This is a genomic window from Bacillota bacterium, from assembly GCA_024653485.1.
Taxonomy (GTDB): Bacteria; Bacillota; SHA-98; order UBA4971; family UBA4971; genus UBA6256.
In genome coordinates this window covers 1-54205 of record JANLFY010000017.1, presented here as the reverse complement: position 1 = coordinate 54205, position 54205 = coordinate 1, and the positions used below count along the sequence as shown (strand labels likewise).

The following is a 54205-nucleotide window of genomic DNA, read 5'->3' as shown; positions in this document are numbered from 1 at the left end:
ATAGCGCCGGGTTCTGGCAATCTCGGAGCTCTGTAGATCACCAAGGTCCTCGGGAGTAACCCACGGGATGTCGCCATCCCAATACTCGGCGACTCCACTTTGGGGGGTCGAGCCATTCAGAACGAAGAAGATGCGCTTAAGCCGCTTTACCTCCCAATGCGCCGGAATCTCTGCCAGCCACTCGACGCGGGAATCCTTGTATGCCGGGTAGGGCTTCAAGACGCGACCCCCTCCCGCCGGGGCGACGGCATCCAGGGGCCGCCGGGCTGCCAGACGAAACGAAAATCCCCTGCTCGCGCGGCGGCACCGAGGACCGGTTCTACGTTTACAGCCCGGACCTCCGCGAAAGTCGCGGCCAGGGTCTCATCCGAAACATCGCCGAAGCCAAGGAGGTCTGCATCGCGCGTCGGGCGGATGGTCTCGCCCAGCCACATGAAAAGCAGGAGCGCTCCTTTGAGCACAAAGCGCTCGGCATGCCGAGATCGGGACAGCCGGTAGAGCAGGCGCTCAGTGGCGAAGCGGGTCAGCACCAGGTTTGGGTCCACTCCCAGCGACTGGGCATGTCGTATCAGGCGTGTATGGACAGATTGCGCCAGACCACTGGTTGTGCCGCTCAATACACCAGCACCTCCAGGTAAGGGGTCATCACTCGCTGGACGCGGCAAATGCCTGCGTAGCGGTCCAGCTCGTCCATGGTGAACTTGCGTTCACGCCATGCTTCGCGCAGGGCTTCGAGCGCTACGTCCAGGCCGACCTTGTTCCGGTACTTGAACAGATCGGCCAACGTCTTAGCGATGCTATAGACTCTAACTGACTGTCCTTCGACAGAATGCGTCTCGATCCCTGCCGTGAAGGCTTGGCCGCTGAAACGCACGACGCGCAGGGGAGGATAACGCAGGTTCGGCCGGCGGGCGCGGCGGTCGATGGCAACCCAAACCTCGGCGGGGAGTTGCGTGCCGATGCCGTGGAAAGCGAGCGCAGAGAGCAGGCAGACCACGCCAGATGGGGTGGCGCGGGCAACGATGGCGAGGCTGTGATGCTCGGTGAGCGGCTGGTTGGGCAGGCAGTATTGTCCGCGGGCGACGCGTTCCAGGGCACCTTCCCGCACGAGGTGTGTGAGGATCTGGCTGTGGATCCCCCTCTGGGCAGCCTCGTGGGCAGTAAGGCACCCATGCTTGTAAACGAGTTCCAGTACCTCTTCACGCTGTGAGCGTCTCATGTGTAATATTGTACCCACTTATATTTATATGTCAACGTTTTTACAATGATATCATGACGAGCCACCAGTCATTTCGGCCAACATCCGCACGATATCCTGCTCGATGGCGCGGATGTCGGCCTCGATCTCCTCGAGGGGCCGCGGTGGGGTGTAGCGGTAGAAGTAACGGTTGAAGTTGATCTCGTAGCCCACGATGCCGACCTTGCCGTCCTTCGGGTCACGCTTACTGGTATCGATCCAGGCGTCGGGCACATGGGGTTTGACCTCACGCTCGAAGAACGCGCGCACGCTTGCCGGCATGCCCTCGGCATCCACGGGGTCGTCGCCTCCAGGCAGGGGCACGTTTTCCGTGTCACGCAGCTCAGAGTCAGGCTCGGGGTGCCCACCCTCATCGCGGCAGATGGCGGCGGTCTCGTCGCGCTCAGAGAGAGCTGAGAGCATGGCTTTCTCCACGGGCGCGGGGAGCTTTAGGCCGGCCTTCTCCGCTTCGCTCTCGAGCATGCGCTGGAATTCCTCGCGGTCTTTATAAAGCGTTTGCGGAAGCCCTTGGAGAAACTGGCGGATGGCTTCCTGTTGCGCGTGACCCTGAGCGGCTTCCCGTTCCCCTGCAGCCCCCTTCTTCTTGGACTGGGCGAGGTTCTGGAACGCCCTTTCTTCTTCGATCCGTGCGATGCGCTCGGATCTCGCCTGGAAGTTCAGCCGGAGCGGACGCTCCACGGTGATCTTGCGGTAACCGAAGTGGGTTGTGGGGAAGATGCGGCTCACCACCACTTCTTCTTCCTTGCCGTCCTTCACGATGCGGCGGGTTTCACCATCCTGGAAGTTGCGCAGGATGCGGACGATGTCTGCCGCCTGGTCGGGAAGGATCTCGCGGCGTTTGTCGCCGAGGCTCTTGCGCATCGGCGCCCAGAAGGCGGACGCGTCAATGAGCTGCACCTTGTCACGGCGCTCGGGTGCCTTGCGGTTGGTGAGCACCCAGACGTAGGTGGCTATGCCGGTGTTATAGAAAAGCTGTTCGGGAAGGGCAATGAGCGCCTCGAGCCAGTCGTTCTCCAGGAGCCAGCGGCGGATCTCGCTCTCGCCGCTGCCGGCATCGCCGGTGAACAGCGGCGAGCCGTTCATGATGATGGCGATGCGCGAGCCACCTTCTTCGGGTTTCTTGGCGTGCGCGAGCATATGCAGCAGAAAAAGGAGCTGGCCGTCGCTGATGCGCGGCAGCCCCGGGCCGAAGCGGCCCGCCACGCCCCGTTCATGCTCGGCACGCACGGCTTCCTCATCGCGCTTCCAGTCCTTGCCGTACGGGGGGTTAGCGATCATGTAGTCGAATGTCCAGCCGTCGTGGGAATCCTTGGACAACACACTTCCGAAGGCGATCCTGTCAGCATCGTGACCGGTGGGATCCTTAATGAGCAGGTCAGACTTGCAGACGGCCCAGGTCTCGGGGTTTACCTCCTGGCCGAAGAGGTAGATGGTGGCATTAGGGTTGATAGGCTGCCGGATGATTTCGCCGTTGCGCCGCCAACCGATGGTGACATGCTCCTTAGTTATCGTCAACATGCCGCCGGAACCGCAGCATGGGTCATACACTGTACGCACAACCCCCTCGCGGCGTATGTCCTCCTCGTCACCTGCAAGCATAAGGTCTACCATGAGGTGCACCACGTCGCGAGGCGTGAAGTGCTCGCCTGGGTTTTCGTTCAGGGCCTCATTGAAGCGGCGTATCAGCTCCTCGAAGATCGTCCCCATCGTCGGGTTGTCGACCTTATCCGGATGCAGGTCCACGTTCTTGAAGCGCTCGAGTACTTTGAAGAGCAGTCCGGCCTCATCGAGTTTGCTGATGGTGTTATCGAAGTCGAACCGCTCGAGCACCTCCCGCATGTTGGGGCTGAACCCCGCGATGTAGTTCCGGAGGTTGGCGGCAAGATGCGGTGCATCAGCCAGGAGCCTCTCGAAATCGTAGCGCGAGGTGTTGTAGAAGGCGAGGCCCGATGCTTTGCGTAGTTGAGGCTCGAGGTTTTCGAGCTTGTCCCTGAAACGCGCCTGCGTCTCTAACACCTGCTCCTTGGTAGGTGCCAACACGCAGTCCAGGCGCCGCAGCACCGTGAGCGGCAGGATCACGTCCTGATACTTGCCGCGCTTAAAAGTGTCGCGAATGAGATCTGCAACACCCCAGATGAAACTGACGATTTCGCTGTGGTTCATCGGTCGCAACTCCCTGCTATAGGCTAGGTATCATTCTCATTCCTACACCCGGCACGTCGTACTTCCAGCGGTTGACCTCGCGCGGGCACTCGCCGTACCAGTTGCCTTTCTCGAAGTCCGGGTTCGGACACTTACCCGCCATACCCGCCGCAGGAGCATCGCGGCTGTATTTGCGCGCGCGGTAATACAATGACAGTACGCGTTTATTCTACACGCGACGCTCATACCAGGCCCCTTTCTTGGTTCCATGTCGTGCGAGCTTGCCTTCCTCGGTGAGCCGCGTGAGTAGCCGATAGGCTTGATCCGGCGACAACCGGCACAGCTCCGCCGCCTCCTTGCGAGTGATGCGGCCGTGCTTCGCCACATATTGCATCACCACCTGCTCCTGCTGCAGGGGTTGGAAGCCGCGCTGGCGCACGTAAGCGGCCTTTGCGCCGAGCCGCCGGTAGGTAGAGACGGAAAGGTGCCAGGCACGCCCTTTTCTCTCGCCCCGCGCCTCGACTAATCCAGCCTCCACGAGGCGGTTCAACACGCCCCTGGCATCGGCTTCGGGCTTCTGAATCAGCCGAGCGGCCTCCTCCGTCGTAAGGGCGCGCTCTTGCCACAATGCGTTCAACACGAGCAGTTCGTCCAAGCGCAGGTCTCGCCCGGCCTGCCCCTCCTCGACAAGCAAGCGCACGAAGTCGAGGTTGGCCTCGCCGCCGGGCAATACCAGCACAACACGCGTCGCGTCGCTGCGCGCGTAGGAAGGCGCGGGGCGGCCGTTGCGCAATTGCTCGTAGAAGATAGTGTCGATCCCGCGGGCGGTGCGCTCAACGACTCCCGCGCGCTTGAAAGCGTCGGCCAGTAAGGGGTTGCGTGGGCGCGGAGCCGTGGCCAGCAGGTTGTCGAGGCGCACGCCTTCCGGGAAACCGCCGGGATTGGATATCTCGATGCGGTCATCGTGCCACTGGACATACACCGCGCCTAGCCGGGTGTAATCGCGATGGATGAGGGCGTTGGCCAAGCCCTCGCGGAAGGCGGCGGGCGGGTAGTCGGGCACGCCTATGCGAAGCAATCCCGCGAGCTGTTCCCCTTCGCGGTTGCGGACGCGAAAGCGCGCCTCGATCTCCTCAATCACGCGCAACAGCGGCCAGCGGAAGAAGTCGTTGACTTCCACCGCTTGACCGGGCAACACTTGGAAGGCTACTTCATGGGCGGGTAGCAGGCGGCGGAGCGACTCCTCCTTGCCGAACAGCAGCAGCCCGAGCACCCGTACGGCGTTGACATTGCCGTTGGCCTCCACGGCACCGAGGGCTTTCGCCAGTTCAAGGTCTGGTAGATCGAGCAAGGTCTCGTCGCTGCGGCCCCGCCTTTCGCGGATGCTGCGCCGGAACCGCTCGAATTCCAGGGGGTCGAGGTCTTCCCAGCGGGCCGCAGGGACGACCAGTGTGGTATAGTCAAGAAGTCCGCGATCAGCCTGGAGGGCTTGCATCTCATGAAAGTGCAGAGGAACGCACGCGGGGCGGCTATCGCCGCCGATGGCGCGTCGCAGGTAGTGCCCTTCGGTTGTGCCGACGCGGGCGCGGCTCGGCGGCACCTCGATGGCCAGCACTTCCCTGCCGTCCATCGGGACAAGTTGCACGCGCACCGTTAGGGACGGCCGGGTGCGATTGGAGATCGTGGCTGTAAGCCGCGCAGTGCCGGTACGCCCGGTTTCGTGGCGCGGGCGCGCACCCGTGACGCGGCCGTCGTCTTCAACGCCAATCAACAACCAGGCGGACTCGGAGCTGGGGCGCTTGGCCAGGCACACCACTGCCTCGACCAAATCGCGGTCTGAGAGCAGAGCCCTCTCCTCACCCCTCAACTCTGCGTCAAGGGTCTCGCCACCCGCGATCGGATTGCGCAAGGCTTCACGCGTCATGGCTCCTCCTTCGAATACCCTAGCTGGGCGAGCTTACGGGCGATAGCTCAGCCGAGCGTTCGCCCATGCGCTATTCGTGCCTTGTTCGCGCAGGCGGGCCAGGAGTCACCGAACCCTGTCCTCGAGCAGCTCGCCGCCGGCTGCCCGCAACCCTCCCGCTGATGTACCGCCCCGGGGTGAGCACATGGCCGTGACCGCGAATCTCGTCCATGTTTGCCGACTTGTATTTGCCGACTTGCGGAAGCTGGGCACGTCCTGGAACTCACTTGAGCGTGAGTGCTCGGGGTCGGCGTCCTAAGCGCCCTGCGCCTCGAGCCGAACGTGCTTGTTCTCCATTGTTCTGCGGTCACAGGGTTATTCGGTAGGCCGCTTCTGATTCCTCCTGGGGCTAGGAGACACGAGAACGCGGAGGGCCGGCAGTGGCGTCGGATTCACCGCAGCAGGCGGGGCGCCAGGTGCGGGACCAAGGTAGGTGTTGGACCAAGCCACGCAAGCCATCCAACAGCTCAGGTTCGCCCGCTCTGCCTCCGTCGCCATAGCTGTCCCACAACAGATCTTCCCGGTCTTCCCTTAGATCCTAACGGTCATGAGGTTCCCGGATTCGTAGCGTCGTAGGCCCAGACTAAAGACGGCGCGCGCGGCCGTAGCCAGAACCAGGGTAGCGGCGACGAGGGCCGCGAAGAAGCCAGGATGGAAGCGGCGCAGGACGTTCACCGGAACCGAACTGATGAACCCGGCCGGGATCAGCGTGAAGAGGATCACCCTCGTAGCGCCCTGGAAGATCGTGGTCGGATAGGACGAAAAGTGAACCAGCGTCATCTGAAGCTGCTCCGAGAGCCCCTGAGAGCTGCCGATGAAGAACGCAAGCGAGTTCGCGAGCACGAAGAAGCTCACGAAAAAGACGGCGACGAGGCTCACCGACAGCACATAGAGGAGGAGACGTACCGGGGTCGCGTTCCCGAAAGCAAGGAAGACCAGGGTGCCAAAGGCGATATCGCCCCACGCTGAAGTGCTCATGCGGCTCACGAGGGCGTGCAAGAGCGCATCCCTGGGGAGCACGAGGTAGTAGTCGAGGTCGCCCCGAAGGATGAGCCCCGAAAGACCAAGCGCGTTTCCGAATACCCCCGTTGCCACGCCGAAGGACGTGGCCAGAACCGCCCACAGCACCACCACATCCTCGCGCTGCCATGACCCAAGCACCGGGAACCTCGTGAAGTACAGCCACCAGAATGCAAGCCATATGCCGTCGTTCAAGAACATGCCGAATACCTGCGAGATAAAGCTGGCTCTGTATTCCATGGCGGCCTGCAAGTTGAGTCGGGCATAGGCCGCTATTAGCCGCATGTCCGCCAAGAGCCCTGTCCTTGAAGATGCACGCGCAGCTCCCGATGTGCCTCTAGTAACGCGTCCCGTGCCGACGACGCGACGAGGGCGAGGGTCAAGATCTCCATCGCAATTGCCCCTTTTACCCGCTCTACCCTCCGTTGACATCCAGGCGCCTCCTTCCGAGGTGGAACACGCACGACAGCACGCAACCGGTCACGGCGACCCAGGCGACCTGTCGCGCCAGGATGGAGAACGGCTGCGAGCTCGAGAAATCGGCAAGCAGTCTGGCGGGAGCATAGACCACTTGATTCATGGGAAGCGCCGCGGCCACCCTTCGCAGCGTTGCCGGAAAGAGCTCGAGAGGCAGGAGGGTCCCGCCCAGAATCAGCGCGAGGCAGTTGTATATGAGACCGAACGGGGCGGTATCCTCCACCCAGAAGGCCAAGAGGCCGATGGCCGCTGCCGTCATGTAATCCACGGTGAGGCCGAGCAGCATCGACGCGGCCACGAACGGCGCTGCCCGCAGCGGCACGCTTATCGGGCCCACCATGACAATGGCCACCACGCTCCCAACGAGAAGGTTCGCTCCGACCTTGACTATTGACTCCCCAAGGAAAGTCGCGTAGTGAAAGGTAAGATAGTTCACCGGCTTGTTCAGGGAGTACGCGATCTGTCCGGATCGGACTTCCTCGTCCATGTTACGCCAGTAGCGAATCCTTCCGGTGATGATGCTTTCCGTGATGACTAGATACCAGATCATCTGTGCTACGGAGAACCCCGCTATGGCCGTACTGCCCGTTACCGTGTACGTCGTGTGCCAGAGGTGAACGAACACGAAGATCACAACCGCCATGAAGATGGTCCGGACAGCGGTGTCCGGGAAATACGCCGCGGCGGTCTCGACCGAGAGCCCCAACACAGCCAGGTACTTGCTTGCAGACGCGTGGTGGCGTCGATGCCTGCGACCACAGCCGCAATCGTCCGCTGGACCACGAGACGCGCCGTATTCCGGGCCACGAGATGTGCCGCGCCCCGAGCCACGAGACGCGCCGTGTCCCGAGCCATTAGACTTCTGATGTAAGCGCTGCGCCCCTGCGGATCCGCGCCGTCGGATGATTCGGATCATGCGGTGCCACCTCCGCGGCTCGAAGCGTCGGTGTCATCGGGTAAGGCGCGTTTGCCTGACAGGGCTTGCGGTGCCTCTCGGTCCCGCGCTTCACCGCTCCAACGGCTTTCGCTTTCGCCGTCGCATCGGCCGTCGCTCCCGGCTGTGGCAGAGGCCGCATTCGCAGTCCGAGTCTCAGCCGAGGCAGGCGCAGCGGCGGGGCTGGGGGCTGTCTCTTGGTATATAGCGGCGATGATGTCCTCGAGCGGCGGGTCCGATATGTTGATGTCCACAACGTTGAAGCGCTGAAGGATGAGGCTGACCACGTTTTCTATCCGCTGCTCTCTCGTATTCACTTCCAGTTTCAGGCCATACCCCTTCGCCTTCAGGATCTGCACCCCCGGAAGCTGCAGGTGCTCCTCGCCGACCGGTGAAGCGAGCCTCAGGTCGACCACCTTGCTCTTGAGATAGCTCCGCTTGAGTGAGGACGTGCTCTCATCGAGGATGAGCTCGCCATGGTTTATGACGATGACGCGCTTGCAGAGACCCTCGATGTCTCCGACATCGTGGGACGTGAGGAAAACCGTCGTCCCTTCCTCCTCGTTAGCCTGCCTTATGAGCGTCCGGATGCTCTGACGCGCCACGATATCCAGCCCGATTGTGGGCTCGTCCAGGAACACGAGTTGCGGTCTGTGCAGCAAGGACGCTGCCAACTCACAGCGCATCCGCTGGCCAAGGGAGAGCTTGCGTACAGGAGTGCGCTGAAACTCCCCTATCTCAAAGGTCTCGATGAGGTGATCCCGTCGGGCCAGGTATTCCTTCCGGTCGAGCTCGTATATCCTGGCCAAGAGGTCGAAGGTGTCAAGCGGGGGCAGATGATACCAGAGCTGAGACTTCTGGCCGAAGACGGAGCCGATTAGGAACGCCAGTCGCTCCCGGTCTCGCCACGGCGTGAACCCGAGCACACTCGCCTGCCCGGATGTCGGGAAGAGTATTCCCGCAAGCATCTTTATGGTGGTAGACTTCCCCGCCCCGTTGGGGCCGATGAAGGCCACCGTTTCACCCTGGTTCACTTCGAACGAGATGCCCCGCACGGCGCGGACTTGTGACACCTGGGGCTTGAGGATGGAGCGTACGCTCGCCCGCAGCCCTGCCTCCCTCTGCCGGACAGCAAAGGTTTTCGTCAGATCCCTTACGGTGATCGCTCGTTCCACCTTCACCCCTCCCTCTACCCCCCCTTGATATGTGCGGCACCGCGCTGTTCGCACCCTGGGTGTTCGCGCCGCGCGCCATCGCGCGGGTTGGACGAGCGGCCCGCTGTCGGTCTGGCCAGCGGTCGTGCAGAGCGTTCGGCACCCGGTCGGCGCCGCGCCACGTCCGCGCCACGTCCGGTTCTGGCAGAGTCTAGCTTTAGGCAGATTCTACCACGATCCGTGCGGCACCTTCAAGCTGTTTCCGAGTGTCCACTGAATGCGGTGTTGTGGTGATCCGCGAGGCCGGCAGGCCCTGCGATAGCGTTGACCGTCCCTCACTCGTCTGGTAGAATCAGGTTACAAGGGCGCGCACGGCGACACGGGGAAGGCAAGGCGGTGAGTGATATGAGAGACTCCGACTCGCCGATAGAGACGCGGTCTGCGGTGGAAGGGTCTGCGGTAGATGTTGGGCCCTATGTGGACGGCATAAGGCGGAGGGCGCGGCTTTGGGCGAAGGAGTGCGAGAAAGCGCAGCGCGCGGCCAAGGCGGACGCGAAGAAGATCGCGCTGCGCCTTTCGGAAGCTGGCGCAGCCAGAGTGATACTTTTCGGGTCACTCGCCAGCGGAGACGGTTTTACGCCCTTGAGCGACATCGACCTCGCAGTAGAGGGCATTACGTGGTCCGAATACTGGCGTGTCTTCTCGGAGGTTTCCAAGCTGACCTCGTTCGGCGTCGACCTGGTTGTGCTTGAAGACGCTTCGCCCGAGCTCCGCCGCCGAGTCTTTCAGGAGGGAGAGGACCTCTCGCATGGTTGTTGATGCAAGGCAACTCCGCGTCCTGAAGGCAGAGATCCAAAGCGATCTACGAGCTATACGATGCCTCGACGAGGCGGTTGAGGAGGCTCGTCCCGCGGACCTGGATGTCGACTTGGATGTCGAGCCTTCCAAGGTCGTGCGAAGCAGCTTGCGACTGGACGTGCGACGCGGCCTGTGGGGGAGATGAAAGGCATGTCGAGGCAGATCGTCGAATGTGTTCCGAATTTCAGCGAGGGACGCAGGCCCGAGGTCGTTCGCGAGATCGCGGCGGCCGTCGAGAGCGTTCCGGGCGTGCAGCTTCTCGATTTCTCGTCAGATCCCAGCCATAACAGGTCGGTGCTGACGTTCATCGGCGAGCCCGCCTTAGTAAAGGAGGCGGCGTTCCGAGCCATCGGCAAGGCCGCGGAGCTCATCAACATGGAGGAGCACCGGGGGGAGCATCCTCGCATCGGCGCCACCGACGTGGTCCCGTTCGTGCCCGTCTCCGGCGTTACCATGGCGGATTGTGTCGCCCTAGCGCGCGAGCTGGGCGCGGAGGTAGCCGAGAAGTTACACATCCCCGTATACCTCTACGAAGAGGCCGCGACCCGACCCGACCGAAGAAACCTCGCGGACATCAGAAGAGGCGAGTACGAGGGCTTGAAGAAAGAGATCCACCTCCCCGAAAGGCGCCCGGACTTCGGCGACCCCGTCATGCACCCAACCGCCGGGGCGACGGTCATCGGGGCGCGAGAGTTCCTCATCGCCTTCAACATCAACCTTGGCACTCCGGACGTGTCCATAGCGAAGAGAATAGCCCGCGTAGTCCGGGCTTCGAGCGGCGGGCTCATGTACGTGAAGGCTCTCGGGATCAGACTCGAGGACCGCAACCTGGCTCAGGTCTCCATGAATCTCACGAACTTCAAGAAGACCCCCATGCACGTAGTGTTCAACCTGGTGAGATCCGAGGCCGAGCGATACGGCGTCCCAATAGTCGGCAGCGAGATCGTGGGCCTCGTTCCGCTGGATGCTCTCCTCGCCGCCGCTGAGCACTACCTTCGCCTCGAGAGCTTCGGCCGCAAGCAGGTCTTGGAGGCCCGCGTGTGGGAATAGGCCACCGCAGCGGAATACGGCCGGATACCACTGGATGCGACCTGAAACGGGACTCGATCGGGGACAAAGACGCCGGTCGGAAGACGAGCGGGAGGATATGAACGTGAGAATCCGGGCCAACCTCATCGTGGAGAACGCGAACGAACTAGTTACCGTCGCGGGCGGGCCTCGCACCGGTCAGGCCATGCGCGATCTCGGCGTCATCGAGGGCGGCAGCGTCGCCGCGATGGGCGATCGCATAGTCGCGGTAGGCACGTCCTCTGAGGTGAGGGCGAAGGTGGACTTGACCTCCGACGCTAGAGTCGTTGACGCCTCCGGGAAGGTGGTTCTGCCCGGCCTCGTCGATTCCCACACGCACCTGGTGTTCGCGGGCTCTCGGGAGAACGAGTTCATCCAGAGAGCCGAGGGGCGCTCCTACATGGACATACTGGCATCCGGCGGGGGCATACTGTCGACGGTGAGAGCGACCCGCGCCGCTCCCGCCTCGGCACTCGTCGACATTGCCATGAGACGCCTGGACGCCATGCTTTGCTACGGCACGACTACCGTGGAGGTCAAGAGCGGGTACGGGCTGTCCCTAGACGAGGAGCTCAAATGCCTTCGCGTTGCCAGGGAGCTCGCCGAGCGCCACCCCATGGACATCGTCGCAACCTTCCTCGGGGCGCACGCCGTGCCGCCGGAGTACCGCGGAGATCCCGATGGGTACGTGCTTTGCGTCATCGAGGAGATTATTCCTCGCGTGGCGTCCGATAAGCTCGCGGAGTTCTGCGACGTGTTCTGCGAGGAAGGAGTCTTCTCGGTTGAACAGAGCCGCCGCGTGCTCGAGGCCGGCAAGGCGGCCGGGCTCGCTCCAAAGCTGCATGCGGATGAGATCGCGCCCATGGGAGGCGCTGAGCTAGCTTCTGAGGTCGGTGCGGCCAGCGCGGACCACCTCCTTTGTGCGTCGCTTTCAGGCATTCGCCGCATGGCGGAGGCAGGCGTCGTGGCCACGCTGCTTCCGGCCACCTCGTTTACGCTCATGCTCGGGAGGTATGCCGACGCGAGGGCTTTCATCGACGCCGGGTGCCACGTCGCGCTTGCCACGGACTTCAACCCCGGCACGTCGCCCACGCTCTCGATGCAATTCGTGATGAACCTGGCGGCCCTGGGCATGAGGCTCCATCCCGCGGAGGTCATATGCGCGTGCACCATAAACGCGGCGCACGCTCTCGGGCGAAGCGACGAGATGGGCAGCATCGAGGTGGGGAAGTTCGCAGACATCATCGTCGCCGACGTGGACACTCATCTCAAGCTTCCGTACCAACTTGGAACGAACTTCGTTGACAAGGTGATAAAGCGCGGACAGCTCGTGGTGAGCGAGGGGAGGCGGGTCTTGTGAGCCTTACCAACCTGACGGTCAGCAGTTTCATCGACGAGGTCGCGGCAGGCTCTCCAACGCCGGGAGGAGGCAGCGTGTCGGCGCTCGCGGCGGCGCTCGCCGCCGCTCTCGTGAGCATGGTGGGTTCGCTCACGCTTCGTAAGTTGAGCGCCGGGGGACGCGCGCAAACGCCCACGTCTGCGCACGAGTCGGGTGCGACCCCTCCCGTCGAATCAGCGCTAGTCAAAGCTAGACCGGTCACGCCGCCAGAGTCGTCCCATGAAGGCGAGGCCTCGCGCAGGCCGGCGGACGTGGAGGCGGACATGACCATGGTCGTGGAGATAGCGGGCGGCCTCAGGCGCCACTTCGAGAGGCTCGTAGACGAGGACGCGGCGGCTTTCGAAGCGGTGATGGCCGCGTACCGGTTGCCCAAGTCCTCTGACGAAGAGAAGAGGTCTCGCAGCGCCGCTATCCAGGACGCCCTCAAGGAAGCGTGCCGAGTGCCCTCGCAAGTCGCGAAGGGGGCGGTGGAGGTGATGCGCCTCGCTGACCTCGCGGTGAGGGAAGGAGCGCAGAGCGCCCTGTCCGACGCGGCAGTGGCTTGCCTCGCGGCGGACGCCGCCCTGCACGGGGCGTACCTAAATGTCCTGATAAACCTTGGCTCCATAAAGGACCAGGCCTTCGTCTCCGCCATGCGCGAAGAGATGGCGAAGGCGCTGAAGTCCGCGGAAATCATACGCGACGAGGTCATGGCCCGGGTTCGCGAGACGCTGGAGTGAGCAGGAACTTGAGATGGGATCTGGGCTCGTGCCCCAGCTGCGATAGCACTTGAGCGTGGCGGTCTCGCGGCCGCGCGGCCGCGTGAAGGGAGTGTGAGCTATGCCTGGCAAAGCGCTCGTGGTGATCGACATGTTGAAGGACTTCATCGATGCCGACGGGAAGCTCTCGATAGGCCCACCGGCGGCGAAGGTCGTGCAGGCGGTCGCGCGCAAGATCGACGAGGCGCGCGCAGCTGGATGGCCGGTGATCTACGTCTGCGACAGGCATGCTGCGGATGACCCGGAATTCGCCATGTTCCCGCCTCACTGCGTGGCCGGCACACCCGGCGCCGAAGTCGTGGACGAGATCCGTCCTCGTCCGGGGGACAAGGTGATTCCGAAGCGCAGGTTCAGCGGGTTCTTTCAGACGGATCTCGACCTCACCTTGCGCGAGCTCGGTGTCGATGAGATAGTGCTCGTAGGCGTGTGTACGAACATCTGCGACCTGTATACCGCCGTTGACGCGCGAATGCTGAACTATAGAGTAGTCGTGCCGCGTGACTGCGTGGCGTCGTTCGACGAAGCGGCGCACGAGTTTGCCCTGAAAGAGATGGAACGCACGCTCGGGGTCAAGGTGGTCTAGACCCCGGCCGCGCGCTGAGAGCTGAGAGTCGGGAGCTGAGGGGCGCAAGAGCCCGGGCAGTGGAAGACGGGGTGACCGCAGTGGACGGGGAGCGCGCTCGAGAGCAGGAGAAGCGAGGCGTGGCTTCTCACAACGCACGCCTGATCCTCGTGAACGACGAGGGCGACCTGGAGCGAGAGATGCGCGACATAGGTGTCGCGCCCGAAGGCGTGTCGATAATGGTGCCCAAAGGAGTATTCAGGGTCATCCGTCTCGAGCGGGTGCCGCTCAGGGCCGCAATCCTCATCAAAGAGGAGATGCTTTCCAAAGGTGGGGAGGCGGCGGTCAGCGACGGAGTTGCCTCCCTTTCCACTGATTCCACTGACGTCCTCCTCATGGGCACAGCTCGCACGCTGCGTCGCGCTGCGGAAGGGCTCTTGCGGCAGCCGTTCGGCCTGCGTGACATCGCCCGTGAGATCATTGAGGTGCTTGACACGTGCGAGCCTCCGGTGGCGCGGACGCGGCGGACGCTCAAGCTGCGGGAGCACACACTTGCGCTTGGCGAGAGAACCTACATCATGGGCATAGTAAACGTGACGCCCGACTCGTTCTCGGACGGCGGACAGCACTGTACGACCGAGGCTGCGGTTGAGCACGCCCGGCGCCTCGTGGAGGAGGGTGCCGACATAGTCGACATAGGCGGGGAATCGACCAGACCAGGCGCCGAGCCCGTTCCGCTCGAGGAAGAGATGGCGCGCGTCATCCCCGTCGTGAAGCGCCTGGCCGCCGAGGTGCAAGTCCCCATTTCGGTGGATACTTACAAGAGCGAAGTCGCGGAGGCCGCGCTCGCGGCAGGTGCCCACATGGTTAACGATATCTCGGGTCTACGCCTGGATGAACGTCTGGGCGAGGTCGTGGCGCGGGCGGGAGTTCCGGTCGTGCTCATGCATATGAAGGGGCTTCCTCGCGACATGCAGGACAACCCGCAGTACGACTCCGTGGTTGGGGAGATCCTGGGCTTCTTCCGAGATGCCGTGGCCCGGGCCGAGGCGTACGGAATCCCCCGCGACAGCATAGTCATCGACCCCGGGATCGGCTTCGGCAAGACCGTCGCACACAATCTCGAGATCCTCAGACGACTGAAGGAGTTTCGCAGCCTCGGCCTCCCCATCTTGGTGGGGACGTCACGCAAGTCTCTCATCGGAAAGGTGCTGAACCTCCCGGTGGACCAACGGCTGGAGGGCACCGCCGCCACGGTGGCGCTCGCCATCGCGTCCGGCGCGGACATCGTGCGGGTCCACGACGTACGATACATGAGTAGGGTGGCGAGGATGGCTGACGCCATCGTGAGAGGAGGGGCAGAGCGTGGCGGGGCCGAGTGACAGAATCGTCCTCCGGAACATGGTGTTCTACGGGTATCACGGGGTCTTCCCGGCGGAGAAGGAACTTGGCCAGAGGTTCGAGGTGGATGTGGAGCTCGCGACCGACCTGTCCACAGCCGCTCAAGCCGATGATCTCGATGCGGGCGGCATAAACTACGTGGACGTATACACGCTCGTAAAGGACATAGTGGAGGAGCGCGAGTTCAACCTCATTGAAGCCCTGGCCGAGACTATCGCGCAGGAGATCCTGGCCGCTCACGAAGTGGACGAGGTCATCGTGAGGGTCCGCAAGCCCGACGTGGCCATGGGCGGAGTACTGGACTACGTTGGGGTTGAGATCGTCAGGAGGCCGGCACGCTGATGACGGTCCTGGCGTACCTCGGGCTGGGGTCGAACGTGGGGGACCGCCGGCGTAACATGGCTGAGGCTATCAGGATGCTCGAAGGGTCGGGACGGGTTGCGGTCGAGAAGATTTCGTCCCTTTACGAGACAGAGCCTGTGGGGTACGAGGAACAAGGGCCGTTCCTCAACGCCGTCGTTGCGATCACGTGCGACTTTTCACCCCTCAGGCTCTTGCGTTTGTGTCAGGGCATAGAGGACGGCCTCGGGCGCGAACGCACCATAAGGTGGGGCCCGAGGACCATCGACATAGACATCCTGTTGTACGCGAACCGCCGAATTCGTTCGAAGAACCTCGAGGTTCCCCATCCGCGCATGTGGGAGAGGGGGTTCGTCATGGTCCCTCTCGCAGAGATCGCTCCCGACTTGAGGACCCCGAGCGGGACACGCGCGGGCGATCTCGCCCGCGCGCCTGCGATGTGCGATGGAGTCGCTCTCCACACGACCGGGCAGTGGTGGCGAGGGCTTGACGGGGAGGACGCGGCGGGCACGGGGACGGCGGGGACGGGGTCGGCGGGCACGGGGGAAGCAGACATGGGGGTTGCCAACATGGGGGAGGCAGGCACGGAAGAGGACACTGAATGCGGGGGACGGGAAGCGCCGCTCGGTGAGCAGTCTTCGAGGCAGGCTGAAACGAAGCAGGCTGAAACAGGAAGGGGGCACATACCTCGGCATGGTGCGACGAGAGGACGCCGCGGATGACGAGCGCCGCGCGGCGTGGGACGGAGCAAGGCGAGACACGGAGGGGCTGCTCCCCCGCTCCCTAGAATGGAAGGTGATACGCCTCAAAGAAGTGGACTCCACGAATGCCGTCGCGATGCGTATGGCTGAGGCCGGGGCGCCCGAGGGGACTTGCGTGGTCGCCGAGACCCAGACCGGTGGCAGGGGCCGCATGGGACGCGTGTGGCATTCTCCGCGGGGCGGATTGTGGTTCTCTGTCGTGCTTCGGCCGACGGTTCCGCCGAAGGATTTGGGCAAGCTCTCGCTCGTGGCTGGCGTGGCAGTCACTGAGACCGTCCGAGAGGCAGCGGGGCTACCCGCCATGATGAAGTGGCCCAACGATGTGGTCGTGAACGGGAAGAAAGTAAGCGGCACGCTCATGGAGGGAAGATGGCGCGGCGAACGAGTTGGGCATGTCGTGGTGGGGATAGGCATCGATGTCGCGGTGGACGTGACGGATCTGCCCCAGGATGTGAGGGCGCTTGCGGGAACGCTCGTGCCCCCCTTCGACCCGAGCGCCGCGGCGCTCCGGGAGGAGATACTGGATCTCGCGCTGGAGAAGCTCGGCTTCCTGTACGGGAGGTTCTTGTCAGGCGGGTTTTTGGAGATACTTGAGAGAGTCAGGGTTTACTCTGACACGCTCGGGCGGGAGATAGAGGCCGCGTGTTCAGGCGGCGTGGTGCGCGGGACCGCTGTGGACATCGACGCGGACGGCGCCCTCGTGATAAGGACGAGCTCCGGGGATCTTCGAGTTGTCTCCGGTGATGTGAGTGTGCGCGCCACCGGAGCCGGGAGCCCGGCGGGGGCGGGCAGCCAGGGCTCCTAGACCGTCTGGAAAGCGGCAGAGGATCTCGAGACCCGTGTGGGGTGTTTACCGCAGACATGTCCGCCAAAGTCGTTGCGCTGCTCGTCGCCCTCGTTTCCGGGGTCGCCATGGCAGTACAAGGGTCAATTAACGCCAGGCTCGGCAAGGTGGTAGGCCAATGGGAGGCCGTCTTCGTCGTCCACATCGTTGGCCTCGTCAGCGTGTCATTCCTGTTGTTTGCGATGAAGATGGGTGGGGGCGATCTCGGTCGAGTCACGAAAGGGCCCTGGTACGGCCCGCTCGGCGGCATCATCGGAGTGCTCATAGTGTGGGGAGTGATGTCGAGCATACCGAAGCTGGGCGCGGCCATAGCTACCACCTCGATAATAGTTGGGCAAGTACTCACCGCGTTGCTCATAGATCACTTTGGCCTCTTCGGTCTTCGCTCTATGCCTCTTACGTGGCTGAAAGGTCTAGGCTTACTGCTGCTCGCGGCTGGAGCCAAGCTCTTGCTCGGATGAGAGGGCATGGACGGCGCCACGGCGGGATTCATCGGTCCTGCAGACGGCCGTCAAATTGGGCTGAAATCGCTCCTAATGGCAGGGAATACTATTGTCCCGTCGAATGTTGCTACTAGAGAAAGCAATACATTTGGAGAAAGCAATACAACTTGTCCTGGCAAGACTTGAGCCCAGCTGCCCTCCTAGGGGCTCCTTGGGAAGCATCGTTGCTGCATCTTTCCGCTGCATCGGATGGTAGAGCTACGTAGTGTTACCGCTGCGCCCAGACGACCGCTCCCGGCTGGAGGCGGGCCAGCAGGGAGGGACTGAGCGCGCCCGATTCGAGTGCGCGGAGGAGCAGAAAAGCTCCGGGCAGTGTCAACGTGATGTGGCTGCGGCGAAGTCCGCGACCATCGGTGGTCCCGGCCCAGTGCGTGCGCAAAGGCCGTGGTTGCTGGTGGTCGTCGAGCGTCTTGCCCTGTGCGGATTTGCGGAGCGCTGGACGCGCCGGCGGCCGTGTGGACCTCGGCAGAGGTTCGAGCACTCGAGCCTGAATCCCCCGCCGTATTGACCATGGCAAGAGGGGGGTTCGAGAAGGTAGCGAGGTAATGCCGCTGTGACTTACGGTCGACATCGCGACAGGGGAGACTCTCGCGTGCCGCACGCCGCGTTTGCAGGGATGTCGCGCTCACCTCAGGGGACGTGCTGGGTTGCGCTGGCGGCGAAGGACATCTTCTTCATCGGCGACCGCAGCGGGAGAGCGAGATTCTGTCGCGAGCTGCTACGCGTCGTTCGCCTCGCGTGCCGGGCAGACCATGCCCTGCTCGTCGAGGTGGATCCTACCGCGCAGTCGACGACCCAGTCTTTCGCGAACGTCGATCCGCAGCCGCCATCCGAGAGGCTTCGACGCCTCTGGACGTACGTGGCCGGCTACGTTGCGGTTGCTGCCCGGCAGGGCACCAGGGCGGAGCTTCCGAGCGACGTGCGGGACGCGCTCGACGTGTCGTCGATGTTGGTTGCGCCCGTGCTCGGCGAGGACGGGTGCCTGGTGGCGGCGATCGCGGTCTTCCGGGGGAGATCGTCGCCATCGTTTACGACCGAGTCTGAACAACTCCTTCGCGCGATAACGGATCAGCTGGCAGACGTCGCGCGTCGGCTACTTCACGATAGGGAGTTTGCCCGAGGAGCTCCTCGCCTTCTCAAGGTGCTGAGAGCTCGAGCTGTGCTCCGGACCGCGAGCCGGCTGTGCTGCCTGTTGGACGCTGCCGTCCTACTCCTTCACAAGGCCTGCCTCGTTGATGCCGCGGTGTTCAGGGTCTTGAACCTCGAGACAGGGGAGCTCGAAGTCTTGGCATCATCCGGACGGCCGTCCTCCGCGAGGGGAATGGAGCCGGTTCACTCCTCGAGGTGTGGATTGCTCGCGCGGAATGAGGCTGGAGGAATCAGTGCAGGGTCTGAAGGACATGCATGCCCGCTGGTGTACAAGGCCAGAGGACGTGCGGAAGGCACAGTGGTCTGCCTGCCGGTCCGGTGCGGGCGGGAGACCGTAGGTGTGCTTGAGCTTTGGGTTTCCCAGGGCGAGAGACTGGAACTCGCGGACACGCGACTCATGGAAGCCGTGGCCGAGGCGCTCAGCGAGGCCTTTGCGGAGACGAGCGTGCACCGTCTCGAAGCTGCGGGGGAAACAAGGTCTAGTCTCGTTGAAGCCTTCGAGGCCGTCAGCAAGACGTGCAGCAGTCCCGCACATGCGGCTGAAGTACTCCTCAGAGGGTTGAGAGCTGGCGTCGAGTTTGAGGTTGGTGCGCTTGCGGAGCGTCGCAACGGGTCCGAGGATTTCGCGGTCGTCCAATCATGTTTGTTTTCCATAGTCGACCCAGGCAGTGGTCCCAGCCACAAGGGAACGAGGGAAGCAGGCGAAGCGGCATCGGCTGCCGAGGTCCCGATGCTGTCTGAGGACGCTGCGCGACGCTCGAGCGGAGATCCCAACGCAGAGGCATGGGTGTACCAGGCACTGCGAAATGCGAGACCATTCGGGAGCGCGCCTGGGGTACAGAGGGTTTCCCTTCCGCACCCGCGTTGGCAGGCAGGGGTAATCGCGCCGCTCTGGACTGGTGCGTCCGTCAGCGCCGTCCTGGTACTGGGCAGGCCGGGCGGCGAGGCGTTTTCCCAGGCGGAACTCGAGTTCCTGGATGCCGTGTGCGACGACATCGCCGCTCCTTGGGAGAACATGTCGCTTCGAACTCGCCGTGCGTTAGGCGCAGGGCAACAGGCCATGGCGGAGCGGATAGCGACCCTGGAGCAACTCGCTGCGGGAGCCGCCCATGAAATCAAGAATCCGCTTGCGGTGATCAAAGGTTATCTGCAGGTGATGCAGTCCGACCCGTCCGTGCCTGACTCCATGAAGAGCAGGATAGAGCGGCTGTTTCGTCAGGTCGATCAGATCAGCAACATCGTGGAGGACTTCTCACTGCTCGTGAAGCCCATGACACCGGAGCTCGAGCCGCTTTCTCTCACGGGCATGCTCGAAGAGGTTCTCGAGGCCGTGGAACCCCAGGCTTTGGACGCCGGAATCACGATCGTGAGGGCGTACGCCGATGACACGCCGGAGGTCATGGCCGACGGCACGAAGCTGGGGCAGGTATTCCTGAATCTTTGCAGGAACGGCCTCGAGGCGATGGCTCCTGTGGGAGGCGGCGAACTACGCGTGTCCACCCGGACCTCCGCGGACGGGCGCTTTGTGGAAGTCGAGTTCCGCGACACCGGGCCGGGGATGAGCGCAGACGTCATGTCCCATCTCTTCCGGCCGTTCTTCACCACTAAGAAGCACGGGACAGGCCTGGGGCTCACCATTTCCATGCAAATCGCGAAGCAGCACGGCGGCACTATACGTGCCCAGAGCGCACCCGGCGAAGGGTCCGCGTTTACGGTGGTGCTGCCTGTCGCGCCGAAAGGTGCGTAGGCCAACCCACATTGCAAGGTGGGCGGCGGGCGTGCCCATCGAGCACGCGAGACTGGTCCCGCCAAACGCCATGCGAGGCGAGACCCAACGGCACGGAACGTCCTAGCCGTGGTGGCTCGGGTGCCGTCCCACAGCTCTACTCCACGATGTATAGTATCCCTATGGTATCCGGGCCGCAGTGACTGGCCACAACGGCTCCGGCGATGGTTTCGAGGACTTCTTTCACTGCAGGCGCTGCGTCCCGGATCCCGTCCATCAGATAGAGGGCGTCTTCATGGCACCCGGTGTGAGTCACGAAGACTCGATCCCGCACCACGCGGTCCGCGTCGGCTCTGAAATCGTCGAGCAGTTTGTCAAGGGCCTTCTTCCTCGGACCTCTCACCTTGGCCGATACCACCATGCCGCCGTCAACCACAGAGATCACCGGCCGTATCCGGAGGAGGTTTCCGACGAGGGCTTGGACGCCCGAACATCTTCCGCCCATTCTGAGATAGTCCAAGGTGTCGATGATGAAGGACGTTTTCACGCGAGGGATGACATCGGCGACAGCGGTCCCTATGTCGCTCGCGGTCTTGCCCGCAGCGGCCAACTCGCAGGCGAGGAGCACCTGGAGCCCGATGCCAGTTGAGAGGTTCGCCGAGTCGATCACGGTGACCTTTCCGTCGTCGAAGTCCGCGGCGGCGAGTTTCGCGGTGGGCGTGCCCGACGAGAACTTGCTCGAGATGCCGATGTACACGATGTCGCTCCCGTCTTTCAACGCCTCTTCGAAGACTCGCCGGAAATGCCCGAGGCTCGGGGCTGCGGTCTTGGGAAGCATCTGCCGCTTTGCGACCAGTGCGAAGAGCTTCTCTGTTGAGATGTCCACCCCGTCCTGGAAGCTGTCGGAGTCGAAATTGACGACGTAGGGGATCACGGTGATTCCATACTTACTGATGAGTTCCGGAGAGAGGTCAGAAGTGGAGTCAGTGATGACTTTGACGCCCGGCACTGGGAAACGCACCTCCCGAGAAGACTGTGTATGGAAGAATGAGCCTTTGATCCCACGTGATGGCGCAAATGACATCCCAAGGGAGAGTATATGCGGGTTTGAGCTTTGTGTAAAGCAGGGGAGACGAAGGCGGGCAGACTCGAGGGCGGGGCAGACTAGGGCAGGGGGACGAAATCAGGGAAGACGAGACGAGGGCAGACGAGAGCGGAGAAAGCACGAGTGGAGTATACGCCTGCATCCGGCGTCCTGCCTAGACCTGGGCACGGTCGTGTGGTAGAATTTAGTTACGTCAGCGCGAGATCCGAGGAGGTTCAGGCGGTGGAAGTCTACAGGATGACGGCACCTTCAAACTTCATCGAGGACATCATCGACGAGGATCTGAAGAGAGGAAAGAATGAGGGCCGCGTGCACACGCGTTTCCCGCCCGAACCCAACGGATACCTGCACATAGGGCACGCCAAGGCGATTTGCCTGAACTTTGGAATCGCGGCGAAGTACGGCGGCCTGTGCAACCTCCGCTTCGACGACACCAACCCGACGAAAGAGGACGTGGAGTACGTCGAATCCATTCAAGATGACATCCGGTGGCTGGGCTTCGACTGGGAGGACAGGCTGTTTTACGCGTCCGACTATTTCGAGCAGCTCTACGAGTTTGCGGTCGAACTCATCAAGGCGGGCAAAGCATACGTGTGCGACCTGAGCCCAGAGGAGATCAAGGAGTATCGGGGCACGCTCACCGAGCCCGGGAGAGAGAGCCCGTACCGTAACCGTTCGGTCGAAGAGAACCTCGATCTTTTCCGGCGCATGCGGGCTGGGGAATTCCCGGACGGCTCGCGCGTTCTCAGAGCGAAGATAGACATGGCGTCGCCGAACCTCAACATGCGCGACCCCGTTCTCTACCGCATTTTGAGGGCGGCGCACCACCGGACGGGTGACAAGTGGTGCATATACCCGATGTACGATTTCGCCCACCCGCTCTCCGACGCTCTCGAGGGGATCACCCACTCCATCTGCACTCTGGAGTTCGAGGACCATCGGCCGCTTTACGACTGGCTCATCGAGAACGTGAGCGTACCGAGCCGGCCCCGTCAGATCGAGTTCGCCCGGCTCAACCTGAACTACACCGTGATGAGCAAACGCAAGCTCCTAGAGCTTGTTAAGCGCGGGCTCGTGTCCGGCTGGGACGACCCCAGGATGCCCACCATATCGGGCCTGCGGCGGCGCGGCTACACGCCGGAGTCGATTCGCGCCTTCTGCGAACGCATCGGTGTTGCCAAGGCCAACAGCGTCGTGGATATCGCCCTGCTCGAGCACTGCGTCCGCGAGGACCTGAATCGGCGGGCCCAGCGCGTGATGGCCGTCCTGCGTCCGCTCCGAGTGGTCATCGACAACTACCCCGAGGGCAAAGTTGAGTGGCTCGAGGCAGTGAACAACCCCGAGGACCCGTCCATGGGGACGCGAAAGGTGCCGTTCTCGAAGGTGCTCTACATCGAGCGGGACGATTTCAGGGAAGAGCCGCCGCCGAAGTTCTACCGTCTTGCGCCCGGACGCGAGGTGAGGCTGAGGTACGCGTGTCTCGTCAGGTGCACCGGGGTGGTGAAGGACGAGACGACGGGCGAGGTGACGGAGTTGCACTGCACGTACGACCCGGACACGCTCGGGGGCTCGACCCCGGACGGGCGCCGGGTAAAGGCCACGCTGCACTGGGTGTCGGCAGCGCACGCGGTGGACGCTGAGGTGCGGCTGTACGATAGGCTTTTCACAAAGGAAGACCCGGCGGCCGAGGAAGACTTCCTTTCGTGCGTGAACCCGGACTCCCTCGAGGTGCTCACGGGGTGCAAAGTGGAGCCGTCGCTGGCGGAAGCGGTGCCGGGCGACAGGTTCCAGTTCGAGCGCCTCGGGTACTTCTGCGTGGATCCGGATTCGTCGCGAGGCGCCGCGGGCGCTGCTGAAGATAGTGAGGGCTGTGGGGTCGCTGCTTCGGGCGATGCGGGCTGCGTTGGCGCTGCCTCGGGCGAGGCAGATGGGGCGCGCGGGGCGAGGCGGCTCGTGTTCAACCGCACGGTGGACCTGAAGGACGAGTGGGCCCGGCTGCAAAAGGGGGGCGGCACTGTCGGCGGCACTGTCGGACCAGAAGGCTGAAGAGCCCCGAAAACGTGCTTCGAAGGTCGCCTACCGGTGCCGGGGATGTGGGTTGGAGAGATGCGGATTGGAGGGATCACCCTGAAGACCAGGGTAGCTCTCGGTGTGTGCGGGTCGTACTTGCGGGACGATGTCTCACAGGCGGTCGGCTCGGTCATCGACCTCCTCGGCGGCGCCAAGGCATTCCTGCCAAGTGAAGGGTTTGTGCTGGTCAAGCCCAACATGCTCTCACCCTACCCGCCGGACAGGGCCGTGACCACCCATCCCGCGGTCGTGGGCGCCGTCCTCAATGTTCTGAAGCGGGCCGGGGCGAGCGTCGTGGTGGGAGACAGCCCCGGCCACGGCAGCGTGTCCGATGTCGCTGCGAAGTGCGGGATAGCCGCGGTCTGCCATGAGGCGGGCGTGGACCTCGTGTCTCTCGGCGAGGGCGTGGCGCGAAAGCACCCGGCCGGGCGGGTGTGCAAGGAGTTCGTCCTTGGCCGGCCAGTCGCTGACGTCTCTGCCATCATCAATGTGGCCAAGATGAAGACCCACGGATTCACGACGTTCACGGGGGCCGTGAAGAATCTCTTTGGGTGCATCGCGGGCAAGGAGAAACTGCGCATGCACCTGAGGTATAACGATCCCCGCACCTTCTCCCTAGTGTTGCTGGACCTCGTAGACCTCGTGAAGCCCAGCCTGTCGATTCTCGATGCGGTGGTGGCCATGGACGGCAACGGGCCTTCGCACGGGCGGACCAGGCACATCGGGGCCATACTGGCGTCGGAGGACCCGGTCGCCCTGGATGTCGTATCCCTTCGGCTCGCCGGGGTGGATCCCATGCGCGTGCCGTACTTACGAGCCGCGAGGGAGATCGGGAAGCGGGGCACGCGCCCCGAGGAGATAGAGGTTGTGGGGGCGCGACCCGAGGACTTCCACGTGACCGACTTCGCCTTGCCGCCTGCGGCGCGAGCGACCTCGGGGATATTCACCTTTATCAGGGCGGTCCGGAAGCACGTCACCGCAAGCCCGTGGGTGGACGCAGCGAAGTGCGTCGCATGTGGGGTCTGCGCGCAGTCATGCCCGCCCGAGGCCATAACGGTGGATTCGGTGGGGACCGCGATGATAGATCGCCACAGGTGCATACGGTGTTTCTGCTGCCACGAGATGTGTCCTGAAGGAGCCATCTCCCTTCGCCGCGGGACCCTTGCTGCCATCGCGGACCGCGCGCTCGAGTGGTTCTAGACCGGAGCCGAGGAACTCACCGCGTTCGCTCATCCCCTCCTCGTCAGGGAACGAGCTCCCCCGGACACGGCCGGCGGACGTCGCAAACACGGCTGGCCAGTGAGAACGTAAGAACGGGTGATTGGGGCACATGCTGTAATGCATTGTCCTGTAAGTGGAGGCGGATGGTGTGGCAAGAATGGCAAGAAGGGATAAGTACAGGACGCAGCTTTACTTGGACGAGGCCCAGTACCTCTTTCTCAAAGAAAGCGCGGCCAAGTACAACACGAGCATCGCCGAAGTGGTCCGGAGTCTGATAGACAAGGAAATGGGAGGCGCCGAGATCGTCGCGGACGGCGACCCGCTGTTCCGCATTGCGGCAACTGCTGTGGCGACAGGGCGCAAGGAGGGTTCCGTGGACCACGACCGCTACATCTACCGGACGAGACCCGCTCGATCTCGCCGCCAAGGAACGCCCGCGGAAACAGAAGGTAGGCCGGATGGCACGTCCAGGTGACTGGCTCTTCATAGACACCTCGGCGTTCATTGCCTTGCACGACGCGAGCGACAGACACCACGAGGCGGCGAAGGGGTTCTTCACCCCTGAACGCATGCGCGACCTGCGAGTCCAGTTGGTCACAACGAATTTCGTCTTCGCCGAGGTATACTCCTACTTCCGCAGGACCCACGCTGACGCAATATCAGTAGGCACCTACATTCGAGAGAGCAAGGTCTTGCGGTACATCCGTGCGAGTCCGGCGGATGAAGAAGCTGCCTGGCAGCTCGCACAGAAGTACCATGACAAGGACTTCAGCTTCGTTGATTGCCTAAGCTTCGTCATCATGTCGAGGATCGGGTGCGACAAGGCGTTCACGTTCGATTCTCACTTCGGGCAGATGGGTTTCGAAATGCTGCCTGCCGTGACCTGGCAGCGATGCTAGCCAAGACAACGAGTTGACTGAGGCATCGAGTATACTGCGGCGTTGAAACGCTTGGGGAGTCGAGTCGGGCGCCTGATGGAAGCGAGCGCACGGTTACTGAAGGTAAGTCTCGGGTCAATGAAGAAGAGAGGTCCCAGTACGGTTATCAGATACGTTGACTGAAGGGGAAGTGCCGGACTATAATCCTCTTGAAAAACTACACATGACCGTTCCGTGGGGGAGCGAAAGCCACCATGCGGGCGAGCGGCGCGAGGCGACGGCTAGAGCGGCTGCGTGGAACCCCAGCGACGCAGCTGCGCGGCGGTCTGTGGTGGCTTGAGCTGAGACGGGTGCGACCCGAACCCCTTGAACCTGATGTGGGTAATGCCACCGTAGGGAAGCGGGCGGCAAGACAGCCGGCGGCTGCGTTGCCGAGCTCGTCGCCGAGACTGTAAGTCCGGGAGCCGTGACCCAAGTGGCACGGCTCCTTTGTTGTGTTCGTTTGTTGTGTTCGTTGTGCTCGCCGTTTGCTCGTTGGCGGGCAGGTGAGAGGAGATCAGGGGCAGAGGAGATGAGAGGCCGGACGAGCGCGGCCACGCGAGCCCTTGAGGAAGGGAGATAGGTGTGGCAACAGAGGTTGAACCAATTCCAGTGGACCAACGAACCATGGGGCCAGGGGCATTCTTCTTCATATGGGTAGGCGCGGGCATATCCCTTGCTGAGGTGCTGGCAGGCGGCTTTCTGGCCCCAGCCGGTCTTCTGATGGGAACTGCGGCGAATCTCCTAGGGCATTTTCTGGGCAACACGTTCCTCACGCTTGGCGGTGTGGTCGGCACGGATCACGGGATCCCGTCGATGGTCTCGGTGAGGCCGTCTTTTGGGGTTAGAGGCTCGTATCTGGCGGCTGTGTTGAACGTGATCCAGCTCGTAGGATGGACGGCCGTGATGTTGGTCGTCGCGGCGAGGGCACTGAACACTCTAAGCTCGCAGATCTGCGGCTTCTCCGGTTACCTGACGTGGGTGGTGGTGATGGGCGCGGCGACGACCGCCTGGGCCTGGGCGGGTCGTAAGGGTTGGGGATGGCTCGGGCCCATTGTCTCTGGTCTGCTTCTCGTGCTAACCCTCTATGTAGGGTACAGGATCCTATCGACGCGGGGTCTAGGCGACCTCCAGGCGGCAAACGGGGGCGGGGGGATGAGCCTTGGGTACGCGACTGACCTGGTAATAGCGATGCCTCTGTCATGGCTTCCCCTAGTTGCCGACTACTCAAGGTTTGGGAGAGGGGCGAAAGGCTGGTTCTTCGGGTCCTGGATAGGATACTTCGTCTCGAGTTTCCTCATGTATGCGTTAGGCTTGATCTCTGCTCTAGCCGCGGGGACAGCCGATGTAGTCGGGATCCTCATAAGGCTGGGGATTGGGGCAGTCGCGCTGGTCATAGTGGCTTTCTCTACGATCACAACCGCCTTCCTCGATGTGTACTCAACTGCGGTGTCCACTCAGAACCTATTCCCACGGCTGCCTGAGCGCCATCTCATTCTCGCGGCTGGGTTCATCGGCACTCTGGTGGCGGCCATCTTCCCCATCGAGCGCTATGAAAGCTTCCTTCTGTTCATAGGGGGCGTTTTTGTACCCCTGTTCGGGATCGTCTTGTCGGACTACTTCCTTGTTAGGAGGAGAAAGCTGTTGGTTCAGGAGCTGTTCAAACACGGAGGTGCGTACTGGTATGTTCACGGCGTGAACCCTCATGCCATGATTGCGTGGGTCATAGGCGTGGTCACGTACTACGCGTGCACTGAGAATGGTCTCTCGATAGGGGCATCGATACCAAGCCTTATAGCTGCTGGTCTCATCTACGTGTTGGGAATGATCCGGCGGGCGTCCCGGCTCAGTGCGCCAACCGACGGTGCTGTCACGTGATGTTCTCTGCAGCACGACGCTCTGCCGCACGAAAACAGGACATGTCTTGATTCAAGAAAGCCTGAGGTGACTTGATGGTGAGGATCTCGAAGTATGTAGCGCCCAATTTCGAGCGAACCGAGCCGGATACGGTCCCGGTGGCTCTTACGATCGCCGGGTCGGACAGCGGCGGGGGAGCGGGGATAGAAGCGGACCTCAAGACGTTCACGTCCCTCGGCGTGTTCGGGGCGGTCGCGCTCACCGCGGTGACCGCTCAGAACACCCTCGGCGTGCCGGGAGTGTCCGTGCTTGACCCCGGCTTCGTCGTCGCCCAGCTCGACGCGGTCTTGATGGACCTGCAGGTTGGCGCGGCCAAGACCGGAATGCTCGCCACCGCGGCCATCATAGAGGCGGTGGCGGACTCCATCAGGCGACACTCGGTGCGGAAGTTGGTCGTGGATCCCGTGATGGTGAGCAAGACCGGCGTGCCGCTCCTGTCGCCCGACGCGAGAGACGCGCTCGTCCGGCGCCTGCTGCCGCTCGCTACCGTGCTCACTCCCAACATCCCCGAGGCCGAGGCTATCCTGGGCGTCGCAATCAAGAGCTCGTCAGAAGCACGGCTAGCTGCGCAACGGCTAAAGGACATGGGACCGGAGTGGGTCGTGGTAAAGGGCGGTCACCTGCGGGAGCAGCCTGGGGATTCGGTGGACATAGCGTTCAACGGTGAGGAGTTCATCGAGCTCCGTGCCAAGCGTTACGCCACCGCGAACACACATGGGACCGGGTGCACGTACTCCGCGGCCATAGCGGCGTATCTCGCCCTAGGCATGAAGGTTCAGGAGGCGCTTCGTGCCGCGAAGGACTACATCACGTGGGCGGTGGCGAACTCGCTTTCCCTCGGCCACGGGTGCGGGCCAACTAACCACTTCTACTTCCGCCGGTAGGTAGGGCGGTTCCGACGGTGGAGCGGTCCAGGAGCGGGAGAGTCAGGGAGCGCTCTCGCGAGGGTGGCGACGTGCGGGAGATCGGGCGCGAGAGTATGTGCGTACCGGCGCGCAGGTGTGCGCGTGCCGGCGTACGGGTGTGCGCGGCACAGGTGTACGAGCGCGCGAGCGTGCACACGTGCGGCCGCCCCCCTAAACTTGAGGGGGCTGAGCCGGCTGGCCGGCTGGAGCGGATGAACGGGCTGAAGCCGCTAGAGCGGATGAGGAAGATGAGCAGGATGAAGCGGATAGAGCAGATGAAGCGGAGGAAGCGGATACAGTGGCTGCAGCGGAGTGAAGCAGATGAAGCAGGTGAAGGGGATGATGAGGATGAGCAGGATGTGGAGGACGAAGAGGACTAGAGGAGGGGCAGAGAGGTCATGACGACCGGATACGCAACGAGAGAGCCAGCAGGTCCGATAGGAGATCCGAGTCTCGTAGCACGCATTCCCGAGGTTCTTCGAAAGGTGAGGGAGCAGGCTCCCCTTGTGCACCACATCACGAACGTCGTGGTCACGAACATAACCGCCAACGTTACCTTGGCGGTGGGCGCGTCCCCGGTGATGGCGCACGCCCTGGAAGAGGTCTGTGACATGGCGAGCGCGGCGAGTGCGCTCGTCCTTAACATCGGCACACTCACTCCCGAGCTTGTCGAAGCCATGATCCTTGCGGGAAAGACCGCTAACGAGCGCTCGATCCCGGTAGTGCTCGATCCGGTGGGCGCGGGAGCGACGCCCCTACGAACCAAAAGCGTCGAGCGCATCCTGTCAGAAGTGCGTGTATCCGTGTTGCGCGGAAACGAAGCGGAGGTCTCGGTCATCGGCGGGTTCGGGGCCACCATCAAAGGCGTGGACTCCGTGAGCGGACACCACGACAAGGCTTCCCTCGCGCGCGAGACCGCGAGAAAGCTCGGGTGCGTGGTCGCGGTGACAGGAGCGGCGGATTTCGTGAGCGACGGGGACCGCCTGGCCGTTGTAGAAAACGGCCATCCCTTGCTGCGTCACGTGACCGGCACCGGGTGCATGGCCACCTCGGTCGTGGCGGCTTTCGCGGCGGTGGAGGGCGAGGGCGACCTGCTCCTGGCGACGGCGGGGGCTCTCGCGTACTACGGCTACGCAGCGGAGCTCGCCGCGGCGAGGAGCGAGGGCCCGGGGAGCTTCGAGGCGGCGCTCTTCGATTGCCTGTTCAACATGACTCCCGAGGAGCTCGGGAGCGGCCTCAAGGTGAGGATGTAGGCGGAGTGTGCGACGCGGGGTGCTAGGGATGAGGGCTTTCGGCGGCGAGGACGGCAAGGCCCGTGCCCGTGGAGGCGGGGGCGTGGATGGTCGCGGAGGTCAAAGCGGAGGCGAAAGCGGAGACCAAGGCGGAGTCAAAGGCGCGGGCGGTAGGAACGGAGGCGGGAGCAGCTCCCGAACGCCAGGATCGACACTCGGGCATGTGACGACGCGGGAGGCTGCCCCGGAGCCGCAGACGCGGCACCGACCGGAGGTAACGCATGCGGAAGGGGCGGAGAGGGTGGCAAGACCGGTGAGTGCGGTGGAGGCTACGGAGGTGGTGCAGGCTATGCAGGATATGCAGGAAAGGCTCCTCCAGAGCCTGAAGCTCTACGTGGTGACCGACAGGGATCTTGCGAAGGGACGAGACGAGGAGGAGGTCGTGTCTCTCGCCATAGCGGGCGGCGCGACGGCCGTCCAGTTCCGCGCGAAGAACTGGGACGCCGGGCGGATGGTGGAGGTAGGGCTCAGGCTGAGGCGAATCACGAGGGACACGGGCACGCTTTACATAGTGAACGACCGCGTTGACGTGGCGGTCGCCGTGGACGCCGACGGCGTCCATCTCGGCCAGGAAGACTTCCCCGTGCCGCTCGCCCGCAAGCTACTGGGGCCGGACAAGATAGTCGGCTTGACCGTGCACAACGCCCAGCAAGCCGCGGAGGGGGAGGCTCTAGGCGCCGACTACCTCGGGACCGCTGCGGTGTTCCCGACCGACACCAAGAAGTACGCGGCAGTGGCCCCCCTTGGACTCGCGGGCCTGGCGGGGATCGTGCAGGCTACGCGCCTGCCCGTGGTCGCCATAGGCGGGGTGTCTAGGAGCAACGCGGCGCAGGTAATAGCGACGGGGGTCGCCGGGATCGCCGTCGTATCGGCGGTCGTGGCCGCGGAAGACATCCAGGCGGCGGCCCGGGAACTTCGGACGATCGTAGACGAAGCCCTTGCGCTGCGCGGAGGGGTCTTACGCGGAGGGGTTTGCAGGTAGCCGCTGACCTCTCTCGCAGGTGGCCACCTATAGTGGCTGCTGGGTAGCGGCTGGATAGCGACTGGAGCCTGAGACGAGCGGGACGCGTAGAGGGACGCAGACAGCCGGGGAGGGCCTGGGATCCTGAAAGCCCCTGAGGGCTTGGGAGGCGGTCGATCTAAGATGGAACGTCACGGAGACGAAAGCCGAGAGTGCAGGCGTCGAGGGGCAGAAAGCCGGGAGGTTGAGATGACGACCGGGACTGGTATTAAGGGTGGCGAGTTCGGTCTCATCGGCCGCATAAGGCGGCGCGTGGCAGCGGCACGCTCGGCGGCGTGCGCGGCAATCCTGGGGATAGGTGACGACGCCGCCGTACTGCGGCCGCCCCGCGGACACCTCCTGGCCAGCATCGACATGCTCGTCGAGGACGTCCACTTCGATAGGCGCCTTATCACCCCCTGGCAGCTCGGATGGAAGGCGCTCGCCGTGAACGTGAGCGACATCGCCGCCATGGGCGGCGTTCCCCTCTACGCTCTCGCTTCGGTTGGGCTCAACAACAGCGTCGGCGACGCGTACGTGGACGCCATCTACGACGGCATGCTGGCTGTCGCTGAGCGCTTCGTCGTTGAGATCGTGGGCGGAGATACGGTCAAGTCCCCGCAAGCTATCGTCATAGACGTCGCGATCATGGGACAGGCGGACAGCCCCGTCACCAGGGCTGGCGCGCGGCCTGGCGATCTCGTGGCCGTCACGGGCCACCTGGGCGCCTCCGCGGCGGGACTCGCGTGGCTCCTTCATTGCCGGACTGATGATGCAGTGGCCAGTCCCTCTCAGTCTGGGACCTCTAGGACGATGGCAAGCCCACGCCGGCCACGGACGACTGATAGCGGAGTAAGTGCCGCGATCAGCTCCGGCCCCGCCAGCCTCGCCAGCCCCACCTGGGTGGAGGAGCTTGTCCGGGCGCACCTTCAGCCTATGCCCCGGGTGCCCGAGGGCCAGGCACTGGCCCAGAGCGGAGCAGTCACCGCCATGATGGACATCAGCGACGGCCTTGCGAACGAGGTCAATCACATCGCAGAGGAAAGCGGTGTCGGCGCCGTGGTGTACGCGGTGGACGTGCCCATCAGCGAGGCCACCGCGTCAGCAGCGCGCGCTCTGGGGCGCGATCCCCTCGACTGGGCGCTGTTTGGCGGCGAGGACTACGAGCTCGTGTTCACTTTCCCACGCGATCGGATGGAAACCGTCTCGCGCGCGCTGGCCGCCGTAGGGGGACGCCTTCAAGTCGTCGGCGAGATTCTGCCCGGCGAGAGAGGGGTGAGCCTTGCTATGGCGGGCGGGGAGACCCGGGCACTGTCCCGAGCGGGATACGACCACTTTGCCGTCCCCATTTCGTAGAGTGCTCCCATTAGGATGCCATCGCAAGGCATTGCTGCGGCTGGGAGGTTTGCGTGTCCGCCAAGACAGCTTGGCGGACACGCCATATGCGACTACTAAACGCCTGTCTGGTCGCTATGCGTAGCAACAGCGGGATGAGCAGAATTCCGTGTGTCTGCAAAGAATACCGAACCCTCGGGTAGCGTTCCCTGTCCGGGAAGAACATGGGGAACCATCTTGAACTAGGCTATGCCTCGCGCCGGGTGCCGCGATGGTTTGCTGGTCTACGAAGCATCTCGGAGCATGCTTGTGCCTGACCGCGCACATACAGGTGCATTACGTGAGTCCTCAGTCTGACCCTCAACTGCGGCTGAAGGACTCGCACGGGAGGGTGTTGTCCCCGCGTCCCGTGCGTGCCCCTTCCTTTAGCTGTGGACTCTTGTCCCCTCAGCCTGCCGTGAGCGGTCTAGTACGGTGAGAAGCAGAGAGATCATGCAAGGATGACAGAGCGGTTAGGAGACTACTTCTTGCATCTGGAATTAGGGTTGACTTGTCACTTGAGGGTGACGATGGTATATTAAGTGTAGGAAGTGGAAATGTAGGAGGTGTACCATGCAGTTCGTGATACGAGGGACAGTCTTCAATCTGAGCATGGCGGATGTTGAGGAAAAGCTTGAATATGTCGAGCCGGAGGGCAAGTCTAAGTATCTGGTGAGAGTGAACGGCAAGGCGTATCCCATAAAGCAAGTCATATCTCAGGTCACGGGGCTCCCGCCCATAGGCTTTACGTCTCAGGACGCGTATAGAATCCTTAGCCGCTTGGGCTTTAGGGTGGAGCAAGATAGATGAAGCAAGAGACTAAGAAGACCGCGTAGCAAACTACCCTCGACTGTATCTGGAGGTGGCGCCGTGATGACGGGCAAGATCCCTTGTCCCATCCCTTACCAAGGAAGTAAGCGGCTCCTAGCCCCTAGAATCCTTGCGTTGGCACCAGCAGTCACTACAGGGCGGTTAGTTGAACCATTTGCAGGGTTCGCTGCGATTTCGCTTGCTGCAGCGAGTATGAACAAAGCACAGCGTTTTCTCATTTCTGACTGCCTGAAACCGCTCGCTGAGCTTTGGGTGTTGCTCCTTCAGGACCCTCACCGCCTTGCGCGGGAATACGAGGAGATTTGGCGCTCTCAGTTGGGCGATCCAAAGGCTACCTACAATCGTATTCGAGACGAGTTCAATCAGGATCAACAACCGAGTAAGCTACTCTACTTGTTAGCGCGGTGTGTCAAGAACGCCGTGCGATTTAACTCTGAGGGGAAATTCAACCAGTCACCTGACAATCGCCGGCTCGGTATGAGACCGGCCAAGATGAGAGGAGAGATTCTGCGCGCTCATCATCTTCTTGCCGGGCGAACTGTAGTGCTGTCAGAAGACTATCGGGACGTCCTACGGTTGGTAGAACCTGAGGATCTAGTCTATATGGACCCTCCCTATCAAGGAGTGAGTGGAAATAAGGATCGCCGTTATGTTAAGCCGCTGGATGTGCAGGTGTTTATTGAGGAGCTCGAACGGCTGAACAAGAAAAGCATTTCCTTCATGATAAGTTTCGATGGCAGATGTGGTATGCGAACCTACGGACGGGAACTGCCTTCACACCTCAAACTTAAGAGGATACTGTTGCCAGCAGGAAGATCAAGTCAAGCCACATTGCTTGGACGAGACGACGTGACCGTAGAATCATTATACCTTTCTCCAGCCTTACTAGACCGTCTCGAACACGAAGAGAGGCCAGCTCCTGAGCACAGTCAGGCATGTCTGTTTAATGTCTGAGCTAGCAGCTGTTTTATGAGTTCCGGCACTGGTATTCCCTCCTTTTCCGCCCTAGCTGCTATTGCGTCATACTCGTCTACTTCATCTTCGAGCCACGCGATTATCAGTTGGCGGATACGACGCAGGGCCACATGTGTGTAGGACTCAGGTGACCCCCAATAACAAGTCCTACATAGCTTGGGATCTTTGGTCTTGCGCCAGTTGTCACAATGTTCGCAAGACCAGCTCTTTCGTCTGTTGCAGGCCCCGCATAACAGCATGAAGGGTTCTAGTGAATCCTCTGTCGTGCTCTCATCGCCGCCCACCTCATAGGGGACGCGATGGTCAATTTGAAGATATCGGTTATCGTATTTTGTGCCACACATTGCACACTTTGAGCTGTAATGGTCGACCAAGCGCTTCTTGAAGGCCTTTGAAAAAGTGCGGCGTCCTCCCTGCTTACGGCGTTCTGCCGGCGTATCAGTATCCAGCACATACGCACCAATGGCTCTACCGGTCGAGGACCTTACCCTGATAGTTTTCAACGGAATACCGGCCTCACGCACACCCCTGGCTGCGCGCGGAGGATGGTTGTAACCCATATTCCTCAATTCTTCGGTGGTGACTCGCCCTTGTTGCCTGATGTGCTCAAGCACGATCCTGACTCGTCTACTCAGTTTTGCTACGGGTTGCCTCGAACTGCCGAAGCCATTGCGTCTGCCCTTACTCAAAACACCCTTCCTCCTAGATGGAAGCCTGTTACTTTCCGGGTGGCCCCAGTGACGGCAAGAAACCCATGCGCAGTGTGTTTCTTGTCAGCTGTCGTCTCATGAGGTCTCTTCTTCGAAAGCGCTCATTGTAAGCCGCGTATGTTGAGACATGGGTAATACCTTGCTCCGGACGCATCTTCGCACCCGATACGACGTGCCGTCCCTGGTTAGGCGAGTCATCAACTCTGCCTTTGAGCACCGTTCTCAACCCTCTAGAGGAGACAAAGACATCAGGCGTCGTCCTGTGAGCCCTGCCAGGTCCGCGCTTGATGGACTCTGGGGCAGAGACTATGCCCCGCTCATCAAGCAGTTCCGCCAGTACCACGTTCAAGACCTCTTCGCGAAATCCCGTATCAAAGTTCGCTATCGCCCCCTTCGCAGGGGCCATTCTCTCCATGCAGGCTTAAGCAGCCGCGAAACCCAAGCGAATCCTAGTAGTCTTTTTAGCCAACCCTCCCGGCTGTCGTGCCTAAACGCCGCAGTCGATGAGGCTTGATAGCATCAGGCGGTTAAACTATCTTACAATGTTGTGTTTACTACACTTTTCCTTGTTCTCCTGCACATACCGATCCCGGGAGCTGAATGACTGCATACGCCACTCTGGCGCTCCGCAGGCTTCCGAACACGATGATTCGGCCATCGCGGAGTGCTACGCACCCACAAACGGTCACCTCCCGTAGGTCTAGACTGCAGCCTAACGGCGGACTCACGGGCGGCTGTGTCTAAGTGACTGCTCAAAAGTGATCGACATATCTCGGTTTTCCATGTATAATGCCTGCTAGCTGCTCATTTGCTAGCAGGAGGTGCTGTATAGGTTGAGGTATGTTCGGTCCCTATCAGATGAGGAGGTAAGAAAGCTGGAAGTCACGCGACGCAACGAAGTTGGTCGGGTATCTCAAAGGGCTCACATGATTCTTCTTTCGAACCGGCACTACTGTGTGGCGGAGATAGCTCGGCTATTCGATGCCACTCAGGGTACCGTCCGGCGTTGGATCGAGCGCTTTGAGAAAGAAGGCATTGACTGCCTTGCCGACAGGCCTCGTTCCGGCAGGCCGCCGAAGGTTTCGGCGGCCACCCTTCCCCTCATCGAAAGGGATGTGCTTGCCTCCCCGGCGTCAAAAGGCTACCTGTTTAGCATATGGACCACGATCAATCTTTCGCTTCACCTCGTCAGGCAATATGGCACGCGTGTCAGCCAAGCCACGATACGTAGGATACTTATGGCGCTCGACTTAGCCCACTTGCGCGCCGGGTCCCTGTAGCACGTGTGAAACCCTGCGGCGCGACGCGAGCCGTCTCGCCATCCCCGTTTGCCTGTATTGGTCTGTTAGTCTGGTCGTTTGGCAGGTGCCCGGCTCCTGTCTTACCGCGCGCCCGCGAGCCTCACCGCTACAGCAGGCTCCTCTTGAACCATGCGACCGTCTTGCTTAGCACTTCGGCCTCCCACACCGCTGAATTGAACGTATGATCGGCTCCGGCGACTATGTGTACCTCGACGGTTCCGTCCGCTTCCTTTATGGCCCTCTCATACATCGCGCTGTGACTGACCGGAACGGACTCGTCACGGTCACCGTGGATCACGAGGACCGGGGCCTTGCACCTCTGCACGGTCTCGAGCGGTCGCGCCTCAGTAAGGGTCAGTATGAACTCCCTTCCGACGACGTTGCCCTTCACGTCAACTCTACGCGGTATCGCGAACGCTGCAAGCGCTGGTATGTGCTCGTTGCCATGTCCCTCAGGAGACTTGCCGGTGGCCTCATCGGCCCCAGGCGATGCCGGCTGGCCAGGGGCAGGGCCAGGCCTTTCAGCGCCCGTGACGCCGGAGCCGGGGGCTTCCCGCCACGCGCCCGATCGTACGGCGTCAAGGAAAGTCGCCTCCAAGTCCGCCACCGCCGACCACAGCACCACAGATCTAACTCTCGGATCATCGCTGACGCACGCAGCGACAGCCCCGCCCATGCTGAGGCCGAGTATGCCGAGATTGTTCCCGTCTACCCCTGGAAGGCCGGATGCATAGTCCAGCGAAGCCCTCGCGTCCGAGATCTCCCCCGGAAGGGTCATGTCCTCGAAATCCCCTTCGCTGTCGCCCGAGCCACGGAAATCGAACCTCAAGGCGACGATTCCCTCGCGCGCCAGTGCCTCCGCTGTCTTCACGAAGATGCGGTGGCGTTCGACCTTGGTTCCCGTAAACCCGTGGAAGAGGACTACCGCCGGGGCCTTGTCGTGATCCGGCGTAACCGGACGAGCGGGACGATGGAGGACGCCTATGAGCTTTTGCCCTTCGTTTGCAAAGGTGATTGACTCTCTCATGGTCAGCATGGCCACTCCTCCCGGAACGTCGCGCCTTGTTGTCGCATCTTGTTGTCACGTTCAGCAGGGACGCGCCGATTCCTTCTCCTAGAGGCTCGGTCAGGTGTAACTTGCACGTCTGGCGCAACTCGCACAAGGGCATCGTGCAGACGCGCAGCTCCCCCATGAGCAACCTGCACGAGCGCAACCTACACAAGCTCAACCTGTGTATTTCCGTTCTTGGCAGCCATCCGTTCCTCGATCCTGTCCAGGATAGCCCGAGAAAGCTTGAGCGTCGAAGCGGCCTTGGGCAAGGAAGGCCTTTCGTGAGCGCTCGGGAAGTACACCGCTACGTCCACATCCGAGCGTCTGGTTGCCTTTCCCATGGCATACGACCCGAAGAGAAATGCCAGGACCACGTCAGCTCTCGATGCGAAGTGCCGCTTGAATGTCATTGAAATCTGCGACATTTCACTGTCCGCATACGCCCGGTGCTTTGTGCTGGCTTCGCGTGCTTTCGTGGCAGTGGCGTCACCTGACAACTCGCTTGTGCTCGCTGGTCTTGCACCACCCGCGGGCACCGAGCCATTCCCTCACCAATCCCTCACAAGGCCCCCTCACGAGACCCCGAGGGCCCACGGACCGCGGAAGCAGCCTCAGGCGTTGCGTCTCGTCTACGGCCTGATCGTACCGGAGAGTCGCCGAGCCGGCAAGGAAATTCGTCCTCTCGGCAGACCGAGCGGTCTTCGCATGAAGCTGCACGGGCGCGAAAGCTCGAAAGCGCGGAAGCGCGCGAGCGTTTGAGCGCCGAAATGCCGGATCCGCGGACGCGAGGTTTACATTTCGGGTGCTTTACATTACAATGTGGATACCATGGCTCCTGCGGCTCCTGCGGCTCCTGCCGGTACGGGTGGCCTGAGCGGGGGGCCGCCCACGGGCGTCGCGCGCTCCGCGCGCAGGCCCGAGAGCGCGTCAGCCGGAGCCCCGCGTGAGGGGCCGGCGTGTGCGAGCACCAAGCGCGGGAGCGCCGCACACAGGAGCGCCGTGGACGGGAGCGTCGCGCACATGAGCGCCACGCACACGGCGCCAGGCACATGAGCGCCGCGCATGTGAGCCCCAGACGCACGAGCCCACAGATGTGAGCAGAGCAAAACGGCAGTCGGGAGTGGTGTCTAGCATGAGCGCTATAGCAGGCGTCCTAGGAGCGGCGGATCACAATATCGTTCTCCACATGCTCGAGAAGATGCGGCACAGGGGGGAAGAAAAGACCGTCGTCAGCCGAGGCCAGGTGGCCATCGGCCATATTGAGCTTCCGACCGACGCATCAGCTCGTTCGATTCAGGATGAAGGTGCGTTATTCCTGGACGGGCGGGCCTTTGCTGACGGCACGAGCCTGCTGACCCCCTCGGCTCTCCTACGGAGGCTCGCAACACAAGGCCCCGAGGCCGCCCTCGCGGGCGTGACCGGCGGCTTCACCCTGGTGGCGGCTCTCCGAGGCGGCAAGGGTACTTCCGTCCCGCCGCACTGCGCGACTCTACCCGGAAACGTCGTCATAATCGCCCGGGACGTGCTTGGCAAGAAGCCGCTGTACCTGGGCTACGACGGCGACAAGGTTCTCTTCTCATCGGAGATGAAGGCGCTAGTCGGGATCGCGAAAGACATCGTCGAGTTTCCGTGCGGGACCGTGTCGACCGACGGAAGGACTTTCCACAAGTTTGCCTCCCTGGAGTTCCCTCCGCCTGAGGTCACCGATGTTGACGAGGCCGTGGAGATCATACGTCGCGAGCTTCGGGCGGCCGTCGCGCGTCAGCTGCCGTCTTCCGTGTCTTCCTCGTCTTCTCTGTCCTCCGTGTCTTCCTTGCCTTCCACGTCTTCCGCGTCCCCTGCTTCCTCCGGGTTGCCATCCTCCTCCGAGTCCTCCGAGTCTTCTGCGTGTTCTGGAACCTGTGGCGTCTTCCTGTCCGGGGGACTCGACAGCAGCATAATCGCGTGCCTGGCCCGCGAGCTCACCAGCGACCTCAAGTTCTTCTCCGTGGGCGTGGAAGGCTCGGAGGATGTGGCGCGAGCCACGGAGCTCGCGGAGTATCTCGGAGTGGAGCACCACGTTCGGACCTTCTCCCTCGCAGATATGGAGGAGGTGCTTCCCAAGGCGATATACCACATGGAGTCGTACGATGCCCCTCTCATCAGGAGCTGCGTCCCCAACTACATGGTCGCCGAGATGGCGTCGCGCCACGGTGTCAGAGTGGTCTTGATAGGGGAGGGGGGTGACGAGCTATTCGCGGGATACTCGCATCTTCGCGCCATCGAGCCCGGTCTCTTGCACCATGACTTGGTCGACCTGCTGAAGTCCTTGCACAATACAGGCCTCCAGCGTTGTGACAGGATGCCGATGGCATGGGGCGTGGAGGCGAGGGCTCCTTTCCTCGACGAGCGTTTCGTAAGGGCTGCGATGACAATACATCCTTCGCTGAAGATCGCCGGGGAAGGCGAGACCAAGGTGGAGAAGTGGATATTGCGCAAGGCCTTCGAGAAGGAACTGCCACCATCCATAGCCTGGCGCAAGAAGCAGATGTTCTCGCAGGGGGCGGGGTCCATGCACATGCTCGAGAGGGCGCTTGCGTCCAAGGTTAGCGACGAGGACGTGAGGCGCGAGTGTGAGGCTATCGCGCGCTGGGGGCTGAGGAATAAGGAGGAGCTGCACTACTTCCTCGTGTTTAGGAGGTCTTTCCAAGACACCACCACGGACCCTGACGCCATCTCGCTGCCTCCGGTGGGCCGGACGAAGGTGCTTTACCAAGATCGGGCGACCCCTGACCCCGTATTCACGCAAATGGACCAGCGACTGTAGTAGCGTGAAGCTCTTGTGGGTGAGTGTGGGGTCAATGATGAAAAGAGACCTCCAGGCAGTCGTCCCGGGCAGTTGTCATGAGGATCGCATTGAGTTGCTCGGTAACACTCCTGCTGTGTCATGAACTCAAGAGACGAGTGCATCCGCCCGGTGTTGTAGAACTCCATGTACTCTGCCGCCTGCTCGTATCCATGGCATAAGTCTCAAACCCATGTAGCGATAAGCGTTCCTCTTCCAGCAACCTGTGGAACGCCTCCATCTGGGCGTTCTTGTCAGGGGTGCTTGCGTGCATTCTCTCATGCTTCACGCCGTAACGGCTGTAGGCCTCCTGAAATACATCTGCTATACTGTGGCCTGTCATCTGTCCGTATCGCAGGCCTGTAGTCGCCATGTAATGGCTTCCTTCCATCGAGCCGTTGCCAGTCTCGACCGCTTCTCGAGTCACCGCAAGATTCCGCTACTCCATGTACCTCCTCAGCGTCACATCTACGCTTCCTCCCGCTCCTTCTCCACCACCCCCAGGCTCCCCTGTTTAAACCAGTTAGGGGGCTTGTAGGAAGCCGTACTCGGTAAGAAAGGCGGGAGTATCGTGGAAGCTCTTGTGCCTGCAGGCCCCATCAAGTTGCACATGCTCGACGTCTCGAGGTGAAGAAATGAACCAGGGAAGAGCCTTGCATCAAGGGACACACTGTGGTGGCCTGCATACGACTGGTGAGCACGGCGCGGCCACTGGTGCCGGGGTGCCGCACCTGAGTGCCGCACCTGGGTGCGACAGAAGTTGCCGGAAGGACTGGTGAGGCCGCGGCGAGACCGTTCATCATCCACTCTGGCGGGGGCTGCGCGACATCAAGTCGCGGAGCCCCCGCCTTTTCTTGTCCGGTGAAGCTGCGAGAAGGAGGATTTCCGAAACCCACGTCGAAGTAACACCCTGCTGGTGCACAAGTGTGCTGCACAGATGTGCAAAGGAGGATCGAGGTGTCTTTCGACAAGAGGGTTCTCCATGAAATCGCTCACCAGTACTACGAGCTCGAGCGCACGCAAGAAGAGATCGCGAGGAGTTTGGGCATGTCGAGGAGTCAGGTATCGCGGGCGCTGAAACAGGCACGCGATGCCGGCATCGTGCTCCTGAAGGTCATTGATCCTGACGTCGACTATAGTGACCTGGCGAGGGCGCTGAAGGAGAGGTTCGACCTCAAGGACGCCCTCGTAACAGGGGGGATTGACTCGCCGCGACTCCTCGCGCAGAGCCTGGGGCGTGCTGCAGCGAGCTACCTTGCCCGCTCCGTCAAAGACGGATCGGTGATTGGAGTCTCATGGGGAGCGACTCTGCGGGAGGTCGCGACGACGCTCGACGGTGCCGTGTCGGCATCGCTCAAGGTCACCGTGGTACCACTGCTTGGCGGGCTCGGCCAGGTCGCAGCCGATCTCCAGATCAATGAGCTTGCCGCGAGGGTTGCGAAGTCGCTTGGCGGAGTCAACCTCTACCTCCACGCGCCATCGTTCGTTGACACCCCTGCGGCGAAGGCGGCCATCATGGCTGATAGCAACATAAAGCGGGTCGTTGAGTTGTGGGAGCACGTGGACGTAGCACTGGTCGGAGTAGGGACCTTCAGGCCGCCTTCCACTCTCCTCGAAAGAGGCGGCTTTCCCGATGCGGAGCTCCGTGAGCTGCGGAGAATGGGTGCGGTGGGTGACATGTGCATGCGCTTCTTCGACGTCCATGGCAGTCCTCTCGAGACGCCGCTGAACGACAGGATCATCGGGGTGACCCTGGAAGAGCTCGGCCGCATGAAGAAGGTCGTAGCCGTTGCGGGCGGGGCCAACAAGACCGAGGCGATCCTTGGTGCCCTGCGCAGCAAGGTCGTGGATGTGATCATTACTGACGATGCTGCAGCGAGAGGGGTGATGTCGCTGGCCTAGAGAAGCTCGGCGGGCTGTTCACTCCACATCTAGGCTGACTGGAGGTGTCTTTCGTGGGGCTTGGTCAGGGGGCTCTCGGTCTCGGGGTGTCCTACCTTCTCGCCGTCGGGTACCTCGTCCTCATGTGGGTAATTGGGCGATACCTTACGGCACATTATCCCGAGGAACACAACGTTCGCTGGGACACGCGGACCATCGCCAGGGTAACCATCCTGGCTGCGGTGTCCGGCGCGGGAGCGATGATAAAGGTTCCTGGGCCCGCCACTACTATAGCTCTTGATGCGTCGGCGGGTTACTTCGCAGCGGTGTTCTTCGGCTGGCCGGTGGGCGCAACGGTCGCTGCCATTGGCTGCTTCATCAGCAATGCTCTCGGTGGTTTCGCGAGCTGGCTCCCCATGGTGCCGATATACCTTTCGGGGATGGCGCTTACCGTGACGCTGACCGCGTTCGTGGCGAAGAAGGCGGGGGTAGTGCCTGCCGTCATAGTCGGCACGATCGCGAATACCGTGACGTGCCTGGGACCTTGGGTGATCATGATCGGGATGCCGCTCATGCTGGCCATCCTTCCATCGCAGGTCATTGGATCGGCGGCGAACGCAGCGATCGGTCTGGTCGTTGCTGGAATGTTGAGGACCGCCCAGCACAGGAAGAGGCCTGAGCAGGTAGCGTGAGCTTGTCGTAGCGTGAGCTCGTCTGTGTTGTGAAGACAGCCGGACGAGGGTATCAGCGCCAGAACGCCGGTGCGGGCGCGCGGTGTGGGCGCGCCTCGAATCGCACGGCGCACGGGCGGGGCTCGTGGCTGGTAGAGAGGTGTTCCTTGTGACGGACAAGGTCATATCGTTGAAAGACGTGAGGTTCAAGTACAAGGGGTCTGGCCGCTGGGCGCTGGACGGTGTGTCGCTTGAAGTCGCAAAGGGCGAGTGCGTAGCGGTGTTGGGCCCCACAGGCTCTGGCAAGAGCACCCTGTGCGGCGTGATGAACGGCACGGTGCCTCTCTTCCTCGAGGGCGATCTCCAAGGCGACGTGGTGGTGGACGGCATGGTGCCCGCCAGGGTCGGCACAGCCAAGATGGCGGCTCATGTTGGGCTAGTCTTCGGCGATCCTGACATGCAGCTCTTCGGGATGACAGTCGAGGAAGATGTGGCGTTCGGCCCAGCGAACCTCGGACTGGATTACCGAACGATCATGGAGCGCGTGCGCAAGAGCCTTGTCGACATGCGCCTTGCGGGGTTCGAGAGGCGCGCTCCGTACAGACTCTCCGGCGGTGAGAAGCAGGCCACGGCCATAGCCGGCGTATACGCTATGCTTCCCGACATCATGGTCCTCGATGAGCCTACCTCAATGCTCGATCCACAAGGCAAGGCTCGCGTCTTCGAGATCATCAGGCGATTGAAAGAAGAGCTCGGGATCACGGTGGTCCTCGTGGAGCAGGAGGTAGACGACGTCCTCCAGCTGGCCGACAGGGTGTTCGTGATGGGGGCGGGGAGGTTCGTCTTGCAAGGCACACCTCGCGAGGTCTTCAGTCGCGTGGCCGAGGTGGCGGCCGCCGGGGTCCGCGTCCCACATCTGGTCCAGTTTGGCACCCTATTGCAGGCGGAGAAGGTCCCCTTCACATTGGACGAAGCTGTCGAGCTCGTGGAGAGGGGCGCGTGGCGGAAGGCGGACAACGTCAGCGCTGGCGAAGGTCAGGCCACAGCGCAAGACCGCCAGGCGACCTGCGTTGCGCGGTCAGCCCCTTCGGAATCCGTGCGGATCAAACCTGGAAACGCACTCATCGAGGTGAAAGAGCTCGAACACGTGTATCCACAGGGCTCCGTTGCACTGCGCGGCGTGAGCCTAACGGTCAAGGAAGGTGAATTCGTGGCGATAGTCGGGCAGAACGGTGCTGGCAAGACCACTCTGACGCGCCACCTCAACGGATTGCTCAAGCCGACGAGAGGGGACGTACGGATCGGTGGCAGATCGATCAAGGATCTGACGGCCGCCCAAGTGTCACGAACGGTCGGATATGTGTTCCAAAACCCTGACGAGCAGCTATTCTGCAACAGCGTGGAAGAGGAACTACGGTTCGGGCCCAGCAACATAGGACTCATCGGCAAAGAGATCGATGAAAGGGTTCAGGAGATCCTTGAGGACATAGGGCTCGCCATGTACCGCGACGTGTGGCCGAAGTACTTGACGAAAGGCGAGCGCCAGAAGCTGGCTCTCGCTTCGGTTGTGGCCATGGATCCCGCAGTGCTCATCGTGGACGAGCCGACCACCGGACTTGACTGGTCGGAGTCGCTACAGATCATGGACTACCTCAAGAGGCTTGGCGAGGAACGAGGCAAGACAATCCTCATAATCACGCACGACATGAACATCGTCAGCCTGTATGCAAGGCGCGTCGTGGTCATGGCGAGAGGCCGAGTGGTTGGCGATGGTTCACCGCGCGAAGTGTTCTCCGATTGTGAGCTGATGGCGGAGGCGAACTTGAAGCCCCCTGCCATTGCAGAGCTGTCGACCGCGCTGTGTGGCCTAGTGGCCCTCACACCCGAGGAGGCGGTCGAGGCGTTCATGCACCTGGAGGCCTCAAGGGAGGGCTTGCGATGATCGTCGAGTATGAGAGCAAGGACACTCCGATACATTCCCTCGACCCAAGGGCCAAGATCCTCTGGCTTCTGGTCGTCGTGGTCGTCAGCGTTATCTGGTCGGATCCCGTGTACCTTGCCGGGCTAGCGGCGAGCGTGTTCCTCTTCGGAGCCTTCGCTCGGTTCCCGTGGGGGAGGCTCAAGGGGCTCGTGACCTTCCTGGCAGTGGTAGCAGTGGTGATCACGCTTGCCCAGGGCGTGTCGTACACCCCGGCTGTCGCGCATCTGCGGACACCAGGCCGGGTACTCTTCCATGTCGTGCCGGCATGGGTGCCGGGCATCGGTCCGGCGTGGCCTGTGAAGCTTGGCGGATTTCTCTACGGGATCGGGATGACACTCAAGGTCCTCACCGTCCTGGTGGCCGTCGCTGTGCTGGGGTATGTGACCTCGCCGTCAGAGATAGTCCAGCTCATCGCGAGGATTCCCAAGATGCCGTATCAGGTGGGGTTCATTGTCTCGACTGCATGGAAGTTCGTTCCTGTGGTCCAAGCCCAAGTGCGATCCCTGATGGACGCTCACAAGTCAAAAGGGGTGGAGCTCGAGCGGGGCAGCTTCGTGGAAAGGCTCAAGAAAACCTCACGGGTAGTGTCGCCCCTCTTCGCCAACGCCCTTTTTATGGCAGATACACTCGCCCTGGCCATGGAGTCGCGCGCTTTCGGCTCGAGCAAGCGGTTCACCTTCCTGCGGCCATATAGGTTCAAGACGCCTGACTATGTGGTGGTCTTGGCGTGCATTGGTGCGGCGATCGCGAGCGTAGTGGGTCTCGCCGTCTACAAGGTGGGAGCGCTCTGAACTATGAAGACCGTTGTTGCGCTGGGTGCCGCTGCCATCGATATGTTGTTCAGAGTGGACAGGCTTCCGGGGCCTGATGAGATGGTATTCGCTGAAGACGGTCCCTATCTATTGCCCGGCGGCTCAACCGCGAACATCGCCGTGGGCCTGGCTCGCCTGGGATTGACCTCGCGTTTCGTAGGGAAGGTCGGCCGTGACGACAACGGGAGGCGACTCCTCGAGGCGTTCGAGCGCGAGGGGGTGGACTCCTCGTTCGTCCTTGTCGATGACCAAGGGAGGACCGCCGAAACCATCATCGCTGTTGATCGCAAGGGCACGCGGGTCATATTCTCGCTGGGTGGCACGGCCATTCTCGAGGCACCGGGGGAGTTCCGGGAAGAAGCCCTTGAAGGTGCGGCCGCCCTCTACGTTGGCGAGGCAATGCCCTCCGTCGGCGTGAGGGTCATGAGAGCCGCAAAGGACAGAGGGGCTCTCATTGTCTATGGCCCGGGCGGCGCGCTCTCCGGCCTGGGAACGGACGCGCTTGCCGACATGATACGCCTCGCGGACTATCTCGTGCTCAGCCGAGGCGAAGTGAGCCTCCTTACCGGAAAGGCAGACCTTGATGCGGCCATGACCGCGCTCACGGACGCGGGCGCGACGCGTGTAGTGGTGACTCAAGGAGACAGGGGGGCGGATCTCTTCGAGCTAAACGTGGACGGGGGGACGCCAGCTGGGACCGTTGAGAGATGGCATCGTGACGCCTTGAAGGTTCCAGTTGTGGATACGACAGGTGCTGGAGACGCCTTTACATCGGGATTCATACGGGGCGTCGTCGCCGGCCTCGAGCGCGACCAGTGCTTGGCCTTAGGCAACGCATGCGGGGCGCTCGCAGTCTCGAAGATGGGAGCGAGGGAGGCATTGCCCGTCTGGGAAGAGGTTCGCGCTTTGATCGCGCCGCCTGGACGGCCATCGGGCACATCGAGTAAATCGAGCACAAGGAGTTGGAGAGACACAGAAGATGGAAGTGCTCCGGCGAGTGAATAGCGAGCTCTTGCTTAGGGCAACGGGTTGCCTTGCAGGATTGGCAGTGGGCGATGCGATGGGAATGGCGGTCGAGTTCATGACGAGGGAAGAGATCAGGAAGCAGTTCCGCAGGGTCGATCGATTCCTCCAGCCCCTTCCAGGACACGTCCACACGGGCACACCGGCGGGTAGGGTGACGGACGACACCGAACAGACATGGGCGCTCGCGCGGGCGCTCCTGGCCTCGGGACGCATCACGCCACGCGTGGCGGCCGACGCATACCTCGAATGGGCGGACCGTACGAACGCGTTCGAGACGTCCTTCCTCGGCCCTAGTTCGAGGAGTGCCCTAGAGCGCCTCCGCTCAGGGGAAGACCCGACGCGCACGGGCGAGAAAGGGGCGACTGTCGGAGCTGCGATGCGTGTTGCGCCTATCGGCATCGTGAACGCCGGGGACCCGGCGGCAGCAGCAAACGAGGCGTACCTCTCATCGCTCCCTACACACGGTGTCAACATCGCAATAGCGGGTGCGTGCGCTTTGGCGGCCGGCGTTGCGTGTGCTGTGGCTGGAGGATCGCTCGACGCCGTGGTCGAGGCTGTCCTGGCCGGTGCAGCTACCGGGCAGCGTCTAGGAGTCCAGTGGGCGGGCGCCACGGTGCCGGCACGCATGATGTTGGCGCTCGACTTGGTCCGACGCTACAAGGACGAGCCCGAGAAAGCCGAGGAGGCCCTTTACGAAACCGTCGGGGTCGGCATGTGCCCGGCCGAGCTCGTGGCGACAGCTCTCGGCCTGGTCGTGCTCTATGATGGACGTCCGCGCGCTGCGATCCCGGCCGCCGCAAGTATGGGGGGAGATACAGACACGCTTGCGGCCATGGTTGGCGCTCTCTCAGGGGCGCTCGGCGGCATCGATGCCTTGCCGCCGGATTGGGTGACGACGGTGGAGCGGATGAACGATCTCAATTGCGAGATCCTGGCCAAGCAGCTCATCGAGGCTCGTGCTCGCAGGCTGGAGGCCGGAGACGTTCGGAGGGACGAATCGTGACAGGCAAGGAAGTCAGGCTGCGGAGGATTTTCCGAGGGGGCAGGAGCTTTGTCAGCGCCCTCGATTACGGTGCGTTCATGGGACCGGCCCCAGGGATACACGATCCAGCGTCCATCGTACGACAGGTCGTGGAGGGTGGCGCGGACGCCATTCTCGTCAACCCGGGCGTGGCCAGGAGCGAGTGGCCGACGTATGCCGGGCGGTGTGGGCTCATTGTCCGTCTCACGGGAGGCGCGACTCGCTACAATCCCGACATGTCCTACCACACGCTCGTCTGCGGCGTGGAAGAGGCTGTATCGCTGGGGGCCGACGCTGTGTGTGTCATGGTCATCGTGGGTGCCTCTCAGGAGCAGCGCATGTTCGAGAACATGGCGCGTGTCGTGTCGCAGGCCGCAAGGTACGGCTTGCCCGTGCTCGCTGAGGTCATTCCAGCCGACACGAGCATGAACAACGATACTGAGTGCATAGCGATGTGTGCCAGAGCAGGGTACGAGCTTGGCGCGGACTTCATCAAGACCTACTTCACCGGTAAGGGCTTCGATAGGATCGTCAACGCGTGCAGGGTCCCGATAGTGATCGCGGGCGGACCGCGCACATCGGACCCCATCAGCGTGACCAGAGAGGCCCTTGACGCAGGGGCGGCGGGGATCGCGTTCGGCCGTAACGTCTTCGAGGCGGAAGACCCTGGGGCTATGGCGCGCGAGCTTGCAAGGGTGGTCCACGGAGATGGACGAGAGGAAGTGTCTTGGCGGTGAAGGCGGCTGTGTACTATAGCCCGAGGGACGTGCGCGTGGAGGAAGTCCCCATGCCGAGACTCGAGGCGGGTGAGGCCCTCCTGAAGGTCGAGTACTGTGGAGTCTGCGGGACGGACGTCAAGACGTACCTGAGGGGACACCCCATGTTTGAGCCGCCGTGCATCCTCGGCCATGAACCGGTGGGCGAGATCGTGGAAGTGCGTCAAGGCCGTGCTGGGCGGGGGATGGAACGCTTCTCGGTCGGAGACAAGGTGGCGGTAGCGCCCTACGTTCCGTGCGACAACTGTCGGCAGTGCCTCAAAGGAAGGCAGGAGATGTGCGCTTCGAAGGACGGGATATCAGGCGCATTTTGCGAGTACGTCAGAGTCCCCAGCCAAGTCCTGGCCAAGGGGGTGTCCAGGATCCCCGACGCCTTGTCGGCGAGGGTTGCATGTCTCGCCGAGCCCCTGGCGTGCTGCCTGAACGCGCTGGAAGTCACACCGTTCGACCCGGGTGATTGCGTGCTCGTCCATGGCGCCGGCCCCATGGGCCTTCTCATGCTGGAGCTGTGCAAGGCGAGGGGAGCTGGGTCGATTCTCGTGAGCGAACCGTGTGACGCGAGACGTTCCGAGGCCCAGCGGCGCGGCGCCCAGGTCATTGACCCGCGGCAAGAAGATGTGCGCGCTCGAGTCTCGTCGGAGACACGAGGCGATGGCGCCGATGCAGCCTTCATATGCGTGGGCGCAGGTGACGCCCTCAAGGATGCTGTGGCGTCCGTCGCCCCCGGCGGCAAGGTGAACGTCTTCGGGGGCTTCCCGAGCGGATCGAGCGTGGCTCTGGACCCGAATGCTATCCACTACCGTGAGGTCGCGATCCTTGGTAGTTTCGGCTTTGCTCCTCGTCACTTTCACATGGCCATGAGGCTCCTCGGGTCGGGAAGACTCGACGTCGAGGACCTCGTGAGCCGAGAGTTCACCCTTGAAGACGTTGGGCTCGCCCTGGACGCCGGGGCCTCCGGAGAGACCCTGAAGGTGCTCTTGAGGTGCTCTTGAGGCTCGGCACGGGCGACGCTCCTTAGGCGGTTTGGGGCGCTCCCCCGGTATCGCCGGAGTACTCGTGATGATGGGCGGAGATAGCGGAGATATCGGGAATGGCGAGGGTAGCGATGATAGCGAGGACGGCGAGAATGGCGAGGGTGGGCGCGAATGAGTGGTGACAGAGCGTTCGTTGGGATAGACATAGGCACGTCCTCTGTGAAGGTTGGTCTTCTCGCGGGGGACTCATACCGCGTTATAACCCGTCCGGCCGGTCTGAGTACGTCTGCGGCCGGCGCAGCTGAACAGGACGCTCGTATGTTGTGGGTCACGGTGGCGGAGGCGACCCGTGAGGTATTGCGGGCATCGGGAGGACCGCGCGTGGAAGCGGTCGGCCTCTCGGGACACAGCCCTTCCTTGCTGGCTGCAACACTCTCAGGAGACCCACTCACCCCGGTGATCACGTGGATGGACAGAAGACCGCTGGAGCACGGACACTGTTCCGCGTGCCACGCCTCGGCAGGCCACGACTGCGGAGCTATCGGTGATGGACCGTCGTTTGAGGCTACCGCGCGGTGGATCGCTCGTCTTCCTGAATGCCGAGAGGACAGCGAGAAGACACTGCTCCAGCCGAAAGATTTCATCGCCCTTCGCCTCACCGGCAGGACGTGCATTGACTCTTCGTCCGCCTCTTGCTTCCGGTGGTACGATGGGGCCAAAGGCTGGAACGTTGGACAAGACCTCGATATCGCCGGTTTGCTGCCCTCGGTTGTCCACCCATGGGAGGCGTGTGGAGTCGTCACGGCTGAGGCCGCCCGCGCAACAGGGCTCCCTGCCGGCATTCCAGTAGCCTCGGGCGGGATAGACGCGGTCATGGAAGCCCTGGGCGCAGGGCTCGTCGACACGGGGGCTGCATGTGACGCTACAGGCACGTCCACGTGCGTCTCGGTGGTGCAGCCAGCGGAAGAGGGCAGGGGTGGATCGATCAGACATGTGGTATCGGGCAAGATCATCAACGTCGCCCCAGTGTCGTACACGGGTGGCTCGCTGAAGTGGGCCCTGTCCGTACTCTATCCCGGGGAATGCGGCGCCACCCGAGATTGGAGTCGCCTCATAGCCGAGGCCGGTGCCTCTTCTCGACCTGGGGCTTCTGGACTCCTCTTTGTCCCGCACCTCGTTGGCCAGAGGAGCCCTCAGGCGAATCCGCACGCAAGAGGCGCGTTCGTCGGACTCGCGCCAGGACACACCAGGGCCGACATGCTGACGGCCGTGCTCGAGGGGTGTGCCTACGCCGTCAGGGAGAGCCTCGAAGCAATGTTGTTTCGGATGAGTAGCGCCCACATGGTGAGAGAAGTGAGAGCGGTTGGTTCCGGGGCGAGGCACGATCCGTGGCTTCAGATCAAGGCGGACGTGATGGGCGTTGCGTATACAGGCATGGCCGTCACGGAGGGAGCCGTGCTCGGAGCCGCCATACTCGCGGGATACTGTTGCGGGGCGTTCACGTCGATCGAGGACGCTGCGGGGCGATTCGTGCGGAACAGGCGGGTCTTCGAACCCCGCGACGAGGCTTGCCGCGTATATGAGGCCATGTACCAGGCCTACCGAGAGGCGAGCGCAGGTCTTGGGCTCGCTCAGAAGACGCTGGCAGGCATCAGATGGTGAGAATCTCTTCGTCAAGCCCGCTAGGGACGGGGGGAAGGTCGCGGAGAGCAGAGGAGATCCCCTGAGCCCAGCTTGGGCCGATGACCTCACGCTCCGGTGTCCTTGTGCCGTTGGCGGGCGCCATGTGCTGAACGGATCGGCACTGATGCGGTGAGTCGATGCGAGACTCGGAGGACGAAGTATGCCGAGAGATATCAAGCTGATGACATTGAGCCTGTTCCTCTGGGGATGGGGGTACGGTCTGTATGCGTACGTCTTTCCATTGCACATCCGGTCACTAGGTGCCTTGCCGGGCGAAGTCGGAGCCGTCTTCTCCATCATGTTGATCGCCCTTGCCGTCTCGTACGTGCCCGGCGGGATTATCGCGGATAGGTGTGAGAGGAAGCGAACGATTCTCCTTTCCTGGCTCATAGGTGTTCCTGCGCCTCTCCTCTACTACTTCGCCGCTGACTACAAGGTCATCGCGGCCGGAGCCGCGCTTTACTCGCTGTCGATGGTAGGCTATCCAGCGATGAACGCGTACGCGGCGCAGAAAGCCCCTGCAGGCATGTCCGGCCTCGCATTCGGCGTGATCAACTCCGGATACGCAGCTGGAATGATAGTCGGTCCTGTGTTGGGCGGATGGCTTGCGGAGATCGTCGGCACGAGGAACGTGTTCCTGATCAGCTTTGCATTCTTTGCGGTTGCCGTGGCGGTGCTGTGCCTAATCGGCTCTCAGTCGCCCGGCTGCGCCGCTTGCGAATCGCACGCGCGGAACAACGCCACGCCGGGACGCTCAACGCAAGGGTACGCAGGCCTTCTACGACAGGGGCGATTCCGCAGATTCGTCGCGACTTATTCGTGCATGGCAATCGCCTACTACATGATCCAGCCCCTCGTGTCCCAGTACTTGGGAGATGAGATGGGAGCGAGCTTGTCGTTCATCGGGTTGACCGGGTCCATCATGTCGCTCGGCCAGGCGACCATAACGCTCGTGCTCGGTCGATGTGCAGACAAGTGGGGCACAGCTGTCGCTCTTGGGGGGAACGGATTCGTGTTCTCCGTGGCCGTGCTCGGCCTCGTGACAGTGCGCAGCATCGCGCTGCTTGCCGTGGTCGTGTTCCTCGCGGGCGCGTTCATGGCCGGTCAAGGGGTAGCTCTCGCAGGTGTCGGAGAAGCCCTCGGCGGGTCGGCCACGGGGCGAGCTTTCGGCCTCTTCAACCTGGCCGTGGCCGCAAGCTCGATAGTCGGTCCGTACGCCGGCGGCATCTTGTACGAGAGATCGTCGACTGCGCCGTTCCTTGCGTCCGCAGGAGCATCCGCTTTACTGTCGTTGGTGCTACTCTTGGGCGGACGCAGATCATGCCACAATAAGGAGAGCGGGGAGGTGGTTCATCCAGGGGCACCTGCGCTTTCGGACGGTTCTCCGCTGACTAACTCTTACCTAGGAGGGACAAGAGATGCGTAGGACTCTCGTCTTGTTCGTGATCATGTGCGTCGTTGCATGTATTGCGCCTGTCACGTTGGCCCAAACGGCGAAGCCAACAGGGAAAGTCGTGGTCACTGTGACCGGAGACATCGCCGTCAAGAACTCCGACGCCGGGCTTGAGTTCGACATGGCCATGCTCGAGGGGCTCGGCTTGACCAAGTGCGAAGTGAAAGACCCCTGGCTTGGCAAGAAGGTGTATGAGGGAGTCCTCATAAGTGCGATTCTCAGGCACGCGGGAGCGGCTGACACAGCCGACGAAGTCGTGGTGGTCGCGAAGGACGGAAAGAAGGTCACTGTCAAGGCCGCGGATGTCGCCAAGTATCCCATAATCCTTGCCACGAAAGACGGCGGTAAGGCGATAGGAACCGGTCTCGGCGGCCCGGTGAAGTTGGTGTTCCCGTACGACACGCATCCAGAGGTGGAGAAGGCCTACGATAAGAACGCCTGGAACTGGTATGTCGTGACGCTAGAGGTGAAAGCGAAGCCATGACTTCCCAGTGGCTCAAGGGGTTGTATCGGGCCTTCCTTGTGCTCACGGCATGCTTCCTGGCGGCCGCTGCGACTGCGGCCGCCAGCGGCGGCCCTGGCGATCAGACTCGTGCTGTGGTAGCGCTCGTAATCCTCGATGGCTGCCCGGCTCAGTCGCTAGACGCGCTTCCGCCGGAGGCATTCCTCAGACGGATGGCGTCGACAGGGCTTTACCAGCATGTGAAGACTGTGTTCCCGTCCTCCACGGCTGCCGGGCATGCAGCGATATTGACCGGCAAGTGGCCGGAGGAGAACGGAATAACTGGCAAGCAGTTCGTTGGGGAAGACGGGGAGCTATCAGGCTTCAGCTCCCCTTCGCTGCTCGAGGCGCGCACCATCATTCAGCGAGCAGCTGAACTTGGCATACGGACAGCGTTGGTCTCCGGGAAGGAAGGCGTTCGAACGCTTTTCTGCGAAGGTGCGGACCTGGCCGCAAGTCCGGCGACGGCACCGCCATGGGTGCTCGAAACCGTTGGACCCCCTCCGGACGAATCCGCTCAGTACGAGGACTACTGCGGCTGGTACGAGAAGCTCGACGGATGGGTGGTAGACGTGGCGTGTGCCTTCGCGAAGGATGCGGGGCCTTCTTCGTTCATCGTGCTCAACCTTGCCGGACCGGACAAGGTGGGCCACAGGTGCGGACCTGTGCCGGCTCGTGAGACCACCAGGTGTCTCGTTGCGGCCGGAGAGGCCCTCGAGAGACTGACGGCAACTCTCGAGGAGGTCGCGGGCACGAATTGGGCCGTGGTTGTGACCGCGGACCACGGAATGACCTACGTGGACAAGGCGATCACACCGGCGGACCTCCTGGACGGCTTCGATGAGGCTGACTGTGTGTACAGCCTCGACGGAGGAGTAATGGGCGTGTGGCCCGCAGCGACGAAGCAGGACGCCGTGGTGGCGGCCCTCAAGGGCGCCGAGGGTGTGCTGGGAGTGATCACGACCTCGAGCGCAGAGCGTGCGTCCCTTCACGCCGGCCATCCGAGGAGCGCGCCGATCATCGCGATTGCAGAACGAGGCTACATGTTCATCGAATCCGCCGCGTTCATGGAGTACACGAAGGGCAGCCATGGCGCGCTTCTAGACACAGACGTGACCGTTCCATTGATAGTGTACGGTCCTCAGGCGGGCAGGGTTGACCTCAGCAAAGTCCGCGACACGGTTGAGATAGCGGCAGTCACAGCCGAGCTCCTGGGGGGACTCGGCGACTAGGGCCGGGCTGATCGGGCCGGCGTCGTCCGGCCTTAGTCGGCGGACGGCCGCGGCCGAGCCGCGAGAGAACGGTTCAGTAGTTGGTAGCGTAAAGTCTTTGCACATGAGTGTGGAGCAATGAAGAAGAGAGACCTAGGGCAGTCGTCCCAAGCAGTTGCCGCGAGGATGGCTGCACTTCCCTTGGATGGAGGGAGGGGTCTCTCAATGATGGACATTCGGCATATGGTGGCGACGGTCCACTTTTTGGTGAGAGGGATTTGTGAGCTTCTTAGGGACTTCAATCCAAGGCGTGGCCTAGAAGCTAGTCACGGACCGACCCCCTGGTTTTGGACATTAGGCTCTAACAGATGGTAGTTTCATGTT

Annotated in this window: 50 protein-coding genes, 1 pseudogene and 1 riboswitch; of the genes and pseudogenes, 38 read left to right on the top strand and 13 right to left on the bottom strand. The window is 62.3% G+C overall.

Annotated features, from left to right (window positions below; all coding sequences use genetic code 11):
- From NUW12_11540 to NUW12_11505, 8 genes and pseudogenes are all read right to left on the bottom strand, one after another.
- On the bottom strand, positions 1-219 hold a 219-nt coding region (locus tag NUW12_11540), incomplete at its 3' end, for a hypothetical protein (protein MCR4403384.1).
- Positions 216-617, bottom strand: coding sequence for a nucleotidyl transferase AbiEii/AbiGii toxin family protein (locus NUW12_11535; GenBank protein MCR4403383.1), 402 nt, complete (start codon positions 615-617; stop codon positions 216-218). The genes NUW12_11540 and NUW12_11535, both read right to left, overlap by 4 nt.
- Positions 614-1219: an AbiEi antitoxin N-terminal domain-containing protein gene (locus NUW12_11530; protein ID MCR4403382.1), complete on the bottom strand. Its 606-nt coding sequence runs from the start codon at positions 1217-1219 to the stop codon at positions 614-616. The genes NUW12_11535 and NUW12_11530 overlap by 4 nt, the downstream gene beginning before the upstream one ends.
- A 51-nt stretch (positions 1220-1270) precedes the next feature.
- A complete protein-coding gene (locus NUW12_11525; GenBank protein MCR4403381.1) occupies positions 1271-3421 on the bottom strand; it encodes a type I restriction-modification system subunit M in 2151 nt (716 codons plus the stop codon).
- Between the two features lie 208 nt (positions 3422-3629).
- Complete coding sequence (locus NUW12_11520) at positions 3630-5324, bottom strand: putative DNA binding domain-containing protein (GenBank protein MCR4403380.1); 1695 nt, start codon at positions 5322-5324, stop codon at positions 3630-3632.
- Positions 5325-5894: 570 nt separating this feature from the next.
- A complete protein-coding gene (locus NUW12_11515; GenBank protein MCR4403379.1) occupies positions 5895-6668 on the bottom strand; it encodes an ABC-2 family transporter protein in 774 nt (257 codons plus the stop codon).
- 130 nt (positions 6669-6798) lie between these two features.
- Positions 6799-7569 (bottom strand): hypothetical protein, encoded by a 771-nt coding sequence (locus NUW12_11510; protein ID MCR4403378.1) that lies wholly within the window; start codon positions 7567-7569, stop codon positions 6799-6801.
- A gap of 422 nt (positions 7570-7991) precedes the next feature.
- Positions 7992-8969 (bottom strand): annotated as a pseudogene (locus NUW12_11505) (ATP-binding cassette domain-containing protein).
- A 384-nt stretch (positions 8970-9353) separates the two neighbouring features.
- On the opposite strand from NUW12_11505, the gene NUW12_11500 reads away from it, so the two are divergent.
- The 12 genes from NUW12_11500 to NUW12_11445 all read left to right on the top strand — a co-directional run bounded on the left by NUW12_11500 (position 9354) and on the right by NUW12_11445 (position 20358).
- Positions 9354-9767 (top strand): nucleotidyltransferase domain-containing protein, encoded by a 414-nt coding sequence (locus NUW12_11500; GenBank protein MCR4403377.1) that lies wholly within the window; start codon positions 9354-9356, stop codon positions 9765-9767.
- Positions 9757-9951 carry a hypothetical protein gene (locus NUW12_11495; GenBank protein ID MCR4403376.1) on the top strand — a complete coding sequence of 65 codons (195 nt, stop codon included), beginning with the start codon at positions 9757-9759 and terminating at the stop codon, positions 9949-9951. The genes NUW12_11500 and NUW12_11495 overlap by 11 nt, the downstream gene beginning before the upstream one ends.
- 5 nt (positions 9952-9956) lie before the next feature.
- Positions 9957-10856, top strand: coding sequence for a glutamate formimidoyltransferase (ftcD, locus tag NUW12_11490; GenBank protein MCR4403375.1), 900 nt, complete (start codon positions 9957-9959; stop codon positions 10854-10856).
- Positions 10857-10953: 97 nt separating this feature from the next.
- Complete coding sequence (gene hutI / locus NUW12_11485; protein ID MCR4403374.1) at positions 10954-12234, top strand: imidazolonepropionase; 1281 nt, start codon at positions 10954-10956, stop codon at positions 12232-12234.
- The gene (locus NUW12_11480) at positions 12231-12992 is read left to right on the top strand and encodes a cyclodeaminase/cyclohydrolase family protein (GenBank protein MCR4403373.1); all 762 of its coding nucleotides are present in this window, start codon (positions 12231-12233) and stop codon (positions 12990-12992) included. The genes hutI and NUW12_11480 overlap by 4 nt, the downstream gene beginning before the upstream one ends.
- A gap of 100 nt (positions 12993-13092) precedes the next feature.
- Entirely contained in the window at positions 13093-13614 is a 522-nt protein-coding gene (locus tag NUW12_11475; protein ID MCR4403372.1) for a cysteine hydrolase, read from the top strand.
- A 59-nt stretch (positions 13615-13673) separates the two neighbouring features.
- Positions 13674-14975 carry a dihydropteroate synthase gene (gene folP, locus NUW12_11470; protein ID MCR4403371.1) on the top strand — a complete coding sequence of 434 codons (1302 nt, stop codon included), beginning with the start codon at positions 13674-13676 and terminating at the stop codon, positions 14973-14975.
- Positions 14959-15336, top strand: coding sequence for a dihydroneopterin aldolase (gene folB, locus NUW12_11465; GenBank protein MCR4403370.1), 378 nt, complete (start codon positions 14959-14961; stop codon positions 15334-15336). Before folP ends, folB begins: the two co-directional genes overlap by 17 nt.
- Positions 15336-16076 (top strand): 2-amino-4-hydroxy-6-hydroxymethyldihydropteridine diphosphokinase, encoded by a 741-nt coding sequence (folK, locus tag NUW12_11460; protein ID MCR4403369.1) that lies wholly within the window; start codon positions 15336-15338, stop codon positions 16074-16076. The genes folB and folK overlap by 1 nt, the downstream gene beginning before the upstream one ends.
- The gene (locus NUW12_11455; GenBank protein ID MCR4403368.1) at positions 16048-16920 is read left to right on the top strand and encodes a biotin--[acetyl-CoA-carboxylase] ligase; all 873 of its coding nucleotides are present in this window, start codon (positions 16048-16050) and stop codon (positions 16918-16920) included. Before folK ends, NUW12_11455 begins: the two co-directional genes overlap by 29 nt.
- 56 nt (positions 16921-16976) lie before the next feature.
- A complete protein-coding gene (locus NUW12_11450) occupies positions 16977-17420 on the top strand; it encodes a DMT family transporter (GenBank protein MCR4403367.1) in 444 nt (147 codons plus the stop codon).
- Between the two features lie 595 nt (positions 17421-18015).
- Positions 18016-20358, top strand: a complete 2343-nt coding sequence (locus NUW12_11445; protein ID MCR4403366.1) for an ATP-binding protein — start codon at positions 18016-18018, stop codon at positions 20356-20358.
- A gap of 136 nt (positions 20359-20494) precedes the next feature.
- Here the strand turns inward: NUW12_11445 and NUW12_11440 are convergent, their stop codons facing one another.
- Positions 20495-21346: a DegV family protein gene (locus NUW12_11440; protein ID MCR4403365.1), complete on the bottom strand. Its 852-nt coding sequence runs from the start codon at positions 21344-21346 to the stop codon at positions 20495-20497.
- Positions 21347-21679: 333 nt separating this feature from the next.
- On the opposite strand from NUW12_11440, the gene NUW12_11435 reads away from it, so the two are divergent.
- The 12 genes from NUW12_11435 (at position 21680) to NUW12_11380 (ending at position 33923) form a co-directional block, all read left to right on the top strand.
- Positions 21680-23488 carry a glutamine--tRNA ligase/YqeY domain fusion protein gene (locus tag NUW12_11435; GenBank protein MCR4403364.1) on the top strand — a complete coding sequence of 603 codons (1809 nt, stop codon included), beginning with the start codon at positions 21680-21682 and terminating at the stop codon, positions 23486-23488.
- A gap of 60 nt (positions 23489-23548) precedes the next feature.
- The gene (locus tag NUW12_11430; protein ID MCR4403363.1) at positions 23549-24712 is read left to right on the top strand and encodes a DUF362 domain-containing protein; all 1164 of its coding nucleotides are present in this window, start codon (positions 23549-23551) and stop codon (positions 24710-24712) included.
- A gap of 169 nt (positions 24713-24881) precedes the next feature.
- Entirely contained in the window at positions 24882-25208 is a 327-nt protein-coding gene (locus tag NUW12_11425; protein ID MCR4403362.1) for a hypothetical protein, read from the top strand.
- On the top strand, positions 25192-25632 hold the full coding sequence (locus NUW12_11420) for a PIN domain-containing protein (protein MCR4403361.1): 441 nt from the start codon (positions 25192-25194) through the stop codon (positions 25630-25632). Before NUW12_11425 ends, NUW12_11420 begins: the two co-directional genes overlap by 17 nt.
- 305 nt (positions 25633-25937) lie before the next feature.
- A riboswitch (TPP riboswitch) is annotated at positions 25938-26012 on the top strand.
- 223 nt (positions 26013-26235) lie between these two features.
- Positions 26236-27528: a putative hydroxymethylpyrimidine transporter CytX gene (cytX, locus tag NUW12_11415; protein ID MCR4403360.1), complete on the top strand. Its 1293-nt coding sequence runs from the start codon at positions 26236-26238 to the stop codon at positions 27526-27528.
- Positions 27529-27602: 74 nt separating this feature from the next.
- Positions 27603-28451, top strand: coding sequence for a bifunctional hydroxymethylpyrimidine kinase/phosphomethylpyrimidine kinase (thiD, locus tag NUW12_11410; GenBank protein ID MCR4403359.1), 849 nt, complete (start codon positions 27603-27605; stop codon positions 28449-28451).
- Between the two features lie 278 nt (positions 28452-28729).
- Positions 28730-28852 (top strand): hypothetical protein, encoded by a 123-nt coding sequence (locus NUW12_11405; protein MCR4403358.1) that lies wholly within the window; start codon positions 28730-28732, stop codon positions 28850-28852.
- Between the two features lie 18 nt (positions 28853-28870).
- On the top strand, positions 28871-29725 hold the full coding sequence (gene thiM / locus NUW12_11400; protein MCR4403357.1) for a hydroxyethylthiazole kinase: 855 nt from the start codon (positions 28871-28873) through the stop codon (positions 29723-29725).
- 337 nt (positions 29726-30062) lie between these two features.
- Positions 30063-30746 carry a thiamine phosphate synthase gene (thiE, locus tag NUW12_11395; protein ID MCR4403356.1) on the top strand — a complete coding sequence of 228 codons (684 nt, stop codon included), beginning with the start codon at positions 30063-30065 and terminating at the stop codon, positions 30744-30746.
- Positions 30747-30908: 162 nt separating this feature from the next.
- Positions 30909-32120, top strand: a complete 1212-nt coding sequence (locus NUW12_11390; GenBank protein MCR4403355.1) for a thiamine-monophosphate kinase — start codon at positions 30909-30911, stop codon at positions 32118-32120.
- Positions 32121-32711: 591 nt separating this feature from the next.
- Complete coding sequence (locus NUW12_11385) at positions 32712-32948, top strand: hypothetical protein (GenBank protein ID MCR4403354.1); 237 nt, start codon at positions 32712-32714, stop codon at positions 32946-32948.
- Between the two features lie 63 nt (positions 32949-33011).
- Positions 33012-33923 carry a DNA adenine methylase gene (locus NUW12_11380; GenBank protein MCR4403353.1) on the top strand — a complete coding sequence of 304 codons (912 nt, stop codon included), beginning with the start codon at positions 33012-33014 and terminating at the stop codon, positions 33921-33923.
- Here NUW12_11380 and NUW12_11375 read toward each other — a convergent pair.
- Both NUW12_11375 and NUW12_11370 read right to left on the bottom strand, forming a co-directional pair.
- A complete protein-coding gene (locus NUW12_11375) occupies positions 33899-34288 on the bottom strand; it encodes an HNH endonuclease (protein MCR4403352.1) in 390 nt (129 codons plus the stop codon). The two genes, NUW12_11380 and NUW12_11375, sit on opposite strands and share 25 nt — an antisense overlap.
- A 373-nt stretch (positions 34289-34661) precedes the next feature.
- Complete coding sequence (locus NUW12_11370; GenBank protein ID MCR4403351.1) at positions 34662-34997, bottom strand: hypothetical protein; 336 nt, start codon at positions 34995-34997, stop codon at positions 34662-34664.
- Between the two features lie 490 nt (positions 34998-35487).
- On the opposite strand from NUW12_11370, the gene NUW12_11365 reads away from it, so the two are divergent.
- Positions 35488-35934 (top strand): helix-turn-helix domain-containing protein, encoded by a 447-nt coding sequence (locus NUW12_11365; GenBank protein ID MCR4403350.1) that lies wholly within the window; start codon positions 35488-35490, stop codon positions 35932-35934.
- Positions 35935-36061: 127 nt separating this feature from the next.
- Here NUW12_11365 and NUW12_11360 read toward each other — a convergent pair whose 3' ends face one another.
- Positions 36062-36991 carry an alpha/beta hydrolase gene (locus NUW12_11360; GenBank protein ID MCR4403349.1) on the bottom strand — a complete coding sequence of 310 codons (930 nt, stop codon included), beginning with the start codon at positions 36989-36991 and terminating at the stop codon, positions 36062-36064.
- A gap of 179 nt (positions 36992-37170) precedes the next feature.
- A complete protein-coding gene (locus tag NUW12_11355) occupies positions 37171-37431 on the bottom strand; it encodes a nucleotidyltransferase domain-containing protein (protein ID MCR4403348.1) in 261 nt (86 codons plus the stop codon).
- Positions 37432-38138: 707 nt separating this feature from the next.
- Between NUW12_11355 and NUW12_11350 the strand changes: the two genes are divergently transcribed.
- The 13 genes from NUW12_11350 (at position 38139) to NUW12_11290 (ending at position 53842) form a co-directional block, all read left to right on the top strand.
- Entirely contained in the window at positions 38139-39812 is a 1674-nt protein-coding gene (locus NUW12_11350) for an asparagine synthase-related protein (GenBank protein ID MCR4403347.1), read from the top strand.
- A 975-nt stretch (positions 39813-40787) separates the two neighbouring features.
- On the top strand, positions 40788-41732 hold the full coding sequence (locus NUW12_11345) for a sugar-binding transcriptional regulator (protein ID MCR4403346.1): 945 nt from the start codon (positions 40788-40790) through the stop codon (positions 41730-41732).
- A 53-nt stretch (positions 41733-41785) separates the two neighbouring features.
- Positions 41786-42403: an ECF transporter S component gene (locus tag NUW12_11340; GenBank protein ID MCR4403345.1), complete on the top strand. Its 618-nt coding sequence runs from the start codon at positions 41786-41788 to the stop codon at positions 42401-42403.
- Positions 42404-42527: 124 nt separating this feature from the next.
- The gene (locus NUW12_11335) at positions 42528-44324 is read left to right on the top strand and encodes an energy-coupling factor transporter ATPase (protein MCR4403344.1); all 1797 of its coding nucleotides are present in this window, start codon (positions 42528-42530) and stop codon (positions 44322-44324) included.
- Positions 44321-45154, top strand: coding sequence for an energy-coupling factor transporter transmembrane protein EcfT (locus NUW12_11330; GenBank protein MCR4403343.1), 834 nt, complete (start codon positions 44321-44323; stop codon positions 45152-45154). Before NUW12_11335 ends, NUW12_11330 begins: the two co-directional genes overlap by 4 nt.
- Positions 45155-45157: 3 nt before the next feature.
- The gene (locus NUW12_11325) at positions 45158-46180 is read left to right on the top strand and encodes a carbohydrate kinase family protein (GenBank protein ID MCR4403342.1); all 1023 of its coding nucleotides are present in this window, start codon (positions 45158-45160) and stop codon (positions 46178-46180) included.
- The gene (locus tag NUW12_11320; GenBank protein ID MCR4403341.1) at positions 46155-47204 is read left to right on the top strand and encodes an ADP-ribosylglycohydrolase family protein; all 1050 of its coding nucleotides are present in this window, start codon (positions 46155-46157) and stop codon (positions 47202-47204) included. The genes NUW12_11325 and NUW12_11320 overlap by 26 nt, the downstream gene beginning before the upstream one ends.
- Positions 47201-47959, top strand: coding sequence for a 2-amino-3,7-dideoxy-D-threo-hept-6-ulosonate synthase (locus NUW12_11315; GenBank protein MCR4403340.1), 759 nt, complete (start codon positions 47201-47203; stop codon positions 47957-47959). The genes NUW12_11320 and NUW12_11315 overlap by 4 nt, the downstream gene beginning before the upstream one ends.
- Entirely contained in the window at positions 47956-48990 is a 1035-nt protein-coding gene (locus tag NUW12_11310; GenBank protein ID MCR4403339.1) for an alcohol dehydrogenase catalytic domain-containing protein, read from the top strand. Before NUW12_11315 ends, NUW12_11310 begins: the two co-directional genes overlap by 4 nt.
- A gap of 153 nt (positions 48991-49143) precedes the next feature.
- Positions 49144-50634: an FGGY-family carbohydrate kinase gene (locus tag NUW12_11305; GenBank protein ID MCR4403338.1), complete on the top strand. Its 1491-nt coding sequence runs from the start codon at positions 49144-49146 to the stop codon at positions 50632-50634.
- 181 nt (positions 50635-50815) lie between these two features.
- Positions 50816-52081, top strand: a complete 1266-nt coding sequence (locus NUW12_11300; protein ID MCR4403337.1) for an MFS transporter — start codon at positions 50816-50818, stop codon at positions 52079-52081.
- Positions 52074-52592, top strand: coding sequence for a molybdopterin-dependent oxidoreductase (locus NUW12_11295; protein MCR4403336.1), 519 nt, complete (start codon positions 52074-52076; stop codon positions 52590-52592). Before NUW12_11300 ends, NUW12_11295 begins: the two co-directional genes overlap by 8 nt.
- Positions 52589-53842 (top strand): alkaline phosphatase family protein, encoded by a 1254-nt coding sequence (locus NUW12_11290; GenBank protein MCR4403335.1) that lies wholly within the window; start codon positions 52589-52591, stop codon positions 53840-53842. Before NUW12_11295 ends, NUW12_11290 begins: the two co-directional genes overlap by 4 nt.
- Positions 53843-54205: the final 363 nt, after the last annotated feature.

Excerpts from the sequence above, each read along its gene's own strand:
- NUW12_11530 (MCR4403382.1), bottom strand. The coding sequence starts at position 1,219 with ATGAGACGCTCACAGCGTGAAGAGGTACTGGAACTCGTTTACAAGCAT.
- NUW12_11525 (MCR4403381.1), bottom strand. The coding sequence starts at position 3,421 with ATGAACCACAGCGAAATCGTCAGTTTCATCTGGGGTGTTGCAGATCTC.
- NUW12_11520 (MCR4403380.1), bottom strand. The coding sequence starts at position 5,324 with ATGACGCGTGAAGCCTTGCGCAATCCGATCGCGGGTGGCGAGACCCTT.
- NUW12_11515 (MCR4403379.1), bottom strand. The coding sequence starts at position 6,668 with ATGCGGCTAATAGCGGCCTATGCCCGACTCAACTTGCAGGCCGCCATG.
- NUW12_11500 (MCR4403377.1), top strand. The coding sequence starts at position 9,354 with ATGAGAGACTCCGACTCGCCGATAGAGACGCGGTCTGCGGTGGAAGGG.
- NUW12_11495 (MCR4403376.1), top strand. The coding sequence starts at position 9,757 with ATGGTTGTTGATGCAAGGCAACTCCGCGTCCTGAAGGCAGAGATCCAA.
- ftcD (MCR4403375.1), top strand. The coding sequence starts at position 9,957 with ATGTCGAGGCAGATCGTCGAATGTGTTCCGAATTTCAGCGAGGGACGC.
- hutI (MCR4403374.1), top strand. The coding sequence starts at position 10,954 with ATGAACGTGAGAATCCGGGCCAACCTCATCGTGGAGAACGCGAACGAA.
- NUW12_11475 (MCR4403372.1), top strand. The coding sequence starts at position 13,093 with ATGCCTGGCAAAGCGCTCGTGGTGATCGACATGTTGAAGGACTTCATC.
- folK (MCR4403369.1), top strand. The coding sequence starts at position 15,336 with ATGACGGTCCTGGCGTACCTCGGGCTGGGGTCGAACGTGGGGGACCGC.
- NUW12_11455 (MCR4403368.1), top strand. The coding sequence starts at position 16,048 with ATGGTGCGACGAGAGGACGCCGCGGATGACGAGCGCCGCGCGGCGTGG.
- NUW12_11450 (MCR4403367.1), top strand. The coding sequence starts at position 16,977 with ATGTCCGCCAAAGTCGTTGCGCTGCTCGTCGCCCTCGTTTCCGGGGTC.
- NUW12_11435 (MCR4403364.1), top strand. The coding sequence starts at position 21,680 with ATGACGGCACCTTCAAACTTCATCGAGGACATCATCGACGAGGATCTG.
- NUW12_11430 (MCR4403363.1), top strand. The coding sequence starts at position 23,549 with ATGCGGATTGGAGGGATCACCCTGAAGACCAGGGTAGCTCTCGGTGTG.
- NUW12_11420 (MCR4403361.1), top strand. The coding sequence starts at position 25,192 with ATGGCACGTCCAGGTGACTGGCTCTTCATAGACACCTCGGCGTTCATT.
- thiD (MCR4403359.1), top strand. The coding sequence starts at position 27,603 with ATGGTGAGGATCTCGAAGTATGTAGCGCCCAATTTCGAGCGAACCGAG.
- NUW12_11405 (MCR4403358.1), top strand. The coding sequence starts at position 28,730 with ATGAAGCGGATAGAGCAGATGAAGCGGAGGAAGCGGATACAGTGGCTG.
- thiM (MCR4403357.1), top strand. The coding sequence starts at position 28,871 with ATGACGACCGGATACGCAACGAGAGAGCCAGCAGGTCCGATAGGAGAT.
- thiE (MCR4403356.1), top strand. The coding sequence starts at position 30,063 with ATGCAGGAAAGGCTCCTCCAGAGCCTGAAGCTCTACGTGGTGACCGAC.
- NUW12_11390 (MCR4403355.1), top strand. The coding sequence starts at position 30,909 with ATGGAACGTCACGGAGACGAAAGCCGAGAGTGCAGGCGTCGAGGGGCA.
- NUW12_11385 (MCR4403354.1), top strand. The coding sequence starts at position 32,712 with ATGCAGTTCGTGATACGAGGGACAGTCTTCAATCTGAGCATGGCGGAT.
- NUW12_11380 (MCR4403353.1), top strand. The coding sequence starts at position 33,012 with ATGACGGGCAAGATCCCTTGTCCCATCCCTTACCAAGGAAGTAAGCGG.
- NUW12_11375 (MCR4403352.1), bottom strand. The coding sequence starts at position 34,288 with ATGTGTGGCACAAAATACGATAACCGATATCTTCAAATTGACCATCGC.
- NUW12_11360 (MCR4403349.1), bottom strand. The coding sequence starts at position 36,991 with ATGCTGACCATGAGAGAGTCAATCACCTTTGCAAACGAAGGGCAAAAG.
- NUW12_11355 (MCR4403348.1), bottom strand. The coding sequence starts at position 37,431 with ATGTCGCAGATTTCAATGACATTCAAGCGGCACTTCGCATCGAGAGCT.
- NUW12_11350 (MCR4403347.1), top strand. The coding sequence starts at position 38,139 with ATGAGCGCTATAGCAGGCGTCCTAGGAGCGGCGGATCACAATATCGTT.
- NUW12_11330 (MCR4403343.1), top strand. The coding sequence starts at position 44,321 with ATGATCGTCGAGTATGAGAGCAAGGACACTCCGATACATTCCCTCGAC.
- NUW12_11325 (MCR4403342.1), top strand. The coding sequence starts at position 45,158 with ATGAAGACCGTTGTTGCGCTGGGTGCCGCTGCCATCGATATGTTGTTC.
- NUW12_11320 (MCR4403341.1), top strand. The coding sequence starts at position 46,155 with ATGGAAGTGCTCCGGCGAGTGAATAGCGAGCTCTTGCTTAGGGCAACG.
- NUW12_11305 (MCR4403338.1), top strand. The coding sequence starts at position 49,144 with ATGAGTGGTGACAGAGCGTTCGTTGGGATAGACATAGGCACGTCCTCT.
- NUW12_11300 (MCR4403337.1), top strand. The coding sequence starts at position 50,816 with ATGCCGAGAGATATCAAGCTGATGACATTGAGCCTGTTCCTCTGGGGA.
- NUW12_11295 (MCR4403336.1), top strand. The coding sequence starts at position 52,074 with ATGCGTAGGACTCTCGTCTTGTTCGTGATCATGTGCGTCGTTGCATGT.
- NUW12_11290 (MCR4403335.1), top strand. The coding sequence starts at position 52,589 with ATGACTTCCCAGTGGCTCAAGGGGTTGTATCGGGCCTTCCTTGTGCTC.